This is a genomic window from Leeuwenhoekiella sp. CH_XMU1409-2 (genome assembly GCF_037029365.1).
GTDB classification, from domain to species: domain Bacteria; phylum Bacteroidota; class Bacteroidia; order Flavobacteriales; family Flavobacteriaceae; genus Leeuwenhoekiella; species Leeuwenhoekiella blandensis.
In genome coordinates this window covers 115,344-163,969 of record NZ_JAYMEI010000012.1, presented here as the reverse complement: position 1 = coordinate 163,969, position 48,626 = coordinate 115,344, and the positions used below count along the sequence as shown (strand labels likewise).

At 39.2% G+C, this 48,626-nt stretch carries 44 protein-coding genes and 2 tRNA genes (1 of these 46 only partly in view); 36 read left to right on the top strand and 10 right to left on the bottom strand.

Going from position 1 to position 48,626, the window contains the following annotated elements:
- The first annotated feature begins 113 nt into the window (after positions 1 to 113).
- Complete coding sequence (gene trhA, locus WA338_RS13595) at positions 114 to 740, top strand: PAQR family membrane homeostasis protein TrhA (protein WP_272986701.1); 627 nt, start codon at positions 114 to 116, stop codon at positions 738 to 740.
- Here trhA and WA338_RS13590 read toward each other — a convergent pair.
- Together WA338_RS13590 and WA338_RS13585 are read right to left on the bottom strand one after the other, a co-directional pair.
- Complete coding sequence (locus tag WA338_RS13590; RefSeq protein WP_272986700.1) at positions 737 to 1,165, bottom strand: DUF4268 domain-containing protein; 429 nt, start codon at positions 1,163 to 1,165, stop codon at positions 737 to 739. The two genes, trhA and WA338_RS13590, sit on opposite strands and share 4 nt — an antisense overlap.
- Before the next feature lies 1 nt (position 1,166).
- Positions 1,167 to 1,835, bottom strand: coding sequence for a ZIP family metal transporter (locus WA338_RS13585; RefSeq protein ID WP_272986698.1), 669 nt, complete (start codon positions 1,833 to 1,835; stop codon positions 1,167 to 1,169).
- A 75-nt stretch (positions 1,836 to 1,910) separates the two neighbouring features.
- Here WA338_RS13585 and WA338_RS13580 point away from each other — a divergent pair, with 75 nt between their 5' ends.
- Complete coding sequence (locus tag WA338_RS13580) at positions 1,911 to 3,074, top strand: THUMP domain-containing class I SAM-dependent RNA methyltransferase (RefSeq protein WP_009779698.1); 1,164 nt, start codon at positions 1,911 to 1,913, stop codon at positions 3,072 to 3,074.
- A gap of 91 nt (positions 3,075 to 3,165) precedes the next feature.
- On the opposite strand, the gene WA338_RS13575 is transcribed toward WA338_RS13580, so the two are convergent.
- Together WA338_RS13575 and WA338_RS13570 are read right to left on the bottom strand one after the other, a co-directional pair.
- A complete protein-coding gene (locus tag WA338_RS13575) occupies positions 3,166 to 3,915 on the bottom strand; it encodes a C40 family peptidase (protein WP_040532631.1) in 750 nt (249 codons plus the stop codon).
- Between the two features lie 98 nt (positions 3,916 to 4,013).
- Positions 4,014 to 5,189, bottom strand: coding sequence for an acetyl-CoA C-acyltransferase (locus WA338_RS13570; protein WP_009779700.1), 1,176 nt, complete (start codon positions 5,187 to 5,189; stop codon positions 4,014 to 4,016).
- Between the two features lie 209 nt (positions 5,190 to 5,398).
- Between WA338_RS13570 and WA338_RS13565 the strand changes: the two genes are divergently transcribed.
- The 10 genes from WA338_RS13565 to WA338_RS13520 all read left to right on the top strand — a co-directional run bounded on the left by WA338_RS13565 (position 5,399) and on the right by WA338_RS13520 (position 19,199).
- Complete coding sequence (locus WA338_RS13565; protein WP_009779701.1) at positions 5,399 to 7,444, top strand: HD family phosphohydrolase; 2,046 nt, start codon at positions 5,399 to 5,401, stop codon at positions 7,442 to 7,444.
- Between the two features lie 139 nt (positions 7,445 to 7,583).
- A tRNA-Ser gene (locus WA338_RS13560) sits at positions 7,584 to 7,667 on the top strand.
- Positions 7,668 to 7,689: 22 nt separating this feature from the next.
- Positions 7,690 to 7,764: transfer RNA gene (locus WA338_RS13555), tRNA-Pro, on the top strand.
- Between the two features lie 423 nt (positions 7,765 to 8,187).
- The gene (locus WA338_RS13550; RefSeq protein ID WP_009779702.1) at positions 8,188 to 8,964 is read left to right on the top strand and encodes an alpha/beta fold hydrolase; all 777 of its coding nucleotides are present in this window, start codon (positions 8,188 to 8,190) and stop codon (positions 8,962 to 8,964) included.
- Positions 8,964 to 9,695, top strand: a complete 732-nt coding sequence (locus WA338_RS13545; RefSeq protein WP_009779703.1) for a LuxR C-terminal-related transcriptional regulator — start codon at positions 8,964 to 8,966, stop codon at positions 9,693 to 9,695. Before WA338_RS13550 ends, WA338_RS13545 begins: the two co-directional genes overlap by 1 nt.
- Positions 9,696 to 10,251: 556 nt before the next feature.
- Positions 10,252 to 10,752: a carboxypeptidase-like regulatory domain-containing protein gene (locus tag WA338_RS13540; RefSeq protein ID WP_009779704.1), complete on the top strand. Its 501-nt coding sequence runs from the start codon at positions 10,252 to 10,254 to the stop codon at positions 10,750 to 10,752.
- Between the two features lie 6 nt (positions 10,753 to 10,758).
- A complete protein-coding gene (locus WA338_RS13535) occupies positions 10,759 to 13,353 on the top strand; it encodes a SusC/RagA family TonB-linked outer membrane protein (RefSeq protein ID WP_009779705.1) in 2,595 nt (864 codons plus the stop codon).
- Between the two features lie 10 nt (positions 13,354 to 13,363).
- A complete protein-coding gene (locus tag WA338_RS13530) occupies positions 13,364 to 14,863 on the top strand; it encodes a RagB/SusD family nutrient uptake outer membrane protein (RefSeq protein WP_040532632.1) in 1,500 nt (499 codons plus the stop codon).
- A 282-nt stretch (positions 14,864 to 15,145) separates the two neighbouring features.
- Positions 15,146 to 16,828, top strand: coding sequence for a carboxylesterase/lipase family protein (locus WA338_RS13525; protein WP_009779707.1), 1,683 nt, complete (start codon positions 15,146 to 15,148; stop codon positions 16,826 to 16,828).
- A gap of 28 nt (positions 16,829 to 16,856) precedes the next feature.
- Complete coding sequence (locus WA338_RS13520) at positions 16,857 to 19,199, top strand: alpha-L-rhamnosidase-related protein (RefSeq protein ID WP_336093760.1); 2,343 nt, start codon at positions 16,857 to 16,859, stop codon at positions 19,197 to 19,199.
- A gap of 34 nt (positions 19,200 to 19,233) precedes the next feature.
- On the opposite strand, the gene WA338_RS13515 is transcribed toward WA338_RS13520, so the two are convergent.
- Together WA338_RS13515 and WA338_RS13510 are read right to left on the bottom strand one after the other, a co-directional pair.
- Complete coding sequence (locus tag WA338_RS13515) at positions 19,234 to 19,935, bottom strand: LytR/AlgR family response regulator transcription factor (protein WP_009779709.1); 702 nt, start codon at positions 19,933 to 19,935, stop codon at positions 19,234 to 19,236.
- On the bottom strand, positions 19,932 to 20,750 hold the full coding sequence (locus WA338_RS13510; RefSeq protein WP_009779710.1) for a sensor histidine kinase: 819 nt from the start codon (positions 20,748 to 20,750) through the stop codon (positions 19,932 to 19,934). Before WA338_RS13510 ends, WA338_RS13515 begins: the two co-directional genes overlap by 4 nt.
- 215 nt (positions 20,751 to 20,965) lie before the next feature.
- Here WA338_RS13510 and WA338_RS13505 point away from each other — a divergent pair, with 215 nt between their 5' ends.
- Positions 20,966 to 22,138 carry a metallophosphoesterase gene (locus WA338_RS13505; RefSeq protein ID WP_009779711.1) on the top strand — a complete coding sequence of 391 codons (1,173 nt, stop codon included), beginning with the start codon at positions 20,966 to 20,968 and terminating at the stop codon, positions 22,136 to 22,138.
- A 77-nt stretch (positions 22,139 to 22,215) separates the two neighbouring features.
- Here WA338_RS13505 and WA338_RS13500 read toward each other — a convergent pair whose 3' ends face one another.
- Both WA338_RS13500 and WA338_RS13495 read right to left on the bottom strand, forming a co-directional pair.
- Positions 22,216 to 24,024, bottom strand: a complete 1,809-nt coding sequence (locus WA338_RS13500; RefSeq protein WP_040533296.1) for a glycoside hydrolase family 2 protein — start codon at positions 24,022 to 24,024, stop codon at positions 22,216 to 22,218.
- Between the two features lie 104 nt (positions 24,025 to 24,128).
- The gene (locus WA338_RS13495; RefSeq protein WP_009779713.1) at positions 24,129 to 25,544 is read right to left on the bottom strand and encodes an MBL fold metallo-hydrolase; all 1,416 of its coding nucleotides are present in this window, start codon (positions 25,542 to 25,544) and stop codon (positions 24,129 to 24,131) included.
- A 188-nt stretch (positions 25,545 to 25,732) separates the two neighbouring features.
- On the opposite strand from WA338_RS13495, the gene WA338_RS13490 reads away from it, so the two are divergent.
- The 23 genes from WA338_RS13490 (at position 25,733) to WA338_RS13380 (ending at position 46,334) form a co-directional block, all read left to right on the top strand.
- Positions 25,733 to 26,614, top strand: a complete 882-nt coding sequence (locus tag WA338_RS13490; protein ID WP_009779714.1) for a helix-turn-helix domain-containing protein — start codon at positions 25,733 to 25,735, stop codon at positions 26,612 to 26,614.
- A 338-nt stretch (positions 26,615 to 26,952) separates the two neighbouring features.
- Positions 26,953 to 27,495 carry a cupin domain-containing protein gene (locus WA338_RS13485; protein WP_009779715.1) on the top strand — a complete coding sequence of 181 codons (543 nt, stop codon included), beginning with the start codon at positions 26,953 to 26,955 and terminating at the stop codon, positions 27,493 to 27,495.
- A 245-nt stretch (positions 27,496 to 27,740) separates the two neighbouring features.
- Entirely contained in the window at positions 27,741 to 28,949 is a 1,209-nt protein-coding gene (locus WA338_RS13480) for an NAD(P)-dependent alcohol dehydrogenase (RefSeq protein ID WP_009779716.1), read from the top strand.
- Between the two features lie 38 nt (positions 28,950 to 28,987).
- Positions 28,988 to 29,386, top strand: a complete 399-nt coding sequence (locus tag WA338_RS13475; RefSeq protein ID WP_009779717.1) for a (R)-mandelonitrile lyase — start codon at positions 28,988 to 28,990, stop codon at positions 29,384 to 29,386.
- Positions 29,387 to 29,478: 92 nt separating this feature from the next.
- A complete protein-coding gene (locus WA338_RS13470) occupies positions 29,479 to 30,045 on the top strand; it encodes a DapH/DapD/GlmU-related protein (protein WP_336093754.1) in 567 nt (188 codons plus the stop codon).
- Positions 30,046 to 30,056: 11 nt separating this feature from the next.
- Positions 30,057 to 30,422, top strand: coding sequence for a DUF2255 family protein (locus tag WA338_RS13465; protein ID WP_223088789.1), 366 nt, complete (start codon positions 30,057 to 30,059; stop codon positions 30,420 to 30,422).
- Positions 30,423 to 30,740: 318 nt separating this feature from the next.
- Complete coding sequence (locus WA338_RS13460) at positions 30,741 to 31,142, top strand: cyclophilin-like fold protein (protein ID WP_154648917.1); 402 nt, start codon at positions 30,741 to 30,743, stop codon at positions 31,140 to 31,142.
- Between the two features lie 132 nt (positions 31,143 to 31,274).
- Complete coding sequence (locus WA338_RS13455; protein ID WP_040533301.1) at positions 31,275 to 31,631, top strand: cyclophilin-like fold protein; 357 nt, start codon at positions 31,275 to 31,277, stop codon at positions 31,629 to 31,631.
- 33 nt (positions 31,632 to 31,664) lie between these two features.
- Positions 31,665 to 31,898 carry a tautomerase family protein gene (locus WA338_RS13450; protein WP_009779723.1) on the top strand — a complete coding sequence of 78 codons (234 nt, stop codon included), beginning with the start codon at positions 31,665 to 31,667 and terminating at the stop codon, positions 31,896 to 31,898.
- A gap of 43 nt (positions 31,899 to 31,941) precedes the next feature.
- A complete protein-coding gene (locus WA338_RS13445; protein WP_009779724.1) occupies positions 31,942 to 32,793 on the top strand; it encodes an aldo/keto reductase in 852 nt (283 codons plus the stop codon).
- A gap of 117 nt (positions 32,794 to 32,910) precedes the next feature.
- The gene (locus WA338_RS13440; RefSeq protein WP_009779725.1) at positions 32,911 to 33,507 is read left to right on the top strand and encodes a sugar O-acetyltransferase; all 597 of its coding nucleotides are present in this window, start codon (positions 32,911 to 32,913) and stop codon (positions 33,505 to 33,507) included.
- A 21-nt stretch (positions 33,508 to 33,528) separates the two neighbouring features.
- Positions 33,529 to 34,035 carry a cupin domain-containing protein gene (locus WA338_RS13435; protein ID WP_009779726.1) on the top strand — a complete coding sequence of 169 codons (507 nt, stop codon included), beginning with the start codon at positions 33,529 to 33,531 and terminating at the stop codon, positions 34,033 to 34,035.
- A gap of 256 nt (positions 34,036 to 34,291) precedes the next feature.
- On the top strand, positions 34,292 to 35,017 hold the full coding sequence (locus WA338_RS13430; protein ID WP_009779727.1) for an SDR family NAD(P)-dependent oxidoreductase: 726 nt from the start codon (positions 34,292 to 34,294) through the stop codon (positions 35,015 to 35,017).
- Between the two features lie 22 nt (positions 35,018 to 35,039).
- A complete protein-coding gene (locus WA338_RS13425; protein ID WP_009779728.1) occupies positions 35,040 to 36,257 on the top strand; it encodes a multidrug effflux MFS transporter in 1,218 nt (405 codons plus the stop codon).
- Positions 36,258 to 36,324: 67 nt separating this feature from the next.
- Entirely contained in the window at positions 36,325 to 36,984 is a 660-nt protein-coding gene (locus WA338_RS13420) for an SDR family oxidoreductase (protein ID WP_272986679.1), read from the top strand.
- A 247-nt stretch (positions 36,985 to 37,231) separates the two neighbouring features.
- The gene (locus WA338_RS13415) at positions 37,232 to 37,648 is read left to right on the top strand and encodes a response regulator (protein ID WP_272986677.1); all 417 of its coding nucleotides are present in this window, start codon (positions 37,232 to 37,234) and stop codon (positions 37,646 to 37,648) included.
- Entirely contained in the window at positions 37,648 to 38,214 is a 567-nt protein-coding gene (locus WA338_RS13410) for a heme NO-binding domain-containing protein (protein WP_272986675.1), read from the top strand. Before WA338_RS13415 ends, WA338_RS13410 begins: the two co-directional genes overlap by 1 nt.
- Positions 38,186 to 40,561, top strand: a complete 2,376-nt coding sequence (locus tag WA338_RS13405; protein WP_272986673.1) for a PAS domain-containing sensor histidine kinase — start codon at positions 38,186 to 38,188, stop codon at positions 40,559 to 40,561. The genes WA338_RS13410 and WA338_RS13405 overlap by 29 nt, the downstream gene beginning before the upstream one ends.
- Positions 40,551 to 41,684, top strand: coding sequence for an FIST signal transduction protein (locus WA338_RS13400; protein ID WP_272986671.1), 1,134 nt, complete (start codon positions 40,551 to 40,553; stop codon positions 41,682 to 41,684). The genes WA338_RS13405 and WA338_RS13400 overlap by 11 nt, the downstream gene beginning before the upstream one ends.
- Positions 41,685 to 42,746, top strand: coding sequence for an ATP-binding protein (locus tag WA338_RS13395; RefSeq protein WP_272986669.1), 1,062 nt, complete (start codon positions 41,685 to 41,687; stop codon positions 42,744 to 42,746).
- A 4-nt stretch (positions 42,747 to 42,750) separates the two neighbouring features.
- Positions 42,751 to 43,068 carry an Hpt domain-containing protein gene (locus WA338_RS13390; RefSeq protein ID WP_272986667.1) on the top strand — a complete coding sequence of 106 codons (318 nt, stop codon included), beginning with the start codon at positions 42,751 to 42,753 and terminating at the stop codon, positions 43,066 to 43,068.
- Between the two features lie 9 nt (positions 43,069 to 43,077).
- The gene (locus WA338_RS13385; RefSeq protein ID WP_272986665.1) at positions 43,078 to 43,797 is read left to right on the top strand and encodes a LytR/AlgR family response regulator transcription factor; all 720 of its coding nucleotides are present in this window, start codon (positions 43,078 to 43,080) and stop codon (positions 43,795 to 43,797) included.
- A gap of 98 nt (positions 43,798 to 43,895) precedes the next feature.
- Positions 43,896 to 46,334 carry a DUF4114 domain-containing protein gene (locus tag WA338_RS13380; protein WP_272986663.1) on the top strand — a complete coding sequence of 813 codons (2,439 nt, stop codon included), beginning with the start codon at positions 43,896 to 43,898 and terminating at the stop codon, positions 46,332 to 46,334.
- Between the two features lie 168 nt (positions 46,335 to 46,502).
- Here the strand turns inward: WA338_RS13380 and WA338_RS13375 are convergent, their stop codons facing one another.
- Positions 46,503 to 47,237 carry a hypothetical protein gene (locus WA338_RS13375; RefSeq protein WP_009779738.1) on the bottom strand — a complete coding sequence of 245 codons (735 nt, stop codon included), beginning with the start codon at positions 47,235 to 47,237 and terminating at the stop codon, positions 46,503 to 46,505.
- 134 nt (positions 47,238 to 47,371) lie between these two features.
- Positions 47,372 to 48,626: the 3' portion of a tetratricopeptide repeat protein gene (locus WA338_RS13370; protein WP_336093741.1), read on the bottom strand. It continues 791 nt past the right edge of the window; the window shows 1,255 of its 2,046 coding nt (coding positions 792-2,046); the start codon falls outside the window, past its right edge; it ends in the stop codon at positions 47,372 to 47,374.

The window sequence follows — 48,626 nt, the reverse complement described above, 5'->3', positions numbered from 1 at the left end:
GTGGGAGAGTAGGTCGCCGCCTTGTTTTAGAAGTCTGCATCAATATCTGATGCAGACTTTTTTTTTGGACGTAAGTCTATACAAAGACTCGTACTATTTGTAATTTGTGAACTATGAATACCAATTGGAGAGAAGAAGAGTTTTGGAATGCCCTTTCACATGGTCTTGGAGTTTTGCTTGGTTGCTGTGGTATTTTTGTCTTACTCAGTTATGATAGCTTCAAATCAGATTATAGTACGTTGAGCATTCTGTTCTACGGTTTTTCTATAGTGTTACTCTATAGTGCCTCTACGCTTTATCATCTTGTGAGTCATGTTTCTTGGAGGCATATACTTAGAAAAATAGATCACATCAGTATTTATTTTTTAATAGCAGGTACCTATACACCCGTAGCATTAATCGCTCTTGAAGATAATAATGGCTGGATTATATTTTGGACCGTTTGGGGTATAGCCTTAATAGGTACTATATTAAAGATTTTCTTTACAGGTAGGTTTGAGGTATTGTCACTCCTGCTTTACCTACTTATGGGATGGTTGATCGTTTTCGATTGGAATAATCTTGTAGCAGTCTCAACTGATACCGGAATAAACTTATTGATGTTAGGTGGTGCATTTTACACTGTGGGTATTATATTTTATGCTATCAGAAAAATACCTTTCAATCACTTGATTTGGCATTTTTTTGTGCTTGCAGGAAGCATATGTCACTTTTTGTTCATTTTGATCGATGTGATCTAGGATGTGATGAAGTCTTGATATTCCCACCAGAAGAGCTCAAATTTTTCCATATTGTCGTGGAAGAATTCAAAAACTTCAGGCCAATGCTTTTTGTTATGAATGTTCACGTTTAGTCTTTCAACATAAACACGTGAAATGACTTTTCCGCTACTGCGTATATATTCCTTTTCAAAAAGAATATCTTCAGAAACTTCTGCTTTAAGTAAGTTTTTTAAGCTTTCAAACTTTTCAAAATAGTATTCACGGAATACTTGATCATAGGTTTCAATATCAAATGAAACCATCGCTTTGTAGTTATCAAAACTGAATTTCAAATTGATTTCTTTTACTTTGGTATCATAAAGCAGCCATTTTCTTTGATAGCGTTTACCAAAGAAAATCCAGAAATCTTCACGTATCTTTTTTGATTCTTCCCTGCTAAACATATTAGAGTAAATAGGCTAGCGTTATTCCCAGTAAAATAACACCAAATTTAGTCGCATTGAACTGGTGATTTTTAGAGGATTCAAAAAGTATAGTGGTAGATACGTGTAATAAAACGCCAACGACAATCGCATTTATACTACTTTTTAAAGTTGTAGACCAAATATCTAACGCACCTAAATAACTTCCTAAAGGAGTCATCAAAGCAAAAACGCTTAAAAAGGCCACAATTTGAAGCTTGCTAATGTTTGATGACAACAAGAAGGAGCTGATGATAATGGCAATTGGGATTTTATGCACAACGATTCCGTAGACAAGATCTTGATTTTGCGACAACGGAAAACCTTCAAATGCTGAATGCACACACAAACTAACGAGTAATAACCACGGGATATTTTTTCGGGCTTTATCTAGGTGTAAATGTCCGTGTTCTGCACCTCTGGAAATAAATTCTAATAAGATTTGAAGCAGCAATCCCGCCATAATGAATAAGCCGACATTCTCATTGCCAGTAGAGTAGAGCTCGGGTAAAAATTCAAAAATCGTAATAGAAAGTAAAAAAGCTCCACTAAAAGCCAACAGCAATTTTACAGAAGTGTCTAAAGTGGGTTTAAAAAGTAGCGCAATAACAAAACCCAGTAAAACTGCGGCTACAGGTAAAATAAAAATCATACAATCGTTAGCTAGGAATTCTTAGTCGTAACAAGCCGACAAAATTAACCTATTTTTGCAATCAAAATTTTAACGATGGAAGGGAACTTTAAAATGCTGGCAAAAACCTTATTTGGTTTTGAAGATTTACTAGCACGAGAATTACGGGAATTAGGAGCAGGAGATATAGAAATAGGAACACGAAGTGTTGGTTTTTCTGGTGATACAGGTTTTATGTACAAGGCCAATTTATGCTGCCGTACTGCCATAAAAATTTTAAAGCCGCTGCGCTCTTTTGTAGTCAAAGATGAAAATGCACTTTATGCTGCGGTGAAGAGTATCGATTGGAGCCAATATATGCGTGTTAATGACACCTTTGCTATCAATGCCACCATAAGTGGTGAACAGTTTACACATTCTTTGTTTGTTGCTCAAAAAGCCAAGGACGCGGTTGTAGATCAGTTTAGAGAGGCTACGGGCGATCGACCGGATGTAGATCTGAAATTCCCCGATTTGAGCATTGACATTCATATACGCCACAACAGATGTACGATTTCGCTTGATAGCAGTGGCGTTTCGTTACATCAGCGAGGATATCGTTTAAGCACCAATATTGCCCCTATAAATGAAGTTTTGGCCGCGGGCTGTTTAATGCTTGCCGGGTGGAAGGGGTACAGTGATTTTCTTGACCCAATGTGCGGTAGTGGGACAATGCTTATTGAAGCTGCGATGATCGCCTGCAATATTCCGCCTAATTTGAACCGAAAGCAGTTTGGTTTTGAAAATTGGCACGATTGGGATCCAGATCTTTTTGACGTGATCGAAGCTGCAGCGTTGAAGAAAATACGGGAGTTCCATTTTACCATTCAAGGCTATGATCTAGATCCTTCAGTAATCGATAAAGCCAAAGAGAATATTAAAAATGCCGAATTGAGCGAGTTTATTTCTATAAAGCAAGCCGACTTTTTTAAGACTGAAAAAGAACGCGAGCGTCATTTGCATATGGTTTTTAATCCGCCGTACGGCGAAAGAATTCCGGTAGAAATGGAAGCTTTTTATAAAAATATAGGAGATACGCTGAAGCAAAATTATAAAGATACCGAAGCTTGGTTCATCACTTCAAACCTCGAATCTTTAAAGCACGTAGGCTTACGCACCAGCCGAAAAATAAAGCTTTATAATGGTTCGTTAGAATCACGTCTAGTGAAATATGATATTTATGCCGGTTCTAAAAAGGCGAAGTATCAGAACAACGATTAATTACAGAACACCGTAATAAAAAAAGCGAGAAATTTATTTCTCGCTTTTTTTATTGGCGTCGCTAAAGGGATTAATCTCTTTAGCGCGTGAATTAAAGAATTCTTTTTATAACTCTTAGTTTATGGGTGTGTGTGCGACGTTCTGCATTATAAATACCCGTGTGATCTATACGATCAATACGCACCTCACCATGGCAATGTATAATATAATTGTCTTGAAGCATTATTCCCACGTGTACGATAGCACCTTCGTCATTATCAAAAAAGGCCAGATCGCCAGGTTCACTTTCTTCAATAAAGCTTAAAGCTTCCCCTTGAGTCGCTTGCTGGGAAGCGTCTCTAAATAAGGAATGTCCGTTAAGTCTATATACCATTTGCGTAAAGCCACTACAATCTAAACCGAAAGGTGTACGACCACCCCACAAATACGGACTTTTCAAATACAGTAATGCGGTGTTAATGAATGTGGCTTTCTCTCGTTTTTCTGCAACAGAATTACCTTCGTAATGATCACCAGTTAATGACAAATTTGCCAATTGCGCTCCTAATGGAATGCTGAGCACGTGCTCGTCTGAAGAAGTAGCCATCTGCAAGAGATCACTGGCGAGAATAGGAGTGCGCTCTTGGGCAGCATCATAATCTTCAACCGTAATTTCTTTATATTGCTTGTTGTCAATCCACCCCTCATATTTATCATGTGCAAGACGGATGCGACTCCATTTCTTACGGATTTCAAGCACTTTAAAATGCTCACCATAAAGTACTTGGTTGATCATTTCGGCCGCATCTGCAGGCTCTAAACGCATAGGTACAATACTTAATGGGCAAATGCCGTAATTCATCAGGCGGTTTTGAAATTTTTGTAAAAGTAATTCAAATGATTTTTTCCCACCAAAATGATTATTAACAAGACGTGTATAACTTCAGTTTCAATACAATTTTATCTGGAAATCACCATTGCCGAAGCGCCACCGCCACCATTACAAATCGCAGCAGCACCCAACTTGGCATTATTCTGTTTTAAAACGTTTATGAGCGTGATGAGAATACGCACACCACTACATCCCAAAGGATGCCCAAGAGATACGGCACCGCCATTTACATTTACTTTATCTGCAGATAAACCTAAGATCTTCATATTGGCTAAACCAACAACAGAAAAGGCTTCGTTAAACTCAAAATAATCAATCTCACCTTGACCTACGCCCGCTTTTGCCAAGGCTTTAGGCAAAGCTTTTGAGGGAGCGGTAGTGAACCACTCAGGATCTGTAGCAGCATCAGCATAACTTTTGATGGTGCATAAAACTTCTAGATTAAGTTCTTCAGCTTTTTCTTTAGTCATTAAAATGACAGCACCGGCACCATCATTAATCGTAGAGGCATTTGCAGCGGTCACCGTACCATCTTTTGAAAATGCCGGTCTTAGGCTGCTTATCTTGTCCATACGAATATTCTTAAATTCTTCGTCTTCTTTGATTAGAACAGGTTCTCCACGACGCTGTGGCACTTCCACAGGAACAACTTCATCAGTAAACTTTCCGCTTTCCCAGGCAGCAGCTGAACGTTTATAGCTTTCAATAGCAAATGCATCTTGGTCTTCACGAGAAAAATTATATTCTTGAGCACAAGCATCTGCACAAACACCCATCGCATTACCATCGTAGGCATCGACGAGTCCGTCTTTTTGCATACCGTCTACCAAAGTCGTCGGACCAAATTTTTGCCCGTTACGCATATGTACGTAATGTGGAATTTGGCTCATACTTTCCATTCCGCCGGCAACAACGACCTCATTATCTCCAAGAGCGATAGATTGCGCAGCAAACATTACCGCTTTCATTCCTGAAGCACAAACCTTATTTACGGTGGTACACGGAACATTTTTTGGAATACCGGCACCAAGTGCTGCTTGTCGCGCAGGCGCTTGACCAACCCCGGCTTGTACCACATTTCCCATAAAAATTTCATTGACTAAAGTCGGGTCTAAATCAATTTTATCTAAAGCTCCTTTGATCGCAGCAACTCCCAGATCAACAGCGGTAAGTGAAGATAAACTTCCTAAAAAACTACCTATTGGAGTACGCACGGCGGAAACGATAACTATATCTTTTTGCATCTTATTTGTGTGTTTTTTGATAGAACTCAAAAGTAAGGAATACCAAACGAAAACGTTATCTTTTAGTCAATACTTAACACCTTAAGCTTCCCGTTTAATTTTAGTACTTTTACTTTTAAGTGCATGCTCAAGGAATTGAATAAACTTGAAAAATTCAGGTTGGTCTTATTGAAGTTAAGCCTTGACATTAGGAGCCTCACACGTGTTTTATGAGTAGTATTTTAAACCGGTTTTATAAAAATCAAGGTGCAATATATAAGGTGTTGTTATGTATTGCAAGTACCATTCTTATCGTTTATCTCTTTCCGAAAAGCGGGAAGTTTCAGTTTGATTTTCAGCAGAATAAACCTTGGCAATATGATAATTTGTATGCGCCGGTAGATTTTGCGATTCTGAAAAGCGAAGACCAGCTAGAGCAGGAGCGTGCCGATGTTGAGAATTCGATTATTCCTTATTTTAATTATGATCAGGATATTGCCAATGAGGCTAAGGCAGCCTATGAAAACCAGTTTGCTTCGGTTTTTACCGATTCGATCTTTAGAAACCGGCAGGACGAACTCAAGAATTTTGGTCTCCAAATTCTTGATGACATTTATAAATACGGGGTCATAAGCGATCTTGTGGCTTTTCAGGAAGGAAGAAAGATTTACTTACGTCGCGGTAATGAAATCGAAGAAACTTCTATAGAAAACCTGAATACGACCGATGAGATCAGCGCGCTTATCAACAGGCGTCTTGTGAACGGACCTTATGTGCAAGCCGCCAATCGTTTTAAAGAGCTGTTTTATGATGTGGTGCAACCTAACGTAACCTACGATGAAAAGCTCACCAATAAAGAGCTCAATGCAGAATTGAGTAAAATCGCTCCTACAAAAGGTGTGGTAAACAAAGGAAGCCGAATTGTCGCAAAAGGAGAGATCGTTGAGCAGAGTACTTACCAAATTTTAAAGTCGCTTCAAGCCGAATATGAATCCCAATCCTGGACGGCCAGCAAATACAATTGGGTTGTTTTTGGTTATGTGTTGCTGGTTTCAGTGGCACTTACAATGCTTTTGCTTTTTATCAAAACCTATAGAGAGCAGGTTTTTGAGAACAATACAATGGTCACTTTTATTTTCTTCAATATCATTTTAATGGTGTTGTTTACGACCTTGATCGTAAAGTATGATGCCAATTATGTATATGTGGTTCCTTTGTGTATACTTCCGCTGGTGATCAAGGCGTTTTTTGATTCGCGATTGGGACTGTTTACTCACGTGATCACGCTTCTGCTGTTGGGTTTTATCGTGCCTAATACTTCAGAGTATATGTTTTTGCAAGTGATCGCCGGGATCGTGACGATTTTAACGGTTTCAGAGTTGTATAAGCGGGCTAATTTATTTATTTCGGTAGGGCAGATCACTTTTATATACATCATTGGGTATTTTGCGTTCCATATCATTCATGAAGGGACTGTAGACAACCTTGAATGGGAAACCTTTAGTTTGTTTATCATTACCGGTCTTGCTACATTATTCGTTCAGCCGCTTATTTATGCGTATGAGAAGATCTTTGGCCTTGTGAGCGATCTTTCGCTGTTAGAGCTTACCGATACCAATTCTAAGCTGCTGAAAAACTTAGCCAATAAAGCACCGGGAACTTTTCACCATAGTTTGAATGTAGCAAACCTTGCAGAAGCTGCCGCAAATGAGATTGGAGCCAATGCGATGCTGACTCGGGTAGGGGCATTGTATCACGATATTGGCAAAATGGTAAATCCTACAGATTTTACCGAAAATCAATCGACAGGAATCAACACGCACGAAGACTTATCACCTCGAGAAAGTGCACGTATCATCATTGATCACGTGATTAACGGGATTGAAATTGCGCGTAAGAATAATCTACCGGATCGGGTTATAGATTTCATCAGAACACATCATGGGACCAGCACGGTATATTTTTTCTACAAAAAAGCGCAGGAGCAGGATGAGGATGTAAATATTGATGACTTTAGATATCCCGGGCCCTTGCCGTTTAGTAAGGAGACTGCAATCCTGATGATGGCAGATAGTGTAGAGGCGGCTAGTAAAAGTTTGAAGTCACCAACTTCTGTGTTGATCGATTCTTTTGTAGAAAAGATCATCAACAAGCAAATGGAGGAAAATCAATTCTTGAACGCGACGATTACCTTCAAAGAAATACAGATTATTAAAAAAGTATTGAAGTCAAAGCTGAATAATATCTATCATCTGCGAATTGAATATCCTGAATAGGGTTTTGTGAAATTCTTGTTTTCAGGGAGTTAAAAAAAGATTGAAAAAAAGTTATAGAAATTCTTCAAAAAGCTTTGGTTGATCGAAAACTTAGATATATATTTGCACCCGCGTTTTGAGAGAGACGCCAACGTTCTTAGGAGAGGTGCCAGAGTGGTAATGGAGCAGATTGCTAATCTGTCGACGGGTAACCGTCGCCAGGGTTCGAATCCCTGTCTCTCCGCAACTTTTTTAAGAAAACACCTCGGGGTGTAGCGTAGCCCGGTCATCGCGCCTGCTTTGGGAGCAGGAGGTCGCAGGTTCGAATCCTGCCACCCCGACGAACCACTTGAAAGTGGTAATCAAAAACCTGTTAGTTTTTAACTAACAGGTTTTTTTATTTTAAAACTAGACAAATCTGATTTACCTTAAAACAAGCAGTTTAGTCCTTTAAACCTATCCAAATTCTTCATCAAAGACTTATTTTTCAAAAGAAAACAAAGTAAATAGCGAGGATGCTCACAAACTGTCTTTCCAGAGACTGTTTGAAAAGGTCTTTAGAATGCCTTATATTGAGAATTTTAGAGCAAAAAAATCCTTTGTCTATAAAGTTATTTTCAGAATAAGTATTTTACAGGAAGTTAATTGGTTTAGCAGAAGTTTTGACTTATAGCACAGACATAGATAAAAGCCGAAAGCGTTTTGTAAATCAATGTCTAGTATACAAAACGCCATGTTTTTACTAAATTTTTCGAGCCCTAACTATGAACCATAAATTAGAATTACAATTTCAAACGTGTTCCAACCAATCTAAAAATCTATTGGTGTGTCTTCACGGTAATTCTGTAGACTCCAATTATTTTTCAGTATTGCTAGCAGGTGTCGCCGGATGGAGGGTGGTAGCGCCTGATTTTATAGGACACGGAGAAAGCCCTAAGCTAGATTCTGAAGATTATAATTATGAGAATTTTGTACAGTGTTTGGTTCAATTCATCGATCAATTTTCATACGACCGACTAGTGATAGTTGGGCATTCTATGGGAGGAAATCTGGCTATTGAATTGATGAACCTTCTTCAGATAGATGGTTTATTGCTAATGGCATCCCTTCCTGTTTCATACTCCAGTAAGTTATCTCCTTATCTAAAAATGCCCGATTTTAAATTGTCTGAGCGTCACCAAGAAAATAGGATTCTTGCTGAAAAATATCTTTCTCAGCTTTCAACAGATCAATCTTCGATAAGTTATTTGACTCAGGCTTTCTTAAAAACCGACCCTGTTTTTCGTGATCGATTGCTGGAAGAATTTGGCGCTATGAAATTCTCTGATCAGCTAGAACTATTACAGCAGAATAACACAACCTATGTAGGTTATTTAATGGGGCTTGAAGATGCGGCAATAAACAGGGAATATCTAAATCAATTGGTTAAGGAGGAGATTTTTGATTTTTTTGACGTAATTCCGAATTGCGGACATTACAGCTTCATAGAAGCACCTCTAGAAAACAAAAAGTTTGTTTTAAAATTTATTGAACGCGTTTAATGAGTAAAAATGACATGGATACGTTTTTAAATCAGCAGGCTGAAAAGCTGAAAAATTTAGAAGCCATACCTCAAAAACTCGATGGTCTAGAAAGTTACCCGCTATCAGCATCTCAATGTCTTTATATTCATAATTTCCAAACAAAGTCCATTAGTTTTCAAAAAGGTGTGTCGGAGTTCTTAGGCTATTCACAAGATGAATTCAATTCACAACTCGTCAATAGTTTTTTTCACCCACAAGATAAAGCTATAGTATCCCGACTCATTCAAGCCTCTGTGAGTTATGCCATAGAAAATAAATTTTCTCAAGACGCACACCTTTCATTGACCTACAGAATTCGAAAAAAGAATGGGGAGTATATCAAAATTCTACGGCAGTCAAAAGTATTTGAAGCAGATAAAGACGGGCATCTGGTAAGCAATTTTTCGCTGTTGACCGATATTTCTTATATGGATACCTCCAATTGCGTAGAATGGAATTTTGATGCCAACTATTTAGATCAGGCGGCTTTCAAAAGATATGTAGGGCATCAATATGAAAACTTTTTTTCAGCCCGGCAATTTGAAGTGATAAAGGGAATTACTGAAGGACTCAATAGTAAAGAAATCGCAGATTTACTGTTTATTAGTAGGCATACCGTAGATACGCACCGCAAGAATATTCTTAAAAAAGCCAGGTGTAAAAATTCGGTTGAGCTTATTTCATTTTGTAAAAAGAATGGGTTAATTTAAATGGTTGCTAATAAAATTTAGACCCCAAAATGTATGTTTCTAAAGGCATAGGAACAAGTATTTTGCCAATACGCTTTGGAGCCAGAGCAGAAATGGTAGAAATGGAAATTTAAAGTTTATTTGCGCACCATAGAAAAGCAACTGCTTTTAGCTTTAATTTGAAGCATTTTCAACTTATCGATTTTACATCTAAAACCTATTAATTTTTCAATTTAAAAGGTGTTTTGTTGTTGAATTTTTAATAAAATGTAATTATCACACTTAATTTGTCTTTTTGAAGCATTTGACTTTTTCAAGTAAAATTATGTGCGCTTTTCAAGCACATTTCATTTCGAATTCGATCATTTTCAATACCTATTTATAGGTTTGTTTGGTGTTTAAATTGTTGATTTTCAGTATTTAAAAAATTGTAAAAATAGTTTGTTTTATCAAGCAGTACACAACAGGACAGTAAAGCTACAACGTTGTAGTATCATTGTTTATGTGACTAAGTCCTAAATCTTTTACTTCTAGGAGTGGTCTTTACAACATTTACATTTTTAACTAAACAAGAATTATGAAAACTAAAAGAAAACTAAGCTCAATTTTTATTTTGCTGCTGTTTTTCTGTTCCCTTCATGTTCAGGCTCAAGAGACCATAACGGTTACTGGGACGATAACAGATGCAGAAAATGGCCAGCCATTACCAGGAGTAAATGTATTGGTCAAGGGGACCAGCACAGGAGCCATCGCCGACTTTGATGGTAATTATACTATTGATGCGGCAGCAGATGGCGTATTAATTTTTTCTTCTGTAGGTTTTGTCACTCAATCTGTTGCTATAAATGGTCGTTCTCAAATCAATTTGAGCCTAGCGGTTGACAATCAACAACTGGATGAAGTCGTGGTAGTGGGATATGGTACTCAAAGTAGTAGAAAAGTAACTGGTGCAGTCCAGCAAATTAGTACCGAAGAATTGGCAGATATACCGGTACCACAGGTTACTCAAAAACTTCAGGGGAGGTTAGTTGGTGTTCAAATCAATCAGACCACTGGTAAACCGGGACAGGGAATCTAGGTTCGTGTGAGAGGTCAGGCTTCCATTTTAGCAGGAAGTGACCCTTTATACGTGGTCGATGGGTTTCCTATTGTAGGTGATATCAGTTCTATTAATCCTGATGAAATTGAAAATATAAGTGTACTTAAAGATGCTGCTTCAACATCATTATATGGTTCACGCGCGGCAAATGGCGTTGTTTTAATAACTACAAAATCTGGTAAAACCGAGCGAGGATCGTTATCCTTGAGTTATTATGGTGGAGTACAAATCGTTCCCGAACGTGGACGACCAGATTTAATGAACGGTACTGAGTTTGCTCAATTTAGAAAAGAATCCTTTGAAGATTTAGGACAGCCGGTTCCAGAACCATTTCAAAATCCGGAACAATACGGCGAAGGTTTTGACTGGTATGACGCAATGTTTGTGGCGGCTCCTATTCAGAGTCTAAATCTCAATTGGAATTCCCGTACAGAACGCAGCTCTGTAGCGATCGTTGCAGGAGTCTTCAATCAGGACGGGGTGATGGTTAATTCAAATTTTAAAAGATACTCGCTTCGTGCAAATTCTACCTTTAAATTAAATGATAATTTAAATCTGGGCATTTCTGTCGCTCCTAATTACTCTATAGATAACTTACCAAGTTCTGATGGTGCATTTTATGCAACTAATGTAAATTCTGGTATCCCCGGAGGTTTGGTTACTAATGCAATGCAAACCTGGCCAATATTACCCTTTGAGAATCCAGACGGAACGCTTCCGCTCACTGCTTGGATTCCAGGGGTAAGTGCTTTTCCAACACCCAACTGGTATCGTGCAGCTAAAGAAATTACCAATGAAACAAAATCTACTCGTATTTTAGGAAACTTGTTTTTAGAATACCGTCCAATAGAAGGTTTAACTTTGAAAACTTCTATTAATGGCGATTTTGGAAATTCTTCCTTTTTCAACTATAGCCCTTCTACTTCATCAACGACGTTCACCGCATTACCCCCGGTGATAGCTACGTCAATACGCCGTGAGAATAAATATTTAAGCTGGTTGAATGAAAATACAGCGACTTATAATAAATCTTTTGGAAACCACAACTTTGAATTACTTGGTGGAATTTCGTACCAAAAGTATGAAGGAGACAACTCCCAGCTATATTTGTCTAATTTTCCAGACGATCGCATTCGCACCATACAATCGGCGCTTAATATCGATAGAACAGCTTCTTTTAATAATATTAATCACTGGAGTTTATCTTCCTATTTCTCGAGATTGAACTATGACTATGACGGTAAATACTTAGTAACATTGGCATTACGTCGTGATGGTTCGTCTAGATTTGGTTCAAACAATCGCTGGGGTAACTTTCCTTCAGTCTCTGCAGGATGGGTGTTTTCTGATGAATCTTTCCTAGAAAATGCAGATTTTTTAAGTTTTGGTAAAATAAGAGCAAGTTATGGTGTCATCGGTAATAACAACATAGGAAACTATACCCAATATGCATTGGTCGATAATTCAATTAATGCTGTTTTTGGGAACACTGTAGCAAGTGGTGCTGCTGTTACTACTTTAGGTAATGCTAATTTAGGTTGGGAACGTACAAAACAGTTTGACATTGGATTAGACCTGAGATTCTTCAATAATAGAGTTGAGTTTATCTATGATTATTACAAGAAAAATACCACAGACCTTTTATTTAATGTGGCTATACCACAAGAATCAGGTTTTTCGAATTTTAACGATAACGTTGGAGAAATTGAATTTTGGGGTCATGAGTTTGCTATCGTAAGTCGAAATGTGGCCAATGATAATTTTACGTGGAATACAAACTTTAATATCGCCTTTAACCGAAATAAAGTGGTGGCATTGGCAGAAGGAGTAGATCGAATTTTCTCACCAGGGGGAAACTATACCAGCATAACACGCGCAGGTGAACCTCTAGGACAATTTTGGGGTTTAATTCACGACGGTGTATATGATAATCAAGCAGAATTTGATTCCTCACCACGCGCGGTAGAATCTGAAGTAGGTACTATCAAATTTGCCGATGTCAACGGGGACGGCGTCATTACATTCGGGAATGAAAATGATGACCGCACGGTAATTGGTAATCCGTTTCCTGATTACATTTTTGGTATTACTAATGACTTTAAATACAAGAATTGGGATGCAAGTGTGGTTATTTCAGGATCAGTAGGTAATGACATCGCAGTTACCACAGATCAAGGTCTTACAAATCTTGATGGTGTTTTTAATGTACTCAGAGATGTACAGGACCGTTGGAGGTCTCCAGAGAATCCGGGAAGTGGTCGTTACGGGAAAACTACGAGCGCAACTTTTATGGAGCGTGATTGGTTCAGTTCTAGATTTATTGAAGACGGAAGTCATCTCACCGTCAAAAACATAACAGTAGGATACAATTTTCCTGTAAAAGAAGATGGATTGTTACAGCGTGCACGTGTATATGCCTCTGTTCAACAGGCATTTGTTTTTACTAAATATAGAGGGTCAAACCCAGAAATTAGTACCACAACACAAGGGCAACAGGCCGGTGCATTGTCTTTAGGTTACGACTGGGGTTCCTATCCAGTACCTAGAACGTTTACAGTAGGATTTAATCTATCATTATAAAAAATATATCATGAAAAGCATATTTAAAATATTTCTAATTCTTTTCGCAGGCATAATGATTTCCTGCGAAGAAGATTTTCTGCAACTGCCCCCGGAAGACTCTTTGAGTAAAGAAATTTTCTTCAACACTCAAAGTGATTTTGAACAAGCTATCAATGCTACCTATGCGCCATTGCGGGCGCTACACGAAGTGCCCAATGGCGTCAATTTTCAAGGGGCTTGGGGTCTGGGTGAACTTACTTCAGATAACACGTATTATAAATACAACTCAAATTATCGAGCAGTACAAGATGGAGAAAGCTTGGCCGATTTTTATGTGAATGACGGTAATGCTACCATCCAAAACAATTATGTGACCAATTATCTAATCATTTCGCGAGCCAATCAAATTCTTGCATTGATTGATGATGTCGAGTTTGATGCTGCTGCTGTAAAAGACAATGTTAAAGGGCAAGCATTGTTTTTAAGAGCGCTTAGTTATTTTGAGTTAGTACAATTTTATGGCGCTATACCGCTTCACTTAGTGCCGGTTACCGGTCGTGAAGATGCGGCGCTGCCACTTTCTGCACCCGGTGAGGTATATACTCAGATTTTAGCCGATGTGAATGACGCGATAAACCTTTTACCGGTTAAATCTAATCAGGAAGCCGGTAGAGCTACGAGAGGATCGGCACAGATGCTGTTAGCTAATGTCTATATGGTTCAAGAAAATTGGGATGATGCAGAAACTTTATTAAAAATCATCGATGCTTCAAATGAATATGATTTGTTAGGAAGTTATGCAGCTGTTTTTGATTTATCTAACCAAAATAGTATTGAGTCTATTTTTGAAGTTCAATATTTAGAAGGGACAGATGGTTTTGCAAGTTCTTTTCAGTACGAGTGGCTTCCGATGCCATTAACCGGAGAGCAGGTAGCCTCAATTACCGGGGTCACTAATTCTCAGGCAGCCAACACTCAAGGCTTTAATATACCAACACCAGATCTTCTCGGGAGTTATGAGGATGGTGATACCCGTAAGTCAGCTTCGATTGACAGTATTCTTTTAGAAGGTACCTATTTCCCCTATATCGACAAATTTTGGGAACCGCATTCAACGCCGCAGTTAACCGGAGTAAATTGGCCCGTTTATAGGTTTTCTGAAGCCTTGTTGTTTCTTGCAGAAGCTATAAATGAGCAAGGAAGACCCGGAGAAGCAGAACCTTATATAAATCGTGTAAGAGCTAGAGCAGGTCTTGACCCGGTAAGTGGTCTTAATCAGAACCAAATGCGTGAAGCTATTATGAACGAGCGACGCGTAGAATTAGCCTTTGAAAATAAGCGCTGGTTAGATTTGGTACGTACAGGTACGGCTCAGGAGGTGATGACCGCTTTCGGCCAGCGCGTAAAAGCTAATCCACAAGACTACTATTTTCCTGAAGGTTTTGCACCACCTGCGGCGGCTTTCAATTCTATATATACAACATTTCCATTACCGGCGAGTGAGGCTTTATTAAATCCAAATTTTTAGAGTATCGGTAAATTAATAAGAGAAGAAGATGTGTTTGTTTGTTTTTCTTTCCTGGTGTTTTTTAATGCCGGGAAAGATTTTCAAACTAATTTCATTTTTTACAAAATACGTTGAAAAATAAAATTCTAAAATATCAAAGCAGATTTAATAGTTCGTCACTAATTTTTTGTGAAACTAAGCGTATAAATAGGGATCTGTGCAATTCATTAAAATTAAATACTCTTATTTTTAAAGGGACAAAACAACAGAAGCAAATCAATCTGAAAAATAAAGCTAATAGTTATGCATTCGCGTAGATCATTTCTAAAAACAACTTCTGCTACAGCAGGCCTTTTTTTATTATCTGGAAACTTTTGGGTTCGAGGAATGGGCTTAATAAATAGTCCCGAAGAATATATTACAGCAGAAACCCAGTATGGCAGTATAAGAGGAAGTAGGTCTCAAGGGGTTAATGCCTTTAAAGGAATTCCATATGCGGGCTCAGTTTCTGGCTTAAATAGATTTAAAATGCCAGCTCAGTTAAAACCGTGGACTGGAATACGGGACGCATTGACCTTAGGAGCTCCAGCTATTCAAGCACCGCGACGAGGTGAGCCTCAGCCAGATGAAGATTGCTTATTTCTTAATGTGTGGACACCGGCCAACGACAATAAAAAAAGAACTGTTATGTTTTACAACCACGGCGGTGGCTTCGTAATAGGTTCTGGAGGTTCTGCGGGACAAGATGGAGCTAATTTAGCCAGAAATTTTGATGTGGTGGTTGTCGAGACAAATCACAGACTGGGAATTCTAGGTTTTTTATACCTAGATGCTATTGGCGGGGAAGAATATGCAGGTTCGGGTAATATGGGACTTTTAGATATTACTGAAGGGCTCAAATGGGTGCACAATAATATTGAATCCTTTGGTGGAGATCCTGAAAATGTTATGATTTTTGGGGAATCTGGTGGAGGAGCTAAAACCTCTTGTCTCTATACGATGCCGGCTGCTGCGCCCTATTTTAATAAAGCATCTATAGAAAGTGGTCCGGGCGTTCGAATGCTTACCAAAGAAATGGCTGAACAAAATACTGAGATGATTCTCCGACAGTTTGGACTTACAAAATCAAACTGGAGAAAGTTACTTGACATACCAGCCGCTGAAATATTGAAAGTTCAGTCTCAGCTTCCGTTTGTTCCACCATTTCAAGAAAGAACAACTGCATCTAGTTTAGCAAAAACTCAGGTGGGTGGAGTAGGACCTGTAATAGACGGTGTGGTGATGTCTCAGCATCCTTTTGATCCTGTTGCGCCAGCCATTTCAAAAGACAAACCTTTAATGGTAGGGTGGAATGAAGATGAGTATACCTTTTTTGCGTGGGAACGAAGAGATACTGAATTTGCAAATCTTGATTTTAAAGGGCTTGAGAAGCGCTTAACTCCGCAGTTTGGTAATGATACTCAAAAAATCATATCAACCTATCGGCAAGCTCGCCCTCAGGCGAGTGCAGCAGATATATTCATAGCGGTATCTTCAATTACGATGATGGGGCTTGGGTCTGTAGAAATTGCAGAGGCAAAGCTAGATCAACAAAGTGCTCCGGTATATTTGTATAATTTCGGGTACAAATCTGAGCGTACGATCCCCGGAACCGATTATCCGATGGGAACACCGCACGCGATGGATATTTCATTTAAATTCAATAATGAGGTTCCGCCAAAAGCGGGAGAAAAGGATCAGCCCAGTTTCTTTGGTGGTGGACGTCCCGAACGCTTTGAGGCTTCGCATAAAATGGCATCCTACTGGACGGGCTTTGCTAAAACGGGAAAACCACACGGCGATGCGTTGCCTGAGTGGCCAGAATATAATCTTAACAACAAGCCCATGATGCGTATTGCAGAGCATTGCGAGGTTATTGATAATCGCTTTGCTCAGGAATTAGCTATGTGGCGTGAGATTGGCCGTTTACCCAAACAGACCAATTAAAAAACATTGTAAAACAAAGATCATAATTATGAAAAATATACTTTCAATTCTAATTTTGATATTCGGGGTGTCGCTTATGGCGCAACGCCCTCAGCAAAGCGAATGGACCGCCAGCTGGATCACATTAGATAAAGAAAATGCAGCGTCTGCAGGGCAATACTTATTTAGAAAAAGCATTGCTCTTGAAGCAGTACCCGAGACGTTCAATATTCGTATTTCGGCAGATAATAGGTACAAGCTTTTTGTGAATGAAAGCTTAGTTTCTACAGGTCCTAACTGGGGAGATATTAAGCATTACAACTATCTCAAGCTTGATCTGGCACCTTATCTGAAATCAGGTCAAAATAGCATTGCAGTACAAGTGTGGAATGAAGCCGACTTGAGACCGGTGGCGCAGTTTTCTTATAAAACCGCGCTTATCATCCAGGGAATGGAAGAATCTTCTCAGGTTATCAATACAGATGAAAGTTGGAAGGTGTTAAAAGACACAAGCTATACACCCAAAAAACAGCAAGTAGATGGCTATTATGCCGCTGGCGCCGGAGATTTTATAGATTTTAATAAGGGAGTTTTCGGTTGGAAAGCGATAGACTTTGACGATACTACGTGGGAAACTGCTGAAAAAGTTTTTGAGGCAACCGCTCAAGGTTTCGGTTTTAGACAACAGGCGGGTTGGCAGTTGGTTCCATCCATTTTACCGGATATGGAATTGAAGAAGGAACGCTTACAAAGTCTACGGCGGGCAGAAGGAGTGCAGGTTCCTAAAACCTTTCCTCAGGAGCAAACGGCAATTACCATTCCTGCCAATACAAAAGCTACATTGCTTCTAGATCAGGAACATCTTACAAATGCGTACTTGACATTGCTTTTCAGCAAAGGAAAAAACAGCGGGATCACCCTAACCTATGCCGAAAGTTTATTTGATGCCGATGGCGTTAAGGGAAATAGAAATCGTATAGAAGAAAAAGAAATTAAGGGAAGACGGGATAGTATTATTTCTGGCGGTCAAATGAATCAGGAATTTACAACCCTTACCTATAGAACGTATAGATACCTTCAGTTAGCTATAGAAACGCAGGACGAACCGCTGGTTGTTGAAGATATTTATGGCACTTTCAAAGGTTATCCTTTTGAATTGAATGCACAACTTGACACTAAGGATGAAGAGCTCGAAAAGATGATGGAGATCGGTTGGAGAACCGCCCGACTTTGTGCAGTGGACACCTATATGGATTGCCCTTATTATGAGCGTCTGCAATATGTAGGAGACACAAGAATTCAACATTTTGTTTCTTTTTATAATAGTGGAGATGATCGCTTGATCAAAAACGCCATAAACCTGCTTGATTATTCGAGACAACCTAATGGCTATACGCTAAGCCGTTATCCCGACCGACAAGATCAAGTGATTCCTACTTACGCGCTTTGGTATGTGAGTATCTTGTATGATTACATGATGTATGGTACAGATACCGACTTTATTACTGAAAAATTGATGGGTTCCAGACAGGTTTTAAACTACTTTATCACCTATCTGGATAAGGATGGTTCACTGAAGAATGTTCCCGGATGGAATTATACCGATTGGGTACCTGAGTGGAACTTTGGTGTCGCGCCAATGGCTGAAGATGGTTCTTCGGCATTATTAGATTTACAAATGCTTCTTGCGCTACAATCAGGTATTGCGCTAGAAAAAGAATTGGGTAAACCCGAGTTTGTAACGCTTTATGAAACACTAGCAGCGCAATTAAAAACCACTATAAAATCAAAATATTGGGATGAAGCTTCTGGTTTATTTGCAGATACTCCAGATAAGCAAAAGTATTCGCAGCATGCCAATTCGCTAGCAATTCTCGCTGATATTGTAGATGACCCGACAAAACAAGCCATTGGAGCTAAATTACTTTCAAATGAAGATTTGGCTCCGGCATCGATCTATTTTAAATATTATCTACACCTGGCGCTCAATGCCGCCGGTTATGGAGATGATTATTTAGATTGGTTAGATATCTGGAGAAAAAACATAGATTTAGGCCTTACCACCTGGGGCGAAACATCTCAGGTAGAAACTACACGTTCTGATTGTCACGCTTGGGGAGCGAGTCCAAATATTGAGTTTTTCAGAATTATTTTAGGAATTGAAAGCGCTGCGCCAAATTTTGAAAAGGTAAAAATTGAACCTCATATTGAAGATTTTGAAACAATAGGAGGGGAGATGCCACACCCTGCAGGTATGATCAAAGTAGCTTATGACCAAAAAGGTTCAAAACTGAAAGCGACGATTACCTTGCCAAAAGGTATCACAGGAACTTTTGTTTGGGATGGGAAAGTTCAGGATTTATCCTCTGGCGAAAATACCTTGAGTCTGTAAAATAAAAGGTATTGATTGGTTTCTGATCAATGCCTTATTCTTTCAAAAGTTTATTAACCTGAGCTTTGTAAAAATTACCGATAGGGAGATGCTTTTCAAGAGCTTGGACCCTGTTTCCTTCAATGATCTTGATATGCTTTTTTGAGACGATAAAGGATTTATGAATGCGTATAAAATCAGCTTTAGGTACTTTTTCCATTAAGTCGGAAAGTTTTGATCTAACCAGTAGTTGATCATTTTCAAAGATGATTTTAGCATAATTTCCGGCAGCTTCGATGTAAACAATTTCATCGAGTGTTACCTGAATATGCTTCTTATCAGCATACACAAAAATGGTTTCTTTTTGTAACTTGTTTTCAGTAATACGGTTTGATAAACGCTGTGCGTCTACCTCCAATGCTTTATTGACTGCTTTCAGAAAGCGTTCAAAACTGAAAGGTTTTAAAAGGTAGTCTGAAATTTCCAGTTCGTATCCTTCTAAAGCATATTCTTGATAAGCCGTGGTCACGATGATCTTGGGCTTTTTAGATAAACTTCTTAAGAAATCAAAGCCTTTAAGTTTCGGCATATTTAGATCTAGAAATATGAGATCAACTTGATTTGTCCTGAGATAATCTAAAGCTTCCAGCGCGTCGTAGCAGTGTTTTGCAAGCTTCAAATCTGGAATGAGATCACAATACTCCTTTATGATTTGGTGAGCCATTTGCTCATCGTCAATGATTAGATACTTGGTCATTGGTTTAATTGAAGTTTGGCTTTAAAAATAGCGTCTTGTTTAGAGATACTGAATTTATGCCTTTGTGGATAGGCTAATTCTAATCTACGTTTTAAATTCTTAAGACCAATTCCGTGGTTTTCTTCAAGTTTAGTTGCGTCAAAATTGTTGCTAATTTCAAAATCGATAATGCTGTCTGAAGCTTTCAGGTTTATATGCACAAAAGCATCTTCTCGCAATTTTTCCACGCCGTGTTTAAACGCATTTTCAACAAGAATGATAAACAGCAACGGCATTACTTTCAGGTTTTCATTCTTAACCTCAACATCAAATTGGATATCTACTTTTTTATGATACCGCATTTGATTGAGTGCTATAAAATTTTCTAAGTAGGTTAGTTCTTCAGTCAATTTTACCCGATGCTTTTCACCTTCATAAATGCTATAGCGCATCAATTCTGATAATTTCAGAATAAGTCCTTTTGCCTTATCTGTGTCCTTGCCAACCATTCCGTAGAGGTTATTCAGCATATTGAAAAAGAAGTGCGGATTCACCTGATTTTGTAAATGCAAAAGCTCGTTGACTTTCTTTTCATTTTTAAGAATTATGAGTTCTTTCATCTGAATAACAAGCCAAATCACAGCCCACAAAAGAATAAGTGAATAATAGCACAAAACGCCAATACTAAATGCCGTAGGATAGCCTTCAAGAAAAACTACCGAGTTCTTCCCGAGAAATAGAATTTGGTATGTAACGATACTCAAGGGTATCAGAATCGATAAGCCGATCAGGAATTTAAGAATCCCCCAGCGCTTGTATGAAAACGTAGAAATCATACCGCAAAATACTCAGATTTTGTAAAGCCTGGGCAAACTTGTGATGAATAGGCTTTATAGAATTATAAAATCGGTTTTGAATGGGGTAAACTCAATTTGGATAATGCTAGCAATTATTCAGACTGAAAATGAGTGTGCTGAGCACAAATTTTTCAGCAAAAAGAATCGAAAGAACACATTTGCGGTAAGCATATGTTCAACGAATTAAAAATACAATGAAAACAAGAATTTTACGCTACTTTAAGCATTTAAGCCTTACCATTTTAGTGCTACTCTTAATTTTAATACCTGTCGGGATTTCTGAAGGCGCTCAGGTCAGTTACGGTCACGATTCCGCAAGTCTCAATTTTGATGGCGAAGGTCCGTATGTATTTTATAAGAATGACAGTTTGGTTACGTTAAAGTATATTAGAGGAAACAAGGACGATGGTTTTGCAATAGATGAAAAGGACTATTCTGTAAATCAACCTATTCCTGCGGAAGTTTATTTTCCTTTAGATCAGACGAAATTCAATTTTACGATACCAACAAGCTTTGAGACTCCACGAAGTATTTATAGGGACAACAAGAAGATCTTAGCGATTTCTGATATTGAAAGCGGATTTAAAACTTTTCGAGATTTTCTAATTCAAAACAAAGTGATCGATAAAAACCTGCATTGGATCTTTGGTGAAAATCATCTTGTCCTGTTGGGAGATTTTGTAGATCGTGGATTTTCAACAACTCAGGTGCTTTGGTTGATTTTCAAATTAGAACAGGAAGCCAAAAAGCAAGGCGGAACCGTACACTTTATATTAGGCAACCACGAATTGAAGAATATGTACGGCGACCATCAGGCGGCTTCTTTAAAATATACGTTTGTCGCTTCGATGCTTGGCAAAACACAGTCTGAACTTTACAGTAAAAATGCTGTCCTAGGAAGATGGTTGTCTAGTAAAAATGTAATTGAATCCATCAACGGAACGCTTTTCGTGCACGGTGGTTTACATCCTGAAATCACCGCTTTGAATATGAGCATTCCGCAGATCAATGCTTTTATGCGGAAAACCTATTATGAAGCGCCTTATCCAAAAGTTGATGAGGATAAAAAAGAGCTTTTAATTTCATCCAAAACCGGTATTTGCTGGTATCGTGGTTATTTTAAAGAAGATCTAAGTCAGGAAGAAGTTGAAAAACCTTTGAAGAAACTTAAGGCAAACGCTGTGGTGGTAGGACATACGTTACATTTTAGCGTCAAGAAGTTTTTTGAAGGCAAAGTGTATGGAATCGATGTAAAACATAGCAGTGATTATCACAAAAACTGGCCAGATTATGATTCTGAAGGTTTGCTTATCACAGACGGAAACTATTACAGAGCTATGGCAGATGGAACGCTTGAAAAATTATAGAGCATGAAATTCTGGTGAAATATAAAGCCTGCTGTTCGACGTGTGCAGCAGGCTTTGATGTAAAGTACGGGTAAGAATTACTTGTTGTCGTAATATTCCTTTAGAATAAAGAATGCTTTTTTCTTTTGACCTTTTTCAGAAATCAGGCCTTTTCTGTTCCAGCCGTCCTGTACTCCACGCAGTTGACGTAGCGGAGACATGAAATCTACAAGAATCCACGGGGTCATCCCTGCCAGACCTTCAATTTTGTCAAACATCGCAAGACTTTCTTTGTAAAGATTCTCTTGAAATTCTTCAGACCAGCGGGTGTGTTTATCGCCGTGAAAGCCTTGTAGAGCGCCACCACCAAACTCACTTACGATAATAGGTTTCTTCATTCCTGTAGTAAACGATTTGGTACGACTTTCTTCCGGTAGGCCGCCATACCATCCTAAATATTCATTGATGCTTATGATGTCTAGTTTTTCGATCAAAGGATCGTTGTAGGTGTATACGCTATCAGGATGACCGTCTATTTCCTGGTCTTTTTTTACAGCGGCAGAAATCAAACGTGTACTGTCTTTGCTGCGGATGTAATCTGCAAGATTTGATAAAAAGTTGTTACGGTCTTTACCGGGAGCCGTCTCATTAGCAATCGACCAAATGATCGAACTAGCACGATTATAATCGCGATTTATGAGTTCGTCATATTGTGACTTGGCTTTTTCCAAAACTTCAAGATTTCCCCACTGAATTCCCCAATACAAAGGTAATTCTTCCCAGAGTAGAATCCCTTTTTCATCCGCCAGGCGCACCAGTTTTTCTTGATGTGGATAATGTGCCAAACGAATAAAGTTACAACCTAATTCTTGGGCCCAATTCAATACAAGCTCTGCATCTTCAGTGGTGTTTGCGCGATCTTTTCTGAACGGATTCTCGTCGTGCAGGCAAATTCCTTTTAAGAAAACCGGCTTCCCGTTTAATAGAATTTCACGCCCTCTGGTTTCAATAGTTCTAAACCCAACAGCATCTTTTACGCTGCTTGAACCTGCGCTGATGTGCACTTCATACAATTTGGGGTTAGCAGGTTCCCATAACTTGAGGTTTTTTACAGAAAAACTAAATGTTGTCGGGCCTTCCTGATTTGTGTTGAAGGTTTCTTCAACCTTTAGCTCAGGAATTTTCACGCTGATTTCCTGCGTAATTTGAGGACCGTCAAAAAAGACAGAACCCTTGATCGTTTTGTTTTTCTTATCAAGACTGCTTTTGTCAAGTGCGATAAAAAAGTTGTTGATAAACGTTTTCTCGGTCTCTAGGAGTTTGACGTCACGTGTGATTCCCCCGTGGTTAAACCAGTCGGTAACCACTGACGGAATATAATCTGCGCGTCTCCCGCTGTTTACACCAATGATGAGGTAATTGTCTTTTTCCTTTAGTAAATCGGTGATCTCATAAGAGAACGGAGTGAAACCGCCTTCGTGCTCACCCAGTACCTTCCCGTTAAAGGTAACTTTGGTCTTGTAATTGGCAGCACCTACATTTATAAAATAGCGCTTGTTGGCGTCTATGTTTGCTTTGTCAAAGGTTTTGCGATACCAAACAATACCTTCAAAATATTTCAATTCTGGTTTTTGGGTGTTGAAACTTCCCGGTACATACAAGGTTTCAGCGGTATCAAAACTATATTCTACGCGATCGGTTTTTCCTGTAGCTTCTTTATTTTCATACACGGCTGCGCCACCCATACCGCCTGTTTTGTAAGGGTCAAGAACGTATTCCCATTTTCCGTTGAGGTTGGTGTACTTACGGTTAACGGTATTATTGATAAAAAGATCTTGCCCATGCACATAAAAAATAGATTGGCTAAGGACGAGACAAAGGATAAAAAGTTTGATATAGCGTTTCATCTTGAATTTTGATTTGAAGTGTAAAATATACACTTTTTTGCAAAATTCAGATTTTATTTTAGTATTTATTGAAAAGAGCGTCATTTTAGACGCTCTTTTTGATTTTATAATAACGTGCTGGGACAGACGTATTGAGAGATTTTGACTTGAGTTTCTTTGATACTTTTAAAACCACCTAAGACATCTGCAAAACTTTCATAACCGCGTTGTTTGAGCATAGATGCGGCAATCATACTGCGATAGCCACCACCACAAAACAAAATGAAGGAGCGGTCTTTAGGTATTTCTGCCAGACGCTCACTGAGTTGGTTAAGCGGAATGTTGATACTGCCTTCTACATGTTCTGCGTCAAACTCACTTTTTTTACGCACATCGATAAAGAGCAGGCGATTTTCATTATACATTCTTTCAAAGGCTTCGCAAGAAATACGTTCTATAGAATCGATCTCTTTTTCTGTATTTTTCCAGCTTGTAAAACCACCTTTTAAATACCCTATGACGTGATCATAACCTACTCGGGCCAGCCGCGTGATGGCCTCTTCCTGTTTGCCTTCTTCTGTAACCAATAAAATTTCCTGTTCAATATTGGTGATGAGTTCGCCTACCCAGGGAGCATAGTTTCCATCAAGGCCAATATTGATACTGTTTGGGATAAATGCTTTGGCAAAATCATTTGCATTTCTCGTGTCTAAGATGAGCGCTTGTGAGACATTCGCAACAGCTTCAAATTCATCAGGAGTAAGCGGGTTTTCGGCATTGTGTTTTACCTTATCAAAACTCTCGTAACCCTGAATATTCATCAGCACATTTTTAGGAAAATATCCCGGAGGTGTTGTAAGTCCGTCAAGCAATTCCTTTATAAATTCGTCTTTTGACATATCGGCACGCAGTGCATAATTTGTCTTTTTCTGGTTGCCTAAGGTGTCTGTAGTTTCTTTACTCATTTTTTTACCACAAGCCGATCCTGCTCCGTGATTAGGATAAACGATTAGCGTGTCGCTAAGCGGCATAATTTTGTTACGTAAAGAGTCGTATAAATGGCCCGCGAGCTTTTCTTCGGTCAATTCTGAAACCACGTGCTGCGCAAGATCTGGTCTACCCACATCTCCTATAAAAAGAGTATCGCCGGTAATGATCCCGTGTTCTTTTCCGGCTTCATCAATAAGAAGGTATGTGGTACTTTCCATCGTGTGCCCAGGAGTGTGAATCACTTTTACCTGATAATCGCCAATTGAAAAAAACTGACCATCTTGAGCTGTTATCGCTTCATAGTTAGGTTTGGCGCCGGGACCAAAAACAATTTGTGCTCCGGTTTTTTGATGCAGGTCCAGATGACCACTCACAAAATCTGCGTGAAAGTGCGTTTCAAAAACATACTTGATTTGCGCGTTATCTTTTTCTGCACGCTTGATGTAGGGCGCAACTTCGCGTAAAGGGTCAAAAATTGCAGCTTCGCCCTTATTCTCGATATAATAGGCAGCGTGTGCAAGACATCCGGTATAAATCTGCTCAACTTTCATAATACTGAATTTTAAAATGATTGTTTAAAGTTCGATTTGATTTTTAGAAGGTTGTGTAACCTGCGTTGCAAATTTTTAATTTTTATAAGCTATTTTATATGACTTAAGTCAGTGTTCTAAAAAAAAGAGAACCTGTTTAATTGATTTTTGTCAAAGGCTGTAAGATTTGAAAATCTTAAATTTGAAGTATGAGCGCAATTACAAAAAGATCGGTTTCAGAGTTTAATAACGAGTTAAAGCTAAAAGGTTTTAACGTGTTTAGAATCGAAGACGATAGTGCTTCTACCAAAATCTATAGCCGAAAGGATTTTTACAAGATCTGTCTCACTACCGGGGAGAGTGTGATTCATTATTCTGATAAAAGTTATAAAACAGACGGGAAGACCGTACTGTTTTTTGGCAATCCCCATGTGCCTTATTCTTGGGAGACTTTATCTAATAAATATGTAGGCTATACGTGTTTGTTTTCTGATGAATTCTTGACGCTTTCAGAGCGTTCTGAAATGTTGCAACAGTCGCCTTTGTTTAAATTAGATGGCACTCCGGTGCTTCAGATTGCAGATGAACAGCGGGTGTTTTTAAACTCGATGTTTGAGAATATGATCAGAGAGCAGCAGAGCGATTACAGCAATAAAGATGATGTGATGCGCAACTACATCAATTTGATCATTCACGAGGCTTTAAAATTAGAACCTTCACGCAATTTTCAGCAGAATCAGGATGCCTTATCAAGACTTACCAATGTATTCTTAGAGCTTTTAGAGCGCCAATTTCCGATTGAAGGAATCGATCAGCCTTTAAAATTACGTACGGCCAAAGATTATGCAAATACGCTGGCGGTGCATGTGAATTACTTAAATCGTGCCGTAAAAAAAGTGACCGGCCATCCTACCACTTCACATATTAACGGGCGTATCATCAATGAGTCAAAGGCATTATTGCTTCACACGGACTGGAGTGTAAATGATATCGCTTATTCATTGGGTTTTGATTACCCGACTTACTTTAATAATTTCTTTAAAAAAGCAACTGGAACAAATCCGGGTTCGTATAGAAAATCAATGGTCTGATCGGGCTTTTGACTGTGTCTAAAATTATAGTTTTCAAACCAAAGAAAAATAGTTGCAGTTAGGTTATTCTTGTCTAATACTTCCTGAAAAATCAGGGTTAGGACTGTTTAACAGTAAATTAAGAGGTCTTCTTATTTTTTAGGTTCAAACGGTTGATGTGTAAGAAGTTATGTTTTTAAGTCCTTAACGGTTTCTTAAGTTTTTATAAGGTAAATTTAAGACTGAGGGATTGAAAATCTTACTTTTTGATTTGATTTTCGTTATCTCAGATGACAGATTCAAAAGTACCTTTGTATAAGATTTCAAACCAAAACGAAAACTAACTAAAAAAACCAAGTATGAAAATGATCAATCTAAGAAATTCCCTTTTTGCAACATCGCTTTTAAGTGTATTGCTGTTAGGAAGCTGTAAAGAAAATACGACCGCAGAAACCGAAGAAGTAGCTTCTGAAGACACGGCACAAGTAGAAACTTCAGCTTCAGAAGAAAGCGAGCTTGATTTTATCTTTCCTAAGGGAAATAAAGGACCAGACAAAAATTTTACAGGTAATGCATTCAATGTTGGTCTGGTAGCACCAGATTCTACCTACACCACCGCAGTAGGAAATGTATACTTTGAGCCGGGCGGAAGAAGCAACTGGCACACGCATCCCGGTGGGCAGATTTTGATCATAACAGATGGTGTTGGATACCACCAGATTGAAGGTCAGCCTAAAGAAATTATGAAAAAAGGAGACGTGCTAAAATGTCCACCAAATACGAGACACTGGCACGGAGCAAGTGAAGATACCGGCGTACAGCAAATGTACATCGTCCCAAATACCGAAAAAGGTATTGTAGAGTGGATGGAAGCGGTTACAGATTCGGTTTACGGCGCTTAAGAAAGGTTCTTACAATCCTACAGTTAACTTTTGTTTATCTGCTTAGTGACCCTGATGTTCATATACATTGGCGTTAAGTGAGTTGGTCGCTAAGCAGCGTAGGATTGATCTTAAAACAAGTTTAGAAATTCTGTTTTAATTGTTTAGATGGAAAAGTGTGTTGCTTTTCGGTCCAGGGATTTCTATGTCTTGCTTCAGGTTAAAGAATCTCTTTGTTCAATAAATATTCAATTAATCGTCTACAAATGAAAGAGCAAACAAATAATAATTCAAGAAGAAAATTTTTACAAAAATCGGCTGTAGCCAGTGCCGCAATGATGAGTGGTTCTTGGGCAGCCTTTTCAAATCAAAACAATATGAGCACAGAAGAAACAGCAAACAATGTTATTCCTAACGGACCTATCAAAACCAAAGGATATGCCGCTACCGACGAATCAGGTAAATTAAGCCCTTGGGAATTTGAAAGAAGACCTGTTGGAGATGACGATATCTTAATCGATATCAAATATGCCAGCATTTGTCACTCAGACATTCATCAGGAAAAAGGACACTGGGGAGAACAGAAATATCCACAAGTTCCTGGTCACGAGATCGTAGGTGTGGTAGCTGCTGTAGGTAAGAATGTAACCAAATTTAAAGTTGGAGACCGTGCAGGGGTAGGTTGTATGGTAGATAGCTGTATGGAATGTGACAGTTGTAACGCCGGTGAAGAACACTTTTGTGATCGCGGTGAAACTAAATTCACCTACGGTGCGCCTTCTGAAGCAGAACCAACAGGAATCACTCAGGGAGGATACTCTAATAAATTAGTGGTAAGAGATCACTTTGCAGTACGCGTTCCTGATCACATCAGTTTTGAAGAAGCAGCTCCGTTGCTTTGTGCCGGGATTACAACTTACTCTCCATTAATGCGTGCGCAATTTAAAGTAGGAGATAAAGTAGGTGTTGCAGGAATTGGTGGTTTAGGACACTTGGCGGTTAAGATCGCGGTTTCTAAAGGAGCTAAAGTGTATGCCTTTACAACTTCAGAAGATAAAGTAGAAGATATCAAATCTTGGGGTGTTGAAGAAGTAATTGTAGTGGATGATGAGTTCAAAAATATGGGAGCTTACAACAAGACGCTTGACTATATGATCTCTACGATTCCCTATCAGTTCAACGTGACTCCTTATGTTATGTGTTTAAAACCCGGTGGAACCTTCACTTTTGTTGGGATGCCAGAAAAGTCAGAAATCACTTTGAACAACCTGATGTTAGCATTCGCACGTGTGAATTTTAACGCTTCACTAATTGGTGGAATTCCAGAAACTCAGGAAGTTGTAAATTACTGTGCAGATAACGGTATTAGACCTTCAATAGAGATCATTAATGCAGAAGAGATCAACGAGGCTTGGGATAAAGTGGTGAACAAAGAAGCAAGATACCGTTACGTGATTGACGCGGCTACTTTCTAAAAGCTTAAATGAAAAGAAAAAGGAAAAAATAAAATGTTATGGATATTACGAAAAACAAAAACATCGATTCTGTAGAAGGACCAGAAGACTATTTTACCGGAAGCGTAAGATTAGATCCTTTATTTGGTCAAAAAGAGAATATTACAAAAGGAGCCGGAACTTTGGTGACTTTTGAAGCTGGGGCAAGAACTGCGTGGCATACGCATCCTGCCGGTCAAACCTTGATCATCACCTCTGGTGCGGGTTGGGTACAACGTGAAGGTGGCCCTATCGAAGAAGTTGGTCCTGGTGATGTAGTTTGGTTTCCACCGGAAGAAAAACACTGGCACGGCGCTTCTCCTAACAAAGCAATGAGTCATATTGCGATTCAGGAAGAGAAAGACGGTAAAGTGGTAGACTGGTTAGAAAAAGTTTCAGACGAACAATACCAGAAATAACCCCCAAATTGTATGACTTAAAAATGCCGGTAATTCTTTGGATTCCGGCATTTCATCTTTCTCATTAAATAAAAACTAAGATTCGATAATTTATGAGTGCAACGAAGAAAAATATTTTCGAGCGATTACTGGCAAATGAAGTGATTCCGATGGAAGATCCCGATTATGGTGATGTTCGTGTAGCTGTTGAAGAAACTATGGGACTCAACCTAAAACTGAATAATGCTGAAGGTTTAGATGGAGTACGAAAATACTTAGGTGAGATCATTGGTACCGAAGTCGACGAAACCACCACGTTGTTCACTCCGTTTTACACCAATGTCGGCAGGCATATCAAATTGGGTAAAAACGTATTTATCAATCACGCGTGTAGTTTTTTGGATCTAGGCGGAATTGATATTGAAGACAATGTAATGATTGGTCCGCGTGTGAATATTTCTTCGGAAAATCACCCTTCAGAAATTGGGAAACGAAACACGATGGTTCCCCTGAAGGTGACCATTAAAAAAGGAGCCTGGCTGGGCGCAAATGTGACGGTGTTGCCCGGAGTGACCATTGGTGAAAATTCAGTAGTGGCAGCCGGAGCTTTGGTCAATAAAGATGTTGAGCCTAATAGTGTTTACGCCGGAATTCCTGCCAAAAAGATTAAAGAATTATAAAATTTAGAACGATGAGTTTAACAACAGAAGAAATAAAAACAATCGCAGCAGAAAACGATTTTCATATCGCACCTTTTCGTGCTGATGGAAAAACCTACGGAACATTAACTTGGATCTGGTCTGTTGAGGTTGAAGGTGAATTATTTGTACGTGCGTATAACGGCACAAGCTCACGCTGGTATCAATCGGCCTTAAGTCAAAAAGCCGGAAAAATAAAAGCTGCAGACATCGAAAAAGATGTAGAATTTGAACCGATCAAAGGCGAAGAGATCAACGAGAAAATCGACGAAGCTTATCGCGCAAAATACAGCAGCAGTCCGTATTTGGGATCAATGATCAGCGATCGCGCAAAAGCAGCAACGGTTCAGGTAAAATAATTGTAAAAGCGGAGTTCTAATACAACTTCAAAAATTTTGATTATTAGTTTTCGAAGCCTCATTGATCGTATTCAATGGGGTTTTGTTTTTTATAGGTTAAAAGTTTTAGGAAATATTATAAAAATCAAACGCTTTGGGAGTGTTGAAATTTATAAAAACCCTTGGTTTTCTTAAAGTTTAGTTAAGCTTAAGGTGGTTTTAAGTAACTGTAAATCAGCAATCAGTTAAAAATAGTTAAATTAAAGGGATGTTTGATTTCCATAGTTTTCAGTTTGAAAAGCTTAAGCTTAAGAGAGTGATTCTTGTTAATTTTGAATAGTGAAATCAAAACAAAAAATGAGTCAGGATCCTCAAAAAGCAACCGAAGTAATTCTTAAAGTAGGAGAGAAAAAATTCAAAGCAAAATTCAACAATTCTACAACAGCGAAAGATGTACTTTCAAAGTTGCCTTACACGGTAAATCTAGATCAATACGAATTTGATTACTGCGGAATTATTCCTGCTCCATTAGCTTTTGACGAAGCAGATAAACACAACGGCTGGACCAATGGCGACATTTGCTTAGCTGATAATTACTTTACGATTTTATATGCCGGTGAAGAACAATCGGCATCCCACACGGGTTTAATCAAAATTGGTGAAGTAGAAGATAAAAATCAGCTTTCAGAAATTAAGAATTTAGGCAGTAACATTAGGTTGACTGTTTCAAGTAGTATATAACATTTTACCCTTCTTTTTCGGTAAGTGATGCAGCAATTAAAAACATATCGAATTTTGTCGATTTTGGTCCTTTTGGTCGGGTTTTTTACAAGTCCGGTTTCGGCTCAAAATCATCAAGAAAATAGTAAGAAAATGAGATTAAAAATAACGATAGGAGATACCGAGTTGATGGCAACTTTATACGATAATGCCACGGCAAAAGATCTTATTGCGCAGTTGCCGTTAACGGTAGAATTGGAAGATTACGCGAGTAACGAAAAGATTTTTTACCCAAAGCCAAAGCTTTCTACACAAGGTGCGCCGGCGGGTTACGATCCTTCAGCAGGCGATATCACGTATTATTCACCTTGGGGAGATATCGCGATTTTTTACAAAGATTTTAAATACAGCAGCGGATTGGTGAGCGTTGGAAAAATCGACGAAGCAGACGTGAAACATCTAAAATTCTCTGGAAATAAAGAAGCAAAATTTGAATTGGTAGCAGAATAATTTCCGCAGAAAAAAATTGAAAAGAAAAAGAAAATGCCACATATACATTTAAAAATAGCAGCGGGACAATCGGAAGAGAACAAGCAAAAACTAGCCGATTTGTTTACCAAAGTAATTACTGAAAATACCGAGAATCCCGACGAAGCGGTTTCGGTAGCGATCGAAGATATTCCGAAAGAAGATTGGAAAGATGCGGTTTACGATAAAGAGATCAAACCCAATATCGAATCGCTCTACAAAAAGCCGGGTTATTCGTTTGATGAATAGACAGTACTAAAAATAGAAATAAGTTTAACCAAAAAAGAAGATTATGATTTTAGAAGAAAAATTCACTTTAAATAACGGAGTAGCAATACCAAAATTAGCTTTAGGAACTTGGATGGTCGATAACGACGATGTGAGTGAAGCTGTACAAGAAGCCATAAAATTAGGGTATCGCCATATCGATACTGCGCAAGCCTATCAAAATGAAGAAGGTGTTGGTAAAGGAATAAAAGCAAGCGGAATCGACCGTAAAGAGTTATTTATCACCACTAAATTGGCTGCTGAAGAAAAGACTTATGACGACGCTAAAAAAGCGATCAATGAGTCGTTCAAAAAATTAGATGTAGATTATATCGATCTAATGATCATTCATAGTCCGCAACCTTGGAATGATTTCCGTGGCGGGAATTATGACGAAGGAAACCTGGAAGCCTGGAAAGCGCTAGAAGAGTTTTACGAAGCCGGAAAAATCAAAGCGATCGGATTGTCAAATTTTGAGCAGTCTGATATCGAAAACATTTTAAACAACGGTCACGTAAAACCAGCGGTAAACCAGATATTGGTTCATATTGGTAAAACACCAAGCGAATTAATTGAGTTTGCTCAGGAAAACGACATCTTAACCGAAGGATATTCTCCACTTGGTCACGGTGTGTTGATGGATCACGAAACCGTAAAAGAGATGGCAGACAAGTATAACGTAAGCGTTGCGCAGTTAGCGATTCGTTACAGCCTGCAATTAGGCGTGTTGCCATTGCCAAAAACCACAAAATCAAAGCATATGCTAAACAACGCAGATGTAGATTTTGAGATTTCTGAAGAAGATATGACAACCTTGAAAAATGTTGAAGAGATCAAAGATTACGGCGATGCAAATCAAATGCCTGTATTTCAATAAGATTGAAGTTTAATAAACTTTAAAACAAAACCTCTCCGGAGCTCATTTTATAGAATTACGGAGAGGTTTTTTTATGCTGAAAATTTTTCAGCTGCTGAAATAGATAATTTCTGAAAAATGAAAAACAACACAGAACATAAACCTGCTGAAGATCGCGATGCAATCATCAAAACCTTGAGAGATCAAGAAAGCGTTTCGATGAGCGATCCCGATATGCCGAGATTGGCCGAAGTGGCGAGCGAAGCATTCAAAGTTTTAAAAGACTTCAACGTAGAATACGATCTTGAAAAAGGCAGAGCGCTTTTTGGAACATTGACCGGGAAAGATTTAGATGAAACCACCACGGTTTATCCACCATTTTATACCAATTACGGCAAAAATATTTCTTTAGGAAAAGGCGTGTTTATCAATCACGATTGCTCGATGCTTGACTTGGGCGGAATCGAAATTGAAGATGAAGTAATGATCGGCCCGCGAGTGAGTATCACTTCAGAAAATCATCCCATTTCACCTAAAGAGCGCAAAACTTTGGTTCCGGGGAAAGTGACGATCAAAAAGAATGCGTGGATTGGTTCTAACGTGAATATTTTACCGGGCGTAACCATTGGTGAACATTCTGTGGTAGCTGCTGGAGCGGTGGTGACCAGAGATGTTCCTCCACGTACATTAGTCGGTGGTATTCCGGCGAAGGAATTGAAAAAATTAGAAGATTAATTCAACCAAAATCAGCTTTACATGTCTCTAAAAAATACCTTCAAAATCACCAATATCGGCTTATTGTTAATGCTGTTTTTTATGAGTTGTAAGCAGGAAACTTCAACAACTCAAACCGAAGAAAATAAGAAACAGCCGACGGTAAATGTTGAAGAAATTCAGCAAGGCGCTTTAGCTTCCGCAGAAAATAATACCGGTAATGTTTGGGTGAAACCGCACGTGATGCAAGATTCGATCTACGATATGATGCTGGTTACCGAAGCTTTTGAACCCGGAGCAAGAACCTATTGGCATATTCATCCTGCAGGCGAAATTTTGGTCGTAACCAAAGGCGAAGGTTATCATCAAATCAAAGGACAAGAGCTTGAAGAAATTAAAAAAGGCGACGTGATCAAATGTCCACCCGGAGTTTCACATTGGCACGGCGCGGTAAAAAATAATGTAATGAGTCACCTGGTCATACTACCAAATATCGCAGAAGGCGGCGCGATTTGGCAAGACGAAGTAGCCTTTGAAGAAGAAAAATAGGTTGGTTGAACTTCAAAAGGAGGAAATAACAGGTTTATTGGCACCGCCAAAGGGTATAATACCCAGAGGCTTGCCTCGAAATTAAAAATTTGTTTCTAACGAATGCCTCGAGGGCTTTCCCCGAGGTAGTTTATTTCCTTCTTTTGTTTTTCTCTATATGAGATTTAGTCGTTTGAAAATAACGTCACCCTGAACCTGCCAGCCGGCTAGGCGGGCTTGATTCAGGGTCTCATCCTCATTTCAAAAGAAGTAAATTATGGCAAAAATATTTATCACAGGATCCAGCGATGGTTTAGGTCTACTCGCGGCAAAAGCGTTGTTAGCACAAGATCACAAAGTCTTTGTACACGCCAAAAATGAACAGCGAGCGAAAGATCTAAACGCAGAATTACCCAATGCTTCAGCAGTTTTAATTGCCGATTTAGCGAATATCGATGAGGTAAAACAGTTGGCAAAAGAACTCAATAGCTTCGGAAGGTTTAATGCGATTATTCATAATGCAGGGATTTCTTCCGGAGAATTATTCGACGTAAATGTCTTGGCACCTTATATTTTGACTGCTGAAATTGAAACTCCAAATCGGTTGATTTACCTAAGCTCAAGTATGCATAAAGGTGGAAGTATGCTGAAAAATGAAGCTGAAATACCGAATATCAGTTATTCAGATTCTAAGTTTCTGCTCACGCTGTTAATGGATTATGTTGCCAAAATTTATCCTAAGACTTATGTGAATGCGGTAGATCCCGGTTGGGTTCCTACAAAAATGGGAGGGCAATCTGCTCCCGATGATTTGCAAAAAGGTTACGAAACCCAACTTTGGCTGGCAACGAGCGAAGAAGATGCTGCAAAAGTTTCCGGGAAGTATTTTTTCCATCAGCAACAACAAAAACCACATTCTGAAATCACGAATACTGACTTTCAGCAAAAATTAATTACTATTTGCAAAAACCGAAGCGGAGTCGAATTGAGTAAAGCAAAATAGAAACAGCATTTTAAACCCCTAAATGAAAAACACCCCAACCACAGCAAACGATACCAACGAAGTAGGAAAACTTTATTTTATAAGTGTTTTAGGCGCCTTGATGGCGTTCACCTCACTTTCTACCGATATTTATTTACCGGCGATGCCGCAAATGCACAAAGATCTGCAAGGCGATGTAGAATTAACCATTTCGGGATTTTTGATAGGTTTTGCTTTGGCGCAGATCATTTGGGGACCTATAAGCGACCGAATCGGGAGAAAAAAGCCCTTAAGAATCGGACTTATTTTATTCATTATCGGTTCGATAGGTTGTGCGTTTTCAGAAACTATTTTTCAGATCGTCACGGCTCGGGTATTGCAGGCCTTTGGCGCTTGCGTGGGGCCAATGTTGTCTCGAGCGATGATTCGAGATCGCTACGATCGTACACAGGCGGCCGAGATGCTTTCAACCTTAATGGTGGTGATGGCGATCGCACCGATTGCTGGTCCGTTGCTGGGTGGTCAGATTATAAAATTCAGTACCTGGCCGGTTGTTTTTTGGGTATTGGCAGCATTTGGCGCGGTGATGTTTATTGCGATTCAGCGTTTGCCGGAAACCCTTCCGCCAGAAAAACAAGCTAAAACTTCGCTGCTGGAAACCTTTAAAAAGTACGGCCGACTTTTTAAGAATTCAGATTTTATGGTGTATACGCTTTGCGTGACCTTTTTCTATATGGGCGTTTACGCCTTTGTTACCGGTTCGCCGGCGGTGTATATCACGTATTTTAATGTCAAGCCGGAATATTATGGTTGGTTGTTTGCGATCAATATTTTAGGTCTTATGGGCTTCAGCATCGCTAACAGAATTTGGGTGCGAAAATATTCGCTGGATAATTTGCTGAAGATCGCAACTTCGGTAGCAATGCTGGCGGGAATTGCTTTGGCGCTATTGGTCAAATTTGAGATTGGCGGAATTTACGCCGTAATAGGCACGGTATTTTTCTTTTTTTCAATGAACGGAATAATCGTAGCCTGTACCAATGCTGCAGCGCTCGATAAAGCCCCGGAAATGTTGGGAGCCGCCGCTGCGCTTTTAGGAGCATTTCAGTATGGAAGTGGCGTGTTATCTTCAGTTTTACTGGCTTTGTTTGGAGAAGACGATGGTTCGCCGGTAACGATGGCTTATATAATGGCTTTTTTCGCGACAGCTTCCACAGTTGTGATTTTTGCAAGAACAAGCCTAAAAAGCAGCAAAGTTTAAGAGCCTTTTAAAACAGGTTCTCTGAAAGAAAAATTAACTTGAAAATAAACGAAAAAGAAAGATTGATATGAAAGTTTTAATTATTGGAGCACACGGAAAAGTTGGACAACGAATTTCCAAAGCGATGCGTGCTGCAGAAGATGTAGAACCTACGGCGTTCATTAGAAAAGAGGAGCAAAAACCACTTTTTGAAGAAATGGGCGTTGATACGGTTGTAGAAAGTTTAGAAAATACGCCTGAAGCCATAAGCGAGGTGATCAAAAACTACGATGCTGTGGTATTTACGGCAGGATCTGGTGGAAAGACCGGTCACGATAAAACAATGGAAATTGATTTAGACGGCGCGATCAAATCGATCAACCAAGCTGAAAAGAACGGCGTAAAACGTTTTGTAATGGTAGGCGCTTCGCACAGTGACGATCGTTCGTACTGGGGAAAAGTAGACGGAATGAAACCGTATTATACCGCAAAACATTATGCCGACTTAGAACTGAAAAGAAGTTCGTTAGATTATACGATTTTACGTCCCGTTCTTTTAACCGATGAGGATGAAGCCGGTAAAGTCTTAATGACCGAAAATCCGGATGAAGTAGGATCTGAAATTCCACGTCAGGCTGTTGCAGAAACTGTTCTAGCCGTACTAAAAGATCCAAAAACCTACGGGAAAGTGATCGAAATGAGTAAAGGTGAAGACACGATTGCCGATGCGCTGGCGAAAGTGTGCTAGATCAATCATAGCACCTAAGAATAAAAAATCCTGTTGAGCGATCAACAGGATTTTTTTATTAGCAATGCTTAAGGGTTTTATACTTCAATAAAGTACAAGTATTTTTACCATTCGTCTACACTTAAGTTCCATTCGTCTACACTTCTTTTTGGTTTCATCGCTTTTAACCAATAATCGCTCTAGGATTTCTGAATTTTACACGCGCGAAAACTGTGTATTTAGCGCACCCAACTCAAATCAAAAGTAAATGAAAAAGAAAGTGCTATCTATTTTACTCATTGAGGATGACCGAATTGAGGTAATGAAACTCAAACGCGTGTTATCTAAGGAAGCTTTAAATCATAAATTGATAGAGGCCAAAAACGGTGAAGAGGCGCTGACGCTCTTACGTGATAAAAGCATTTTGCCTGATCTTATTTTGCTAGACCTCAATATGCCTAAAATAGACGGAATTGAGTTTTTAAAGATATTGAAGGCAGATGAGACGCTTAAATATATTCCTACCGTAGTGCTTACCACTTCCAGCAATCATAATGATGTAAAGCAATGCTATGAGATCGGAATCGCGGGATATGTGCTCAAACCCTTGAAGTACGAAGATTATGTTACTAAATTATCCGGACTATTGAACTACTGGAGTCTTAACGAATTAATTCATCTTTAATGAAAGGTATTGTTTTTACAGAATTTTTAGAACTGGTTGAAGAGAAGTTTGGGATCGAGATGGTCGATGAGATCATTACCGCTTCAAACCTGGAGTCGGGAGGTGCGTATACTGCCGTAGGGACCTACAAGTTTGTAGAAATGATCAATTTGTTAACGGCGTTAAGTTCTCGTACACAATTAAGCATAGATGAGTTGCTTTACATATATGCGCAGCATTTTTTTACAGTAATCAAGTCAAGTTATGCGGCACTCTTAAATACGTATAGCGATCCGTTAGAACTTTTAGCTTCTATTGAAGATCATATTCACGTGGAAGTGCGTAAAATTTACCCTGATTCGCAACTTCCTACCTTTAAGACGATTAAAAGGTCAGAAAATACCTTAGTTTTAGATTATCATTCAAGTAGAGCCATGTATAATTTTGGTCTTGGGCTTATGCACGAGACCTTTAAACATTTTGGTTTTGAACATAAGGTGACTTTTGAAAAAATTAAAGAAGATGGTACGCATGTGCGATTTTTTATAGAAAAGGGAGATGACTACAAAAGATCCGGAATTATATAAAAGACTTGTAGAACGCGAGCGCAAAGCGCGTAAGATGGCTGAGTCGATTTTGGAGAAAAAATCTTCAGAACTTTATGCGCTTTCTCAGGAACTTCAGAAATCAAATGACAAGCTTCAGTCGTTAATCTATCAAAAGAATACCGAGCTTCAGGGCGTATTTGAAAACTTGGTGGACGCCTATGTTGTGATCGATGTTGAAGGCCATGTGCTCAAGATGAATGATGCAGCAGTCGCCTTGCTGGAATATGATCCTACCAAAGAACCGGTGTTTTTACCGGCTTTGGTTTTACCAGAAGAGCAAGAGCTTGTAGCTGAAGCCTTTAAAGGTTTGTTGAAAAAAGGAAGCATTACCAATTTTAAGGTAAGCGTTCGTACAAAGACCGGGGCGATTAGACGCGTACACATCAATGCGAGTACTATTGTAGATGAAAACAATAAAGCGATCGTAGCACAGGGAATTGTACGAGACATCACCGATGAAGAGCGCAAAGCCCGTATTATCGATGAGCAAAAGCGACAACTGGAGTTTATCGTAAATAACTCGCCATTAGGTATTGCTTTAACTACAGATGGCATAATAGAAAAGTGTAATGCCAGTTTTACCAGAATCCTAGGCTATCCTGAAGATCGAATAATTGGTAAAGATTTGAAATCGATTACCATTGCAGCAGAGCAATCAGATTATGAGGAAAAGCGAAAGGATTTGCATAAAGGAGCTTTTGATTCTTTTGTCACCACACAGAAATACATCACCAGCTCGGGACAGATCATTACGACCAAGATCAATGTGAGCGCTGTGCGCAATCACGATAACCACACCCGTACGCAAGAAGTAATTACGGTTGAAGATGTGACCAAAGAACTCTTGGCCCGAGAACAACTCGTAGAATCAGAAAACCGGCTATCTGCACTTATTTCTCGACTGCAAAGCGGTGTTTTACTAGAAAATGAAGACCGGGCAATCGTGCTTACCAATCAAATGTTTTGTGACATGTTCGGCATTCCTGTGAAGCCTGAACATATGCAAGGTTTAGATTGCTCCAATGCTGCGGAAGAAAACAAGCATCTTTTTAAAAATCCCGAGCAATTTGTAAGCCGCATTACTCAAATCGTAGCCGAGCGCCAGCTGGTTACCGGAGATGAATTAGAATTGCTAGACGGTCGAATTTTTGAAAGGGATTTTGTTCCTATTTTCTCAAACGGCCAATACAAAGGACATTTATGGAGTTATACCGATGTTACTGTCACGCGCCGATACAAGAACGACTTGCAACAGCAAAAAGAAAAGTACAGTAACATTATTGCAAATATGAATCTTGGTTTGCTCGAAGTAGATACCGAAGATCGTATCCTGCTCGCAAATCAAAGTTTTAGTGAGATTAGTGGTTACGACTCTAGCGAACTGATAGGCAAGAAAGCAGCAGAGGTTTTTATGAAACCAAGTGATGCTGTTCAAGTCTTAAAAAAGAATGACCTGCGGGAAAAAGGGATTTCAGACTCTTATGAAATCGAAGTCTTTAACAAGGCAGGGGAGAAGCGCAATTGGTTGATAAGCGGGGCGCCTAATTTTGACATTAACGGGAAATTGGTGGGTTCTATAGGAATTCATCTTGATATTACAACGCTCAAAGACTTAGAAGCGCAAAAGGAATCTTTGCTCAACACCTTAGAAAAAAGCAATCGGGAATTGCAAGAATATGCGCACGTGGTTTCTCATGATTTGAAGAGTCCGTTGCGTAGTATCAACGCCCTTGCCAGCTGGATCAAAGAAGATAACTTAGAGCATCTGGATGAGCAGAGTTTGGAGAATTTCAGCATATTGGAGAACACTTTAGAGAAGATGGAAGGCTTGATCTCCGGGATTTTGAATTACAGCAGCATTCAACGTGAGAATATTCAGGATGAAGAGGTAAGTATTAAAGAGGTGATTGAGGATATTGAAACCTTGCTTTATATTCCCGAACATATAGAATTGATCGTTCCTGATGATTTACCCATTGTGAACGTAGACAGAACACGCATACAACAAGTATTTCAGAATTTAATCAGTAATGCGATTCGCTACAGCAATAAGGAAAAAGGCTTGATTAGAATACACTATACCGAAGAAGCCACCAGACACGTATTTGCCGTTGAGGATAACGGAATGGGTATTGATAAAATTTACCACGATAAGATCTTTAAGATTTTTCAGTCGCTCACAGATCATAAGGAATCTACAGGAATCGGACTTTCAATAGTTAAGAAAATTGTTGATCTGTATGATGGTTCGGTTTGGTTAGAAAGCGAGCTAAATGAAGGGTGCACCTTTTATTTCAGTTTAAAAAAAGACGCTCATGAAAATTAGACAAGGAAATCGGGATGCTTCAGGAAACTGGAATCACAAATCGGAAGCAGTATCATTAAAAAGTCCGTTAGTCTTAATATTTTCTAATCGGTTTGTTCTGGAGCAGGAAGCTGTTTTTTCTGAAATGCGCGCGTTATTTCCTGATGGGCATTTGGTCTTTGGGTCGACCTCTGGAGAGATCACGGGAACTTCGGTGCTTAATAACGGCTTGTCCTACACGGCAATTGAGTTTGAAAAAGCTTCTTTTGAGATCGTAACACATTCTATCTTAAAAGAGGATAAAAACAGTTTTAAAACCGGAAAGCATCTTGCTGAAAAGTTAGATCAAAAACTTCTTAAACACGTGTTTGTCCTTTCGGAAGGAAGCAATGTGAACGGAAGCGAACTCATCAAGGGTTTAGCTTCCGTTTTGCCTGAAGATGTAACGATCACCGGAGGCCTGTGCGGGGATGATGCTCGGTTTGAAAAAACCTTGGCGGGCTATAATGAACCTGCAAAGGAAGGAGAGGTGATCGCAATTGGTTTATACGGTGCATCTTTAGAAATTTCATACGCCAATTATGGGGGCTGGTTTTCCTTTGGTCCAGAGCGACTCATTACAAGGTCAGAAGGTAATGTGCTTTACGAGTTAGATCATAAACCTGCTTTAGATCTGTATAAGAATTATCTAGGTGAGAAAGCTTCAGAACTGCCTCAGGCATCTTTATTTTACCCGTTAAGCGTTCAATTTAAAGAAAAAAAACGACCGCTGGTGCGCACGATTTTAAATATAGATGAAGCTACCAATGCGATGGTTTTGGCCGGCGATGCACCAGAAGGAGCAAAAGTTAAATTGATGATGGCTACGGTTGACGGTATTGTAGACGGCGCGCTGGAAGCAGCCAAACGAGCAGTTGAACATCGGGAGCATCCTTGTCAATTGGCTATTCTTGTGAGTTGCGTTGGTCGTAAATTGGTAATGGATCAACGTGTTGAAGAAGAAGTAGAGGAGGTATGCGAAGTTTTGGGTAATCAAGCCGTGATCTCAGGATTTTACAGTTATGGGGAGTTGGCACCTTTTTCTGATGACCGTATCTGTGAACTGCATAATCAGACGATGACATTAACCTTAATAAGTGAGTAGATGAATGCACTTTTAAAAAGACAACTACGGAAACACCTCCAAAACCAAGGAGTCGATTACAAAGAAGATCTTGATGTCTTTTTAAATGCAGTAAGTAGCTCGTATACCAATTATGAAGAGCAATTGGCTATGGTGCAGCGCGCGATGGCACTTAGTTCAGACGAACTTTATGAGGCTAATGAAAGTTTAAGAAAAGAGACCAATCAACAAAAGGAGATCATTAAAAGTCTTACCAATACGATTGCTCAGCTGTATAAACATAGTAACCCCGAAGATTCTAATCAAAAAATTGAAGAAACCAATCTTGATGCCTTAGAATTGGCGCGCGTGATCGATAACCAAACCCGTGAGATCATTGAGTCAAACAGACAGCGTGATATTTTATTAGCACAATTAGAGAAGCAGAATAAAGAGCTGAATGATTATGCGCATATCGTTTCGCACGATCTCAAGTCGCCTTTAAACAACATCAATGCATTGACCAATTTTTTGATCGAAGATGGTGATGTACGCGGAGACGGTGCAGAAAACCTGGATCTCATTCTGGAGCACGTTGAGCATATGCATGACCTTATTCAAGGAATTCTTGAATATTCTGCAATAGACAAGGTAGAAGATGAAGCGTATGCGATCAACTTGAACAAACTGGTAGCACGTTTGATTGAAACGATGCATATTCCGGCGCATATTGAAGTTTTAATACTGAATCAACTGCCCCTGGTTTATGGGAACTCGTTTCGGTTTCAGCAGTTGTTTCAAAATTTAATTCAAAATGCGATTCGGTATAATGATAAAGCGCAAGGCTTTGTGAAAATTGACTTTAAAGATCTTGGAACCCGATATCAATTCAGTATTGCAGATAATGGCAATGGTATCGCTCCTTCATATCATGATAAAATCTTTCAGGTTTTTCAAACGCTCGATAACGATTCTAAACATAAAGGAATAGGACTCTCGATCGTATTGAAGATCATTAAATATTATGACGGAGAAATTTGGTTAGAATCAGAACTTCAGCAGGGAACTACTTTTTTCTTTACCCTACCCAAACCTAAAGCTTAACACTATGGATGCGCCCAATTTGCTAAAAATAAAAGAAATCTCTGGCGGTATGACCGATTTTGAGCAGGAGATGCTGCAGATCATCAAAGAAGAATTGCCAGAAGAGATTAGACAGTACCATAGTGATTTAGAGGCAAAAGATTTTTTAAAAACAGCGGGAGATGTTCATAAGCTAAAACATAAAATAAGTATCTTGAACATGAAACACGGTTATAAAACTGCCGTTGCCTATGAAAATGAGTTGAGAGCAGGCCGCCCTACATCTGCACAAGACTTTGAAGCTGTTTTAAACAAAATGGTAGTTTTTGTCAACCAACTTTAAATCCTACTTATGAACTGCATTATAATCGATGATGAAGCTTTGGCGCGCTCAATAATTCGTAACCACTGTGAGAAAAGCACAGATGTTGAGGTTGTGGCACAATTTGAGAATGCGATAAGTGCTATTAAATATTTAAATCAAAACGAGGTTGATCTAATTTTTCTAGATATTCATATGCCCGACTTTACAGGTTTTGATTTTATTCAAACCTTGAAAAGTCCGCCAAAAATTATTTTAACCACTTCAGATCGCAATTTTGCTATCGAAGCTTTTGAGTACGATTGCATCGTAGATTATCTTGTTAAACCGGTAGGATTCCCTCGCTTTTTAAAAGCGATTCAGAAAGCGCAGCAATTCTCTTTAACCAGCAAAGAACCTGCCGTACCCGCAGCAGCCACAGAAGCAAAGCAGGAGGAAGGCAAGGATTTATATATCAATATCGACCGCAGGTTGATCAAGATTGATTTTGACAGCATTTTAATTATTGAGGCCAAAGGAGATTATATCCTCATCAAAACCGAAGGGAAAAACTACACGGTTCATTCTACCTTAAAGAAGATCGAAGAGAAACTGCCCGAGAGTAAGTTCTTAAAAATTCACAGGTCTTATGTGATCAATTTTCATAAGATCATCGACATTGAAGACAACAGTGTGTTGATCGCAAAAGATGTGATTCCTATTAGCCGTTCAAACCGTCCTATTTTGATGAAGCGTCTTAATTTGCTTTAACGCGTATAGTTTTCCATTCAACTACACTTAAACGCGACCCACCGAATATTCAAATTTCAGCGCTTCTAGTCTTTTAATTTTGGATTAAAATCCAGATTATGAGACCTTTTCTAAGTTTAAGCATACTTTTAATTTCGGTGGTTGCTACTGCTCAAAATTTCAGCTTTTTAGGTGAATATACCTCAGACGGCACACCGCTTTATTTAGAAGCTCCGGATGATGTGGTTACCTCAGAAACGCTTTCGCTTGTTGCCAGTGCTTTGCCGGAGTCCTATCCGGTGCCTACCTATAATCCGCATTACATCTCCAGCGATTATGATACAGATGTCATTGTGCACGAGGATGCTGAAGTCTACGTTACCTTTGTCGCCGAAGGCGCAGGGTATAAGAATGTTCTCGGGTTTTATACGTATGACATCAACAATCCTTTAGATCAAAAACCTACCGATAAGGACATCACCATAATTTTCCCTAATGTTTCTGCACAAGGTTCCGGCGGTGGTTTAAAGGCCGGAAACAAAGTAAAATTAGGTTCTTTTAAAGCCGGCACCGGCATTGGTTGGGTGCTGCTGGCAAATGCCTGGAAGTCTGAAGTTACCTGGGGTTTATGGCAATTGTATTCTAATCCCGATTTTAATCCGGAGGCCGATCCTGCTTTGCGTTATCATAACGTGCTGCTCAACGATCCTGAAAATGAACGAATCATTCTAGGTTTTGAAGATATTCGTCGGGACTACAGTTCGTGTGATCAAGATTTTAATGATGCCTTGTTTTATATTTCAGCCAATCCTTATACGGCTTTAGAAACCAAAAATTATGCTGATGTAGCTTCTGCAACTAAGGTGAATTCTGCTTACGACGGCGGTTTAGAAAGCAACGGAGACCTGTCTACACTCATTGCAAAGCGCAATTTGAACCGAAGCAAAACAAACGATCAAAAAAATACCAAAGCAGCCCAGTCCCGATTTAAGAAAAGTAAGTTTCCCTCAAAAAACGGCACTTCAAACCTGGCGTCATATTTTGGTGAAACAGCACTTTTTGGCACCGAAACAGCTGCTGTTGCGAGTCCGTCTGACTTGCAAGACATCACTAATGCTTCAGGTATTTTTGCGATTGATTACTATCAAGGAGAAGATCGTGTCGTAGCAGGTCTGTTGCTCAAGACCGAAGACCGCGTGTATGATCACGCCAAAACGATTTGTGACCGATTGAATGGAGCAACTCTTGATGACATTCGTAGGTTTCAACTGCGGGGACATCAGTTTATTTTAGCTGAAATTTTACGAGCTAACGGACTCAAAGAATATGCTGTGAGCTTTTCGGTAAATCAGAGCGATGCTGCACAAACGCTTTACAGTTACTGGAATATTGATCAATATCCGGAAGGTGACTATTTAAACTTTCAATTTTGGGGAACTTCAGTAGCGCAGGTGAGTAGCCTTATAAATTATGCTTTAGATGTTTTAGAGCAATCAGGAGGCTTAAACAGCGACCCCAATACTACCTATAAATTACCCGAGGTATTTGTCAAAAGCGGATATTACAGCCGCGGTGCCCTTGTTTTAAATCTGTGTAATAAAACAGGAGTAAAAACACTTGTGGCAGAAACTAATAAGCGTGCAACCGAAACTGATAGTTTAGAAAACACGGTGCAAAACTTAAGCCTTAGCGGCGCGTATGAAGAGCAGGTTATCTTAGAAACCGGATATTTATTTGATGTTGGTGTATCGCTTACAGATGCTCAAACAGGTAGTTACGATGCTTTGTACCTTGCAGACGGACCTTGGGGTATCGACTATAATCAAACTGAAGCAAACCTGACCGATTTTATCATCGACCAAGCTGTTGAAGTTGCAGAAGGAGATGCTTACAGTATTGAACGCAATGTTTCACTTAATGCAGAAGTAAAGGGGACGTTTAATATTTTTAGACACATTCTCGCCGGTGAGTTGGCGCTTGATGTGCGTGATTTATCTGCTCTTGAATTTGAGCTGGAAACCAATGTTCCTGTTGAAGTTATTCTGGTTCCGGCAAACCTTGAAGATTGGTCAAACAGGCTGCGTTATACGCTACCGGCATCTCAAGAAAATCAATTTTATGCAATTCCTTTTGACGAATTTAAAAATGCATCTGGTGAGGCTCAAAGTGTGACCGCGATACGCAGTGTTGTATTTTCTGTACAGGGTGATTATATCAATTTTCAGTCAGCAGCGGTGAGATTAAAAAATCTGGCATTTAGCAATAATCGCAGTCTTTCTGTAGAAGCGATAGCTCAAGAACTTCAAAGCACGCAGGTACATAATTATCCCAATCCTTTTACGCAGTACACCTTGATCAAACTTCCGGCTCCTGCTGTAGAAGCAGCCATCGAGCTTGTAGATATGAATGGACGCAAGGTGGTTTCAAAAAAGAGAAAAACTTCAGGCAATCAAAATACACTTCGCCTGGATCGAGACGGTTTACCTACCGGTTTATACAGTTATGCAGTGACCACAGATACCGGTAATATATATAATGGAAAGTTACTTATAAATTAGTTTTTTTGTGTTGGTTAGTTAGTTTGTTAGAGGCGGTAGTTTTAAACTACCGCCTTTTTTGTGGTACCAAAAGCTTTAAAAACCATTACCTAACGAGTCTTCCTTGGCCGGCAGAAAGATTTGCCCTTAGCTCGTTTGTGAAGTTTTTTTGCCGATCCCGTATTACAATCAGTTTGATTTGGAGTTTTCTTGGGTATAATCGCAAGCTGCATCAATACGAATGCTTTTATCTATTTTATGGAAGGAAACCAACACATCTCTTTGATCGATATGATCATAATAATCGACAAAAAGTTTTTCGGCAAAAATTCCGTTAGGGATTTGTTTTGGGGCGAGTTGCCAATCTAGAAAAGCTACAGCATAGTCAAATACAGGAAGATGATATTCGGTTTCAGGTGCCACCCGATAGATCTTTGTTCCTGATTTAGACCGCTTTTGCCTGCGCTTACTTGTTGGGCTGAAGCTATACCAGTGTTGTGTTTTACCATCAACCAAGGTATCACGAACTTTACTGAACGCATAGTGCTTGGTCATAAATGCAAAATGATTGCGATAGCTACTCACAAATTCACAGGGAATATTGATTTTAGTTGCTTGTTCTAATTCCGTTTTGAGAAGGTTAACGTCAAATGTGAGTCCGTTTTCATCTTTAAACTGAAGCCTGTAATGTAAAGAACCCTTAGGCGTAACCACAGCGTGATAGCTGTTGTCATTAGCATTGGTTAAGTAAATTACGGTAGTCGTACTGTCCTTTGTATAAAAAGGTCTGTGTTCAATTTTAATACTGTCTTTATAAAAGGTTCTGGTGTAGGTGAGCCAATGATCAAAAGTGTACTGCTTTTGTGCATTGCAAACGAAAGTACATAAATAAAGTAGGCAGAAGCTATAGAAGTAGTTCCTCATATCACAAATTAGCAGCATAAATATACTTAAAATGCTGTGGTGAAACCTGTAAAAACAGAAAAGCCTGTCTGGGACAGGCTTTTGTAATAGCTACATTTTGTGGTACCGTAAAAGCTTATGTTAACTGAGGTAATTTACTTGAAAAGCGGCTTAGCAAAAGGCTGCCATCTTAAGCTTAAACCAACTTCTCCAAACTCAAAACCACTGGCTACAGCCGAGGCGACGTTACTGTATTGCGCATAAAGGCCGAGATCAAATTGATTACTGAAACTGTAGCGTACATTCACTTCAGCTCTAAAAATAGAGGTAGCTTCTTGATCTTCTACAAATTGACGACCGCCGGCAGCAACTGTATGAATAGTAAGGTTTTCTGCAGGCTTAAGCAGTAGATCTGCAAAAAGCTCTGCCGCCTGATATTTAGACGGACTGAAATACAAAGCATTCACCTGATCTTTATAACTCAGATATTGATAGTTGAAGCCCATTTTAAGCGCAGGCTTACGTGTGAGGGAATAATACAACGAGGTAAATAACAATTTACGGTTGTTTTCGTCAGATTGTGCGGTATAGATCATAGACGTGTACCAACCCAGACGTGTTGTAATTCCCCAGTTGTAATTCAAGAAATAATCATTCAAGGCTATTTTTTCTTGTAGTAGCGCAGCATTAAAATTCTGTAAAGCTCTGCGATAACCAAACTCTGCTTGCTGGCGTTTAAAGGGTTTTGCTTGTAAGCTTATTCCGCCTTGTGTATCGGTATATTCATTTTCATTGGTACTTGCTTTAATGAGTCCGGCGTTGGCTTTAAAATTTAAGCCCGGCATTATGCGATATTCTAGATTAGCGCCAAGTTCATAGGCCGTAGCCTCTTCGCCACTTATACCGTTGCGGGTGATACGATAACCGTATTGAGCACCAATTTTAAACGCAGTAGAAAAAGGTAGCGCAGCATTAAAGCCGTAGCTATATGCCTGGTTTTCTCCATTATCTTTGGTTAAAGAAGCACGTGCGCCTAGTTCTGGAGCGTACGATAGATCTAAAGTTTTGATCAAACCTAAAGCATCTTTTTGCCCCTCATAGTAGTCAAGTGTTTTTTGAGCGAAAGCATATGCCTGCAGCGGATTATCGCTTGCACGATAGGCATTAGCAATCCCCAAATTGCCGTCAAAGGAAGTCGAATCTTGCGCTAAAATTTGCTGATAGTTTTTTACTGAAGCTTTAAAATCGCCGGTATACATCCCTAACATCGCTTTTAACGCTAAAAGGGTCTTGTGATCTGTATAAGTTGAATCTAATGCTTTGATCGTTTGGTTGGCTTCAGCATACTTTGCATTCCAGACTAAAGCTTGAACATAACGCTCTGCTGCTTGAAGACGCACTAAAGAGTCG

Bases quoted from the DNA above. Each gene is read 5' to 3' on its own strand.
- trhA (WP_272986701.1), top strand. From the start codon at position 114: ATGAATACCAATTGGAGAGAAGAAGAGTTTTGGAATGCCCTTTCACAT.
- WA338_RS13590 (WP_272986700.1), bottom strand. From the start codon at position 1,165: ATGTTTAGCAGGGAAGAATCAAAAAAGATACGTGAAGATTTCTGGATT.
- WA338_RS13585 (WP_272986698.1), bottom strand. From the start codon at position 1,835: ATGATTTTTATTTTACCTGTAGCCGCAGTTTTACTGGGTTTTGTTATT.
- WA338_RS13580 (WP_009779698.1), top strand. From the start codon at position 1,911: ATGGAAGGGAACTTTAAAATGCTGGCAAAAACCTTATTTGGTTTTGAA.
- WA338_RS13575 (WP_040532631.1), bottom strand. From the start codon at position 3,915: ATGAATTACGGCATTTGCCCATTAAGTATTGTACCTATGCGTTTAGAG.
- WA338_RS13570 (WP_009779700.1), bottom strand. From the start codon at position 5,189: ATGCAAAAAGATATAGTTATCGTTTCCGCCGTGCGTACTCCAATAGGT.
- WA338_RS13565 (WP_009779701.1), top strand. From the start codon at position 5,399: ATGAGTAGTATTTTAAACCGGTTTTATAAAAATCAAGGTGCAATATAT.
- WA338_RS13550 (WP_009779702.1), top strand. From the start codon at position 8,188: ATGAACCATAAATTAGAATTACAATTTCAAACGTGTTCCAACCAATCT.
- WA338_RS13545 (WP_009779703.1), top strand. From the start codon at position 8,964: ATGAGTAAAAATGACATGGATACGTTTTTAAATCAGCAGGCTGAAAAG.
- WA338_RS13540 (WP_009779704.1), top strand. From the start codon at position 10,252: ATGAAAACTAAAAGAAAACTAAGCTCAATTTTTATTTTGCTGCTGTTT.
- WA338_RS13530 (WP_040532632.1), top strand. From the start codon at position 13,364: ATGAAAAGCATATTTAAAATATTTCTAATTCTTTTCGCAGGCATAATG.
- WA338_RS13525 (WP_009779707.1), top strand. From the start codon at position 15,146: ATGCATTCGCGTAGATCATTTCTAAAAACAACTTCTGCTACAGCAGGC.
- WA338_RS13520 (WP_336093760.1), top strand. From the start codon at position 16,857: ATGAAAAATATACTTTCAATTCTAATTTTGATATTCGGGGTGTCGCTT.
- WA338_RS13515 (WP_009779709.1), bottom strand. From the start codon at position 19,935: ATGACCAAGTATCTAATCATTGACGATGAGCAAATGGCTCACCAAATC.
- WA338_RS13510 (WP_009779710.1), bottom strand. From the start codon at position 20,750: ATGATTTCTACGTTTTCATACAAGCGCTGGGGGATTCTTAAATTCCTG.
- WA338_RS13505 (WP_009779711.1), top strand. From the start codon at position 20,966: ATGAAAACAAGAATTTTACGCTACTTTAAGCATTTAAGCCTTACCATT.
- WA338_RS13500 (WP_040533296.1), bottom strand. From the start codon at position 24,024: ATGAAACGCTATATCAAACTTTTTATCCTTTGTCTCGTCCTTAGCCAA.
- WA338_RS13495 (WP_009779713.1), bottom strand. From the start codon at position 25,544: ATGAAAGTTGAGCAGATTTATACCGGATGTCTTGCACACGCTGCCTAT.
- WA338_RS13490 (WP_009779714.1), top strand. From the start codon at position 25,733: ATGAGCGCAATTACAAAAAGATCGGTTTCAGAGTTTAATAACGAGTTA.
- WA338_RS13485 (WP_009779715.1), top strand. From the start codon at position 26,953: ATGAAAATGATCAATCTAAGAAATTCCCTTTTTGCAACATCGCTTTTA.
- WA338_RS13480 (WP_009779716.1), top strand. From the start codon at position 27,741: ATGAAAGAGCAAACAAATAATAATTCAAGAAGAAAATTTTTACAAAAA.
- WA338_RS13475 (WP_009779717.1), top strand. From the start codon at position 28,988: ATGGATATTACGAAAAACAAAAACATCGATTCTGTAGAAGGACCAGAA.
- WA338_RS13470 (WP_336093754.1), top strand. From the start codon at position 29,479: ATGAGTGCAACGAAGAAAAATATTTTCGAGCGATTACTGGCAAATGAA.
- WA338_RS13465 (WP_223088789.1), top strand. From the start codon at position 30,057: ATGAGTTTAACAACAGAAGAAATAAAAACAATCGCAGCAGAAAACGAT.
- WA338_RS13455 (WP_040533301.1), top strand. From the start codon at position 31,275: ATGAGATTAAAAATAACGATAGGAGATACCGAGTTGATGGCAACTTTA.
- WA338_RS13450 (WP_009779723.1), top strand. From the start codon at position 31,665: ATGCCACATATACATTTAAAAATAGCAGCGGGACAATCGGAAGAGAAC.
- WA338_RS13445 (WP_009779724.1), top strand. From the start codon at position 31,942: ATGATTTTAGAAGAAAAATTCACTTTAAATAACGGAGTAGCAATACCA.
- WA338_RS13440 (WP_009779725.1), top strand. From the start codon at position 32,911: ATGAAAAACAACACAGAACATAAACCTGCTGAAGATCGCGATGCAATC.
- WA338_RS13435 (WP_009779726.1), top strand. From the start codon at position 33,529: ATGTCTCTAAAAAATACCTTCAAAATCACCAATATCGGCTTATTGTTA.
- WA338_RS13430 (WP_009779727.1), top strand. From the start codon at position 34,292: ATGGCAAAAATATTTATCACAGGATCCAGCGATGGTTTAGGTCTACTC.
- WA338_RS13425 (WP_009779728.1), top strand. From the start codon at position 35,040: ATGAAAAACACCCCAACCACAGCAAACGATACCAACGAAGTAGGAAAA.
- WA338_RS13420 (WP_272986679.1), top strand. From the start codon at position 36,325: ATGAAAGTTTTAATTATTGGAGCACACGGAAAAGTTGGACAACGAATT.
- WA338_RS13415 (WP_272986677.1), top strand. From the start codon at position 37,232: ATGAAAAAGAAAGTGCTATCTATTTTACTCATTGAGGATGACCGAATT.
- WA338_RS13410 (WP_272986675.1), top strand. From the start codon at position 37,648: ATGAAAGGTATTGTTTTTACAGAATTTTTAGAACTGGTTGAAGAGAAG.
- WA338_RS13405 (WP_272986673.1), top strand. From the start codon at position 38,186: ATGACTACAAAAGATCCGGAATTATATAAAAGACTTGTAGAACGCGAG.
- WA338_RS13400 (WP_272986671.1), top strand. From the start codon at position 40,551: ATGAAAATTAGACAAGGAAATCGGGATGCTTCAGGAAACTGGAATCAC.
- WA338_RS13395 (WP_272986669.1), top strand. From the start codon at position 41,685: ATGAATGCACTTTTAAAAAGACAACTACGGAAACACCTCCAAAACCAA.
- WA338_RS13390 (WP_272986667.1), top strand. From the start codon at position 42,751: ATGGATGCGCCCAATTTGCTAAAAATAAAAGAAATCTCTGGCGGTATG.
- WA338_RS13385 (WP_272986665.1), top strand. From the start codon at position 43,078: ATGAACTGCATTATAATCGATGATGAAGCTTTGGCGCGCTCAATAATT.
- WA338_RS13380 (WP_272986663.1), top strand. From the start codon at position 43,896: ATGAGACCTTTTCTAAGTTTAAGCATACTTTTAATTTCGGTGGTTGCT.
- WA338_RS13375 (WP_009779738.1), bottom strand. From the start codon at position 47,237: ATGAGGAACTACTTCTATAGCTTCTGCCTACTTTATTTATGTACTTTC.